54 protein-coding genes and 1 tRNA gene are annotated in these 57671 nt (G+C 67.7%); 23 read left to right on the forward strand and 32 right to left on the reverse strand.

The annotated features are described in order from the left end of the window. The 5 genes from E6C64_RS05185 to E6C64_RS19360 all read right to left on the reverse strand — a co-directional run. Positions 1–346 (reverse strand): NHL repeat-containing protein (locus E6C64_RS05185; RefSeq protein ID WP_136426599.1); only part of this gene is annotated, 346 nt, incomplete at its 3' end. 3 nt (positions 347–349) lie between these two features. Further along, a complete protein-coding gene (locus tag E6C64_RS05190; RefSeq protein ID WP_136426600.1) occupies positions 350–1765 on the reverse strand; it encodes a serine/threonine-protein kinase in 1416 nt (471 codons plus the stop codon). A gap of 207 nt (positions 1766–1972) precedes the next feature. Continuing rightward, positions 1973–2812 carry a PP2C family protein-serine/threonine phosphatase gene (locus E6C64_RS05195; protein ID WP_136426601.1) on the reverse strand — a complete coding sequence of 280 codons (840 nt, stop codon included), beginning with the start codon at positions 2810–2812 and terminating at the stop codon, positions 1973–1975. Further along, the gene (locus tag E6C64_RS18905) at positions 2809–2982 is read right to left on the reverse strand and encodes a hypothetical protein (RefSeq protein ID WP_158437744.1); all 174 of its coding nucleotides are present in this window, start codon (positions 2980–2982) and stop codon (positions 2809–2811) included. Before E6C64_RS18905 ends, E6C64_RS05195 begins: the two co-directional genes overlap by 4 nt. Next, the gene (locus E6C64_RS19360) at positions 2979–4319 is read right to left on the reverse strand and encodes an FHA domain-containing protein (protein WP_233255484.1); all 1341 of its coding nucleotides are present in this window, start codon (positions 4317–4319) and stop codon (positions 2979–2981) included. Before E6C64_RS19360 ends, E6C64_RS18905 begins: the two co-directional genes overlap by 4 nt. 324 nt (positions 4320–4643) lie before the next feature. Here E6C64_RS19360 and E6C64_RS05205 point away from each other — a divergent pair, with 324 nt between their 5' ends. From E6C64_RS05205 to E6C64_RS05225, 5 genes are all read left to right on the forward strand, one after another. Further along, the gene (locus tag E6C64_RS05205) at positions 4644–5126 is read left to right on the forward strand and encodes an Lrp/AsnC family transcriptional regulator (protein ID WP_438941840.1); all 483 of its coding nucleotides are present in this window, start codon (positions 4644–4646) and stop codon (positions 5124–5126) included. After that, a complete protein-coding gene (locus E6C64_RS05210) occupies positions 5123–6604 on the forward strand; it encodes an aspartate aminotransferase family protein (protein WP_136426602.1) in 1482 nt (493 codons plus the stop codon). The genes E6C64_RS05205 and E6C64_RS05210 overlap by 4 nt, the downstream gene beginning before the upstream one ends. A 171-nt stretch (positions 6605–6775) precedes the next feature. Then, positions 6776–8191 (forward strand): NAD(P)/FAD-dependent oxidoreductase, encoded by a 1416-nt coding sequence (locus E6C64_RS05215; protein WP_233255485.1) that lies wholly within the window; start codon positions 6776–6778, stop codon positions 8189–8191. Positions 8192–8444: 253 nt separating this feature from the next. Beyond that, positions 8445–8999 carry a TspO/MBR family protein gene (locus E6C64_RS05220; RefSeq protein WP_136426603.1) on the forward strand — a complete coding sequence of 185 codons (555 nt, stop codon included), beginning with the start codon at positions 8445–8447 and terminating at the stop codon, positions 8997–8999. Positions 9000–9119: 120 nt separating this feature from the next. After that, positions 9120–9746 carry a DNA-3-methyladenine glycosylase I gene (locus E6C64_RS05225; RefSeq protein WP_136426604.1) on the forward strand — a complete coding sequence of 209 codons (627 nt, stop codon included), beginning with the start codon at positions 9120–9122 and terminating at the stop codon, positions 9744–9746. A gap of 24 nt (positions 9747–9770) precedes the next feature. On the opposite strand, the gene E6C64_RS05230 is transcribed toward E6C64_RS05225, so the two are convergent. Beyond that, positions 9771–10514 (reverse strand): YaaA family protein, encoded by a 744-nt coding sequence (locus E6C64_RS05230; protein ID WP_136426605.1) that lies wholly within the window; start codon positions 10512–10514, stop codon positions 9771–9773. Between the two features lie 144 nt (positions 10515–10658). Here E6C64_RS05230 and E6C64_RS05235 point away from each other — a divergent pair, with 144 nt between their 5' ends. Further along, positions 10659–11219, forward strand: a complete 561-nt coding sequence (locus E6C64_RS05235) for a YceI family protein (RefSeq protein WP_136426606.1) — start codon at positions 10659–10661, stop codon at positions 11217–11219. Positions 11220–11347: 128 nt separating this feature from the next. On the opposite strand, the gene E6C64_RS05240 is transcribed toward E6C64_RS05235, so the two are convergent. The 12 genes from E6C64_RS05240 to E6C64_RS05295 all read right to left on the reverse strand — a co-directional run bounded on the left by E6C64_RS05240 (position 11348) and on the right by E6C64_RS05295 (position 22267). Next, the gene (locus E6C64_RS05240; protein ID WP_233255486.1) at positions 11348–12502 is read right to left on the reverse strand and encodes a dipeptidase; all 1155 of its coding nucleotides are present in this window, start codon (positions 12500–12502) and stop codon (positions 11348–11350) included. 143 nt (positions 12503–12645) lie between these two features. Beyond that, complete coding sequence (locus E6C64_RS05245; protein WP_136426607.1) at positions 12646–12906, reverse strand: F0F1 ATP synthase subunit epsilon; 261 nt, start codon at positions 12904–12906, stop codon at positions 12646–12648. Position 12907: 1 nt separating this feature from the next. Further along, positions 12908–14365: a F0F1 ATP synthase subunit beta gene (gene atpD / locus E6C64_RS05250; RefSeq protein ID WP_136426608.1), complete on the reverse strand. Its 1458-nt coding sequence runs from the start codon at positions 14363–14365 to the stop codon at positions 12908–12910. Positions 14366–14385: 20 nt separating this feature from the next. After that, on the reverse strand, positions 14386–15285 hold the full coding sequence (locus E6C64_RS05255; RefSeq protein WP_136426609.1) for a F0F1 ATP synthase subunit gamma: 900 nt from the start codon (positions 15283–15285) through the stop codon (positions 14386–14388). Positions 15286–15338: 53 nt separating this feature from the next. Beyond that, positions 15339–16976: a F0F1 ATP synthase subunit alpha gene (gene atpA, locus E6C64_RS05260; protein WP_136426610.1), complete on the reverse strand. Its 1638-nt coding sequence runs from the start codon at positions 16974–16976 to the stop codon at positions 15339–15341. A 73-nt stretch (positions 16977–17049) separates the two neighbouring features. Then, positions 17050–17838 (reverse strand): F0F1 ATP synthase subunit delta, encoded by a 789-nt coding sequence (locus tag E6C64_RS05265; protein WP_136426611.1) that lies wholly within the window; start codon positions 17836–17838, stop codon positions 17050–17052. Continuing rightward, positions 17838–18416, reverse strand: a complete 579-nt coding sequence (locus E6C64_RS05270) for a F0F1 ATP synthase subunit B (protein WP_136426612.1) — start codon at positions 18414–18416, stop codon at positions 17838–17840. The genes E6C64_RS05265 and E6C64_RS05270 overlap by 1 nt, the downstream gene beginning before the upstream one ends. Before the next feature lie 28 nt (positions 18417–18444). After that, entirely contained in the window at positions 18445–18672 is a 228-nt protein-coding gene (gene atpE / locus E6C64_RS05275; protein ID WP_136426613.1) for an ATP synthase F0 subunit C, read from the reverse strand. A 125-nt stretch (positions 18673–18797) separates the two neighbouring features. Next, positions 18798–19619 carry a F0F1 ATP synthase subunit A gene (gene atpB, locus E6C64_RS05280; RefSeq protein ID WP_136426614.1) on the reverse strand — a complete coding sequence of 274 codons (822 nt, stop codon included), beginning with the start codon at positions 19617–19619 and terminating at the stop codon, positions 18798–18800. Positions 19620–19728: 109 nt separating this feature from the next. Continuing rightward, positions 19729–20178, reverse strand: coding sequence for a Cg1360 family ATP-synthase-associated protein (locus E6C64_RS05285; protein ID WP_136426615.1), 450 nt, complete (start codon positions 20176–20178; stop codon positions 19729–19731). A gap of 62 nt (positions 20179–20240) precedes the next feature. Further along, positions 20241–21563 carry an MraY family glycosyltransferase gene (locus tag E6C64_RS05290; RefSeq protein WP_438941841.1) on the reverse strand — a complete coding sequence of 441 codons (1323 nt, stop codon included), beginning with the start codon at positions 21561–21563 and terminating at the stop codon, positions 20241–20243. Next, a complete protein-coding gene (locus E6C64_RS05295) occupies positions 21560–22267 on the reverse strand; it encodes an L-threonylcarbamoyladenylate synthase (protein WP_136426616.1) in 708 nt (235 codons plus the stop codon). The genes E6C64_RS05290 and E6C64_RS05295 overlap by 4 nt, the downstream gene beginning before the upstream one ends. A 190-nt stretch (positions 22268–22457) precedes the next feature. Between E6C64_RS05295 and E6C64_RS05300 the strand changes: the two genes are divergently transcribed. Together E6C64_RS05300 and E6C64_RS05305 are read left to right on the forward strand one after the other, a co-directional pair. Further along, complete coding sequence (locus tag E6C64_RS05300; protein WP_136426617.1) at positions 22458–23081, forward strand: HAD-IA family hydrolase; 624 nt, start codon at positions 22458–22460, stop codon at positions 23079–23081. 98 nt (positions 23082–23179) lie between these two features. After that, a complete protein-coding gene (locus E6C64_RS05305) occupies positions 23180–23926 on the forward strand; it encodes a TetR/AcrR family transcriptional regulator (protein ID WP_136426618.1) in 747 nt (248 codons plus the stop codon). A gap of 61 nt (positions 23927–23987) precedes the next feature. Here the strand turns inward: E6C64_RS05305 and prmC are convergent, their stop codons facing one another. The 9 genes from prmC to argS form a co-directional block, all read right to left on the reverse strand. Next, complete coding sequence (gene prmC / locus E6C64_RS05310) at positions 23988–24887, reverse strand: peptide chain release factor N(5)-glutamine methyltransferase (protein WP_233255487.1); 900 nt, start codon at positions 24885–24887, stop codon at positions 23988–23990. 24 nt (positions 24888–24911) lie between these two features. Continuing rightward, on the reverse strand, positions 24912–25991 hold the full coding sequence (gene prfA, locus E6C64_RS05315; RefSeq protein ID WP_136426619.1) for a peptide chain release factor 1: 1080 nt from the start codon (positions 25989–25991) through the stop codon (positions 24912–24914). A gap of 3 nt (positions 25992–25994) precedes the next feature. After that, the gene (gene rho / locus E6C64_RS05320) at positions 25995–28358 is read right to left on the reverse strand and encodes a transcription termination factor Rho (protein ID WP_136426620.1); all 2364 of its coding nucleotides are present in this window, start codon (positions 28356–28358) and stop codon (positions 25995–25997) included. Positions 28359–28484: 126 nt separating this feature from the next. Beyond that, complete coding sequence (gene thrB / locus E6C64_RS05325) at positions 28485–29441, reverse strand: homoserine kinase (protein WP_136427156.1); 957 nt, start codon at positions 29439–29441, stop codon at positions 28485–28487. A gap of 38 nt (positions 29442–29479) precedes the next feature. Then, a complete protein-coding gene (gene thrC / locus E6C64_RS05330; RefSeq protein WP_136426621.1) occupies positions 29480–30571 on the reverse strand; it encodes a threonine synthase in 1092 nt (363 codons plus the stop codon). A gap of 2 nt (positions 30572–30573) precedes the next feature. Then, a complete protein-coding gene (locus E6C64_RS05335; protein ID WP_136426622.1) occupies positions 30574–31923 on the reverse strand; it encodes a homoserine dehydrogenase in 1350 nt (449 codons plus the stop codon). After that, entirely contained in the window at positions 31920–33452 is a 1533-nt protein-coding gene (gene lysA, locus E6C64_RS05340) for a diaminopimelate decarboxylase (protein ID WP_136426623.1), read from the reverse strand. Before lysA ends, E6C64_RS05335 begins: the two co-directional genes overlap by 4 nt. 337 nt (positions 33453–33789) lie before the next feature. After that, complete coding sequence (locus tag E6C64_RS05345) at positions 33790–34560, reverse strand: LmeA family phospholipid-binding protein (protein ID WP_136426624.1); 771 nt, start codon at positions 34558–34560, stop codon at positions 33790–33792. Positions 34561–34702: 142 nt separating this feature from the next. Next, positions 34703–36379, reverse strand: a complete 1677-nt coding sequence (gene argS / locus E6C64_RS05350) for an arginine--tRNA ligase (protein ID WP_136426625.1) — start codon at positions 36377–36379, stop codon at positions 34703–34705. A 195-nt stretch (positions 36380–36574) separates the two neighbouring features. Here argS and E6C64_RS05355 point away from each other — a divergent pair, with 195 nt between their 5' ends. Then, positions 36575–37186, forward strand: coding sequence for an iron ABC transporter ATP-binding protein (locus E6C64_RS05355; protein ID WP_136426626.1), 612 nt, complete (start codon positions 36575–36577; stop codon positions 37184–37186). A gap of 53 nt (positions 37187–37239) precedes the next feature. On the opposite strand, the gene E6C64_RS05360 is transcribed toward E6C64_RS05355, so the two are convergent. Further along, entirely contained in the window at positions 37240–38040 is an 801-nt protein-coding gene (locus tag E6C64_RS05360; RefSeq protein WP_136426627.1) for a transglutaminase-like domain-containing protein, read from the reverse strand. A 91-nt stretch (positions 38041–38131) separates the two neighbouring features. Between E6C64_RS05360 and E6C64_RS05365 the strand changes: the two genes are divergently transcribed. Further along, positions 38132–38782 (forward strand): NADPH-dependent F420 reductase, encoded by a 651-nt coding sequence (locus tag E6C64_RS05365; protein WP_233255488.1) that lies wholly within the window; start codon positions 38132–38134, stop codon positions 38780–38782. A 71-nt stretch (positions 38783–38853) separates the two neighbouring features. Here E6C64_RS05365 and E6C64_RS05370 read toward each other — a convergent pair whose 3' ends face one another. Further along, positions 38854–39534, reverse strand: a complete 681-nt coding sequence (locus E6C64_RS05370) for a pyridoxine/pyridoxamine 5'-phosphate oxidase (RefSeq protein ID WP_136426628.1) — start codon at positions 39532–39534, stop codon at positions 38854–38856. 120 nt (positions 39535–39654) lie between these two features. Between E6C64_RS05370 and E6C64_RS05375 the strand changes: the two genes are divergently transcribed. Both E6C64_RS05375 and E6C64_RS05380 read left to right on the forward strand, forming a co-directional pair. Further along, the gene (locus E6C64_RS05375) at positions 39655–40596 is read left to right on the forward strand and encodes an alpha/beta hydrolase (protein WP_136426629.1); all 942 of its coding nucleotides are present in this window, start codon (positions 39655–39657) and stop codon (positions 40594–40596) included. A gap of 61 nt (positions 40597–40657) precedes the next feature. Further along, positions 40658–40732 (forward strand) — tRNA-Arg (locus tag E6C64_RS05380). Positions 40733–40919: 187 nt separating this feature from the next. Here the strand turns inward: E6C64_RS05380 and E6C64_RS05385 are convergent. From E6C64_RS05385 to E6C64_RS05395, 3 genes are read right to left on the reverse strand one after another with little or no spacing between them, the layout of a single operon-like run. Then, positions 40920–42035, reverse strand: coding sequence for an NAD(P)-dependent alcohol dehydrogenase (locus E6C64_RS05385; RefSeq protein ID WP_136426630.1), 1116 nt, complete (start codon positions 42033–42035; stop codon positions 40920–40922). Next, positions 42035–43504, reverse strand: a complete 1470-nt coding sequence (locus tag E6C64_RS05390) for an aldehyde dehydrogenase family protein (RefSeq protein ID WP_158437745.1) — start codon at positions 43502–43504, stop codon at positions 42035–42037. Before E6C64_RS05390 ends, E6C64_RS05385 begins: the two co-directional genes overlap by 1 nt. A gap of 14 nt (positions 43505–43518) precedes the next feature. Then, on the reverse strand, positions 43519–44625 hold the full coding sequence (locus E6C64_RS05395) for an NAD(P)-dependent alcohol dehydrogenase (protein WP_136426632.1): 1107 nt from the start codon (positions 44623–44625) through the stop codon (positions 43519–43521). 150 nt (positions 44626–44775) lie between these two features. On the opposite strand from E6C64_RS05395, the gene E6C64_RS05400 reads away from it, so the two are divergent. The 11 genes from E6C64_RS05400 (at position 44776) to E6C64_RS05450 (ending at position 57645) form a co-directional block, all read left to right on the forward strand. Beyond that, positions 44776–45741, forward strand: coding sequence for an MBL fold metallo-hydrolase (locus E6C64_RS05400; protein WP_136426633.1), 966 nt, complete (start codon positions 44776–44778; stop codon positions 45739–45741). A 42-nt stretch (positions 45742–45783) separates the two neighbouring features. Next, a complete protein-coding gene (locus E6C64_RS05405) occupies positions 45784–46746 on the forward strand; it encodes an amidohydrolase family protein (protein ID WP_136426634.1) in 963 nt (320 codons plus the stop codon). A 41-nt stretch (positions 46747–46787) separates the two neighbouring features. Then, positions 46788–47588, forward strand: coding sequence for an IclR family transcriptional regulator (locus E6C64_RS05410; RefSeq protein ID WP_136426635.1), 801 nt, complete (start codon positions 46788–46790; stop codon positions 47586–47588). A 155-nt stretch (positions 47589–47743) separates the two neighbouring features. Next, positions 47744–49396 (forward strand): bifunctional 3-(3-hydroxy-phenyl)propionate/3-hydroxycinnamic acid hydroxylase, encoded by a 1653-nt coding sequence (locus tag E6C64_RS05415; RefSeq protein ID WP_199240966.1) that lies wholly within the window; start codon positions 47744–47746, stop codon positions 49394–49396. Next, on the forward strand, positions 49396–50331 hold the full coding sequence (locus tag E6C64_RS05420; protein ID WP_136426636.1) for a VOC family protein: 936 nt from the start codon (positions 49396–49398) through the stop codon (positions 50329–50331). The genes E6C64_RS05415 and E6C64_RS05420 overlap by 1 nt, the downstream gene beginning before the upstream one ends. Beyond that, a complete protein-coding gene (locus E6C64_RS05425) occupies positions 50328–51191 on the forward strand; it encodes a fumarylacetoacetate hydrolase family protein (RefSeq protein WP_136426637.1) in 864 nt (287 codons plus the stop codon). The genes E6C64_RS05420 and E6C64_RS05425 overlap by 4 nt, the downstream gene beginning before the upstream one ends. Then, positions 51188–52093 carry an SDR family oxidoreductase gene (locus E6C64_RS05430; RefSeq protein ID WP_136426638.1) on the forward strand — a complete coding sequence of 302 codons (906 nt, stop codon included), beginning with the start codon at positions 51188–51190 and terminating at the stop codon, positions 52091–52093. The genes E6C64_RS05425 and E6C64_RS05430 overlap by 4 nt, the downstream gene beginning before the upstream one ends. Before the next feature lie 90 nt (positions 52094–52183). Then, the gene (locus tag E6C64_RS05435) at positions 52184–53338 is read left to right on the forward strand and encodes a sugar ABC transporter substrate-binding protein (protein ID WP_158437746.1); all 1155 of its coding nucleotides are present in this window, start codon (positions 52184–52186) and stop codon (positions 53336–53338) included. Positions 53339–53390: 52 nt separating this feature from the next. Further along, the gene (locus tag E6C64_RS05440) at positions 53391–54968 is read left to right on the forward strand and encodes a sugar ABC transporter ATP-binding protein (protein ID WP_158437747.1); all 1578 of its coding nucleotides are present in this window, start codon (positions 53391–53393) and stop codon (positions 54966–54968) included. 32 nt (positions 54969–55000) lie between these two features. Then, positions 55001–56047, forward strand: coding sequence for an ABC transporter permease (locus E6C64_RS05445; RefSeq protein WP_136426641.1), 1047 nt, complete (start codon positions 55001–55003; stop codon positions 56045–56047). 839 nt (positions 56048–56886) lie between these two features. Then, a complete protein-coding gene (locus E6C64_RS05450) occupies positions 56887–57645 on the forward strand; it encodes a glycosyltransferase (RefSeq protein WP_158437748.1) in 759 nt (252 codons plus the stop codon). Positions 57646–57671: the final 26 nt, after the last annotated feature.

A 57671-nucleotide genomic window follows, 5' to 3' on the forward strand; every position in this document is an offset into this window, starting at 1 on the left:
ACGTCGCGGTGTCGATGATGTCGACGGTGCTGTTGCTGCTGTCGAACAGCAGCACGTCCTGTCCGTGCTGCACGACCTGAAGACTGCTGCTCGCCGTGGTGACGACGGCGTTGAGCTCGCCGATGGCCGGGTTCGCACGGCCGATCGCCTGCTTCGAGCCGTTCGTGACCCAGACCGATCCGTCCGTGAGGTCGACGCGCTGCGCGGTGTACCCGGCGGACACCACCGCGATCGTGGCCACCAGGCCGACGATGACCAGGCCACCGATGAGGGAGACGAGGAGGGACCCGTGTCGGCGCACCCAGCCCGGGGACGCGGTTCCCCGTCGATTCGAGAGTCGAGCCACGGACTACGCGTCCACGCACTTCTCGTTGCTGTACTCGCCCAGGTCGCCGTCGCGGTTGACCCGCACGCGGATGCAGATGTGCTCCCCGGCGCTCGCCGGCACGCTGAACGTGCTCGACTTCTGGGAGCTCGTGCCGTCGTCGGTCGCGACGTCGTAGCTGTCGCCGGTGCGCAGGCCGGGATCCTTCCAGCTGAAGTCGACCATGCCGTCGCTGACGACCGCGCTGATGTCGCTGACCCTCGGGATCTGCGCGGAGTCGCGCAGCAGGACAGTGGCAGCGGTCGCGCCGAACGCGATCACGAGCACTGCCGTGCCGACGATGCCCCAGCCGAGCATCGACATCCGTCGGGGCGCGCTGGGAACGACGACCGATGCGGCGGCCGGCTCGCTCGACCTGGTCCTCGCGGGTCGCACGCCGACGAGGACGGACCCGGACTGCTCGACCGAGCGGCTGCGACGACGGCGGCGGCCGGTGTCCGCCGGCGCGGTGACGAGGCCGCGGATGCGGGTGCGATCCTCGAGGTCGGCCACGGTGGCGAGCGCCCAGTCGTCCATCGCGACCTCGAGGGGTGTCTGCGGCACGCCCAGCTCGGTCTCGACGGACTGGAGCTCGCGGATCAGCTCGAGCACCGACCGCGGCCGGTTCTCGGGACGCTTGGACATGGCGCGCTGGAGGATCAGCTCCAGCCGCGGCGGCACGTCGGCCCGGCCGATCGGCTCGGGCTTGGCGCGATTGATCCGGGCGATCAGGTCGGCGGACTTGTTGGAGTCGCCGGGCACCTCGAACGGCGATCGGCCTGCGAGCAGGCTGTAGACGGTGGCCGCCATCGACCACACCTCGCTGGAGATGCTGCCGGCCGTCTCGTCCATCAGCACTTCGGGCGCCGACCACGGGATGGACAGGCCGACGGACTCCGTCTGCTCGGACTCGGCCAGGGTGGCGGCGATGCCGAAGTCGGAGAGCACCGGGTGGCCGTAGGCGGTCGTGAGGATGTTGGTCGGCTTGATGTCGCGGTGCAGGACGCCGGCTCGATGGGCGGTCTCGATCGCGCTGGCGATCTTGATGCCGATGTGCAGGACCTCGGCGACGGGCAGCTGATCCTTGCGGTAGCGCTCGCTGAGCACGGCCGAGCAGAGCTCCATCACGAGGTACGGCCGGCCGTCGGCCGAGACGCTGGCCTGGTAGACGGTGAGGATCGACGGGTGCGTGCTGAGCTGCGCCATGAGGTTGGCCTCGGCCTGGAACATCTGGCGCACGTGGTCGTTGACGACCTCGGACAGCATGACCTTGACAGCGACCTGGCGACGCGGCATGTTCTGTTCGTAGAGGAACACGTCGGCGAATCCGCCCGAGCCGAGGGCGCGCACATAGCTGAACCCCGGGAGGTTCGGTGGGGTGGATGGCAGGCGCCTGGCCATGTCACCCCCCTCGACGCACCGGGTGCCGGTGGTCACGGCACGGGCGGCCGTGGACAGGCCGCGCTGATGGTCCGATTCTAAGCGGGACCCCTGTATCTCAGACGTCAAGGCAACCCCCGCGTGTCCCCAGTCCGGGGTACAGCTCAGGTTGAAGGTGAGGCCGACTCACCGGTCGGGACCGCGCAGACCCTTCGGCCGGCGCCGAACCTACGAGTGGCGGCCGGTGCCCCGTCGGGGGACGGTCTGGTCCAGGTCGAACTCGCCGCTGGCCGCGAGCACGTCGATCACCACGACCGTCACGTTGTCGCGGCCGCCGCGCACCAGGGCGGCGTCGACCAGCGCGTGCGCCGTGTCGCGCGCGTTGCGGCCCGCCACCAGATGCGAGCGGATGTCCTCATCCGTCAGCTCCTTGGTGAGCCCGTCGGAGCAGAGCAGCAGGCGCAGACCCTCGGTGGCGGGGATCATCCAGAAGTCCGGCGCGGGCAGCTCGTTGAACCCGATCGCCCGCGTGATGACGTTGCTGTCCGGGTGGTTCTCGGCCTGCTCCTTGGAGATCGCGCCCGCGTCGACCAGCTCCTGGACCACCGAGTGGTCCACCGTGATCTGCTCGAAGAGGCGCCCGCGCAGCTGGTACACCCGGGAGTCGCCGATGTTGAACACCGCCCAGTACGGATCGCTGCCGACCAGGGTGAGCGCGGCTCCGGTGACGGTGGTCCCCGTGCCGAGCGTCGACTTGCCGGAGACCCGGCCGATGTCCTGCGCGGCCGTCACCAGCGCGTGCTCGACGACGTCGGGATCGATGAAGTCCGTCTCGATGACCTCCGCGAGCCGGGTGACGACCGCAGCACTGGCGATGTCGCCTGCGGAGTGCCCGCCCATCCCGTCGGCCACGGCGAAGACCGGATTCTGCGCGACGAAGCTGTCCTCGTTGACCGCCCGCTTGCGTCCGACGTTGGTCACGGCGGACCAGCCCAGCGTCAGCTCCACGTCGGGTCGCCGGGGGACGTGGAACGTGTGGCCCGAGTTGCTTCGACCGATCTGCGTCACTCCGTCCCTCCCCTTCCGCGCATCTTCGCTGTCGCCTTCATGCCGCCGAGCCGATCGGGTGCGAGGCGCAGCCGATACCCGACAGCACGACGCCGATCCGATGCGATCGAGAACGAGGATCGCTCGGATCCGAGCCGTTCGATCGATCCGTTCGGGTCGGAGTCGCTCATCGGATCGGCAGGATCTCGATGACGTTGCCGTCGCCGATGTCGACCAGCGTGCCCGGAACCACGACGACCGACTCGCCCTGGCGCAATTTTAGGTGGGTGGAGCCCGGCTGCGAAACGAACGTGCCGTTCGTCGAGCGCATATCGGTGACCACGACGGTCGCGCCGTCCTGCCGGACCTCGAGATGGGTGCTGCTGACCTCCATCGAGGGCGACGGCACCTTGAGCAGACGCGGCATGGTGCCCGTGACGATGCGCGGGCTGCTCGGCTTGCGGCCGATGTAGACCGGGGTGTCCAGCTGGTAGACCTGCCCGTTGCCGATCCGGAACGAGTAGTGGCCGATCGAGGCGGCACCGCCACCGGGAGCGAAGCGGGGATCGGAGTCGACCCGCGACGGCGACCAGGCCTTCAGCGGCGGAGTGTCGGCGCGGTGCCGGCGTCGCGACGAGACGATCGTGTCGCCGATCTCGGCGCCGGTGCCCTGACCGGCCGAGTCGAGCTCTGCAGCGCGCTCGCCGATCGTCCACTTGCCGCCCAGCCCCTTGACCGTGTCGTCGAGGGAGGCCGTGTCGCTCTGCGCGAATGGATCGGGCGCGCTCGCGAGGCCCGCGGGACGTGCCGAGCGCGGCATCGGCGGCAGGGGCGGCAGCGCCTTCGCGCTGGAGGAGATGGGAGCCGGAATGGCGGGAAGGGGCGTCGTGATGGGCGTGCGGTGCGAGCCCGGCGCCACCGCCAGCTTCTGGACCGGGATGGAACCGGTGATCGGCGCCGACGGCTGATGGACGACGGCAGGCGCCTCGGATCGACCCTCGCCCCGGGGGCGGGCGGGCGCGGGCACTCCCGGCGACTCTCCGACTCCGAGCGGGCTCCAGGCGAGCCAGGGAGCGCGGATGATGCCGCTGACCAGCGGAAGGTCGGTGGAGGACGGACCGGCCTCGATTCCGGCCTGCCGGTCGGACGAGCCGAGCGCCATGCCGGTGACGCGGTCGAACTCGGCGAGGTACCACGGCTGCATGTTGCGCGAGTCGATCCGTCGCGTGCCGCTGCGGGCCTGCACGTCGACGCTTCCCGTTCCGCGGACCACCACCGTCATCCGGCTGCCGAGGACGACGACGGCGAAGGCGCCGACCGCATCGGCCCCACGCGTGGGAATGGCGGCGACCACGGATTCGACCGAGGCGTCGGGCGCGCTCGCGAGCTTCCAGAGCCGCACGACCGTCGGCAGCGGGGTTCCCGGCTCGAAGCCGGCTAGGACATCGCCGGTCGCGAAGAACAGCCAGTCGGCGGAGCCGCCGGCATCGGAGGCGGGTGGGTAGAACGCATGCCCGGGGGTTGCCAAGGTGCTCCTCCCCCGGACCGGTCCCCGTCAGCTGGCTCGAACCGTGCCCTTCACGGCGAGCGGACGCGGTGGGCAGGCGTGCTGCACCTGCGCCCCCGCTTGCTCGGAAGGTCCTCTCGGAGCCTCCCTCTGCAGAGGCGAGTCTATCCCGGCGGGGTGCCGCACGGGGGTGATCCGCACGGCCGGGTCGGCGCATGCGCCGCCTCCGCCCCGGACATCGAGAAGGGCTGGAATCGACACCGCATTCCACCGATTCCGCATCTTTCGCGCGCCTGGAACACGGATCCGCTTGATCGGGCCATGACCGGCTGACAGAATCGACGAGTGATCGAGCCGAGAAGGTCGAACGCGGCCAGGCCGCCCGGACTGGACTCCGTCTCCAAGGCCATCATCGAGCAGCTGCAGGCCGACGGCCGCCGCTCCTACGCCGAGATCGGCAAGGTGGTCGGCCTCTCCGAGGCCGCCGTGCGTCAGCGGGTGCAGAAGCTGACCGACTCCGGCGTGATGCAGATCGTGGCCGTGACCGACCCGATGCAGCTCGGCTTCTACCGCCAGGCGATGATCGGGATCCGGGTCAGCGGCGACACCCGCACGGTCGCCGACAAGCTCGCGAGCCTTCCGTCCGTCGACTACGTCGTGCTCACGGCCGGCAACTTCGACATCCTCGCGGAGGTCATCTGCGAGAACGACGACGAGCTCATCAACCTGCTGAACTCCGAGATCCGCACACTTCCAGGCGTCGCCTCGACCGAGACGTTCGTCTACCTCCGACTGCACAAGCAGCTCTACGACTGGGGAACCCGATGACCACGACAGAACAGCCCGTCACGTCCTTCGACACCGGCGGCACAGGCGCGGACACCGCGGCGCTCGACACCGCGCTGGCGGCGAGGTTCGACGAGGCGGACCTGCAGAAGAAGGCGAAGGACCACCTCTGGATGCACTTCTCCCGTCAGTCGACGGTCGAGTCGTCCGGGGTCCCCATCATCGTCAAGGGCGAGGGCCACACGATCTGGGACTCGAAGGGCAAGAGCTACCTCGACGGCCTCTCCGGCCTCTTCGTGGTCAATGCCGGTCACGGCCGTCGGCGCCTCGCGGAGGTCGCCGCGAAGCAGGCCGAGGAGCTCGCCTTCTTCCCGATCTGGTCCTACGCGCATCCCAGCGCGATCGAGCTCGCGGATCGCCTGGCCGACCTCGCGCCCGGCCAGCTCAACCGCGTCTTCTTCTCGACCGGCGGCGGCGAGGCCGTCGAGACCGCATTCAAGCTCGCCAAGTACTACTGGAAGCTGCAGGGCCGCCCCACCAAGCACAAGGTCATCTCCCGCTCGATCGCCTACCACGGCACCCCGCAGGGCGCCCTCGCCATCACGGGCATCCCCGCCATGAAGGCGATGTTCGAGCCCGTCACACCCGGCGGCTTCCGGGTGCCGAACACCAACTACTACCGGTCCGAGGAGATGGGCTTCGTCTCGAGCACGCCTGAGGGCCCCGCCCGCGAGCGCGAGTTCGGGCTGTGGGCGGCGAACCGGATCGAGGAGATGATCCAGTTCGAGGGTCCCGAGACTGTCGCGGCGGTGTTCCTCGAGCCGGTCCAGAACTCGGGCGGGTGCTTCCCGCCACCCGCGGGCTACTTCGAGCGCGTGCGCGAGATCTGCGACCAGTACGACGTGCTGCTCGTCTCCGACGAGGTCATCTGCGCATTCGGCCGCATCGGACGCTACTTCGCCTGCGACGCCTACGGCTACGAGCCCGACATGATCACCTGCGCGAAGGCGATGACGAGCGGCTATTCACCGATCGGGGCCACGATCGTGAGCGAGAAGATCTACGAGCCGTTCAAGCACGGCGACACCGCGTTCTACCACGGCTACACATTCGCCGGTCACCCGGTCTCGTCGGCAGTGGCCCTCGCGAACCTCGACATCTTCGAGGAGGAGGGCCTCGTCGAGCGGGTGCGCGAGAAGAGCCCGATCTTCCGATCGACCCTGGAGAAGCTGAAGGACCTGCCCATCGTCGGCGACGTGCGCGGAGACGGCTACTTCTTCGGCATCGAGCTGGTCAAGGACAAGGCGACCAAGGAGACCTTCGACGACGCCGAGTCCGAGCGCCTGCTGCGCGGGTTCCTGTCCAAGGCGCTCTTCGACGCGGGCCTGTACTGCCGCGCCGACGACCGCGGCGACCCGGTGATCCAGCTCGCTCCCCCGCTGACCATCGGCGAGACCGAGTTCGATCAGATCGAGAACATCCTCCGCGGCGTCCTCAGCGAGGCCTGGACGCGCCTCTAGCTCTCCGCATCACCTGCGGGGCGGCCGTCCTGAGAGACGGCGCCCGGTCGAGTTCACTGTCGAACTGCCCAGTTCTGTCGCCTGCGATCTCGATCGAGCGGCAGAACTGGGCAGTTCGCTGCACTGCTTCTGCACCTTGAGCGAAATGGATGTGCTGTGGGTTCTTCCACTTTGGGTTCTGACACACGGGGTTCCGACACACGGGGTTCCGACGGCAAGCGGCCCTACCGCGAGACGAGCTTCTGGCTCGACTCCCTCGTGGAGAACGGCATCGACGATCTGACTCCCCGTCCCGCGCTCGACGGCGACGCCGAATTCGATGTCTGCATCATCGGCGGCGGGCTCACCGGACTCTGGACCGCGCACTACCTGCTCGAGACGGATCCGAAGGCGCGGATCGCGATCGTCGAGAAGGAGATCGCGGGCTTCGGGGCCTCCGGCAGGAACGGCGGCTGGGCCTCCGCACTCTTCCCCCGCAGCGCCGCAGCGCTCGAACGCCAGCATGGCCGCGGCGCAGCGCACGCGATGCGTCGCGCCATGATCGACACCGTCGACGAGGTGGGACGCGCCAGCAGGTCCCTCGGGATCGACATCGACTACGCCAAGGGCGGCACGGTCGCCTACGTCCGCTCCGCGGCGCAGGAGAAGGCGGCCCGCCACGACATCGCCGAGACCCGCAAGGCCGGCGTCGACACCCTGGACTGGCTCGGGCCCGAAGCCGTTCGGGCGACCGACGCCCGAGGGGCCACCTTCGATCCGAACTGCGCGCGGATCCACCCCGCAAAGCTGGTGCGCGGGCTCGCCGCCTCGCTCGAGCGGCGCGGCGTGACGATCTTCGAGCAGACCACCGCGATCGACTTCGGAGCGCGGACGGTGACCACCGACCGCGGCGTCATCGCCTGCGAGACGGTCGTCGTGGCACTCGAGGGATACACCTCGACCCTCAAGCGCACCCACCGTTCGCTCATGCCGCTCTACTCGCTGATGATCGCCACCGAGCCGCTCTCCGACGAGGCGTGGGACGAGATCGGCCTCGCCCACGGCCAGACCTTCAACGACTTCCGGCACCTGCTCATCTACGGGCAGCGCACCGCGGACAACCGGTTCGCCTTCGGCGGCCGCGGGGCCCGCTACCACTGGGGCAGCACCATCAAGCCCGAGTACGACCGCGTGCAGTCGGTGTTCGACCACCTGCACAAGACGCTGGTCGAGCTCTTCCCCGTCGCCGCGTCGGCCGCCGTCACCCACACCTGGGGCGGACCGCTCGGCGTCCCGCGCGACTGGCACGCCACCGCGGGCTACAACCCGAAGACCGGCGTCGCCTTCGCGGGCGGCTACGTGGGCGACGGCCTGTCGACCACCAACCTCGCGGGACGCACCCTCTCGGACCTCATCACCGGCCAGCGCACCGAGCTGACCCGGCTGCCGTGGGTGGGCCACGTCTCGCCGCGCTGGGAGCCCGAGCCGCTGCGCTTCCTGGGTTCCAATGCGGGTCTGCTCGGAGCCAACATCGCGGACATCGAGGAGAAGGTCACCAAGCGCTCCTCCATCGCCGCCCGCATCCTGGGCCCGCTCACCGGGCACTGAATGATGGGCGCAAGCAGCCCTATCGGCCCTGGGGGGCCTCAGGTCAGCGCGCCAGAAGCGCGCCTCGCTTCGCTCGCGGGGCGCTGCGCGCTCGAACGCCTGACGCTCCGCTCTGTCGGCCGGAACTGCTCAGGGCGAGACAGGCGTCGACGACCGTAACCGTCGTCACAGAACTTGAGCCGTGTTACTCCATCAGTGCGGAGAACGGGGCCTAAACTGTGGAAAACACCCTCGAAACCGCCCGGAGCGAGAGATGTCCTACAGCACGACGGTGCCGAGCGAGAGCTACTCGCCCCCGGCCCGTCGGCGGCGCCCCGAGGCGAGATCGGTCATCGCGCTCATCCTCTTCCTGGCGATCGCCTCCGCGGTCGCGGCGTTCGGCACGGTGACCACGATCGCGAACGTGGACGGCTGGTACGCCCAGTCGATGAGGGTCGCCTGGTCGCCGCCCAACTGGATCTTCGGGCCGGTCTGGACCACGCTCTACACGATGATGGCCGTCTCCGCCTGGCTGATCTGGCGCCGCCGGCGATTCGAGTACGTGCGCCCGGCTCTGACGCTCTACGTCGCTCAGCTCTTCCTCAACTCGGTCTGGACGCCGCTCTTCTTCGGCGGCTACGAGCTCATCGGCGTCCCGGCGCTCTGGATCGCGCTGGCCGTCATCCTGCTGCTCGATGTCTGCGTGCTCGCCTGCGTGCTGATCTTCTGGCCGATCTCACGAGCCGCCTCCATCCTGCTGATGCCCTACCTCGCCTGGATCGTCTTCGCATCGAGCCTCAACCTGGGCTCCGCGCTGCTCAACTCCTGAGCGGCTCGCGCGGGCTCTCGCCGTTCCCGGCATGCGCTCACAGGCGGCGTGCCACCCTCGTTCTGCACAGATCCTGGCCAGGACGCGTTCGAGGCATGCCCTGCTCCTAGCCTCGGCGCCATGAGAACTCTCCTAGCCCGTACGCTTCCCGATGTGGATGTGACCATCGCCGACGACGGCCTCGCCCGATGCGGCTGGGTCGGTCGCGATCCCGAGTACCTGCGCTACCACGACGAGGAGTGGGGACGCCCGCTGCACGGTGATCGTCCGCTCTTCGAGAAGATCACCCTCGAGGCCTTCCAGTCAGGGCTGTCCTGGATCACGATCCTCCGCCGCCGACCGGGGTTCCGCGCCGCGTTCGCCGAGTTCGATCCGGCTGTGGTCGCGGCCTTCGGGGACGACGACGTCGAGCGTCTGATGGCAGACGCGGGCATCATCCGCAATCGCGCCAAGATCGACGCGACCATCGCGAACGCCGGAGCCCTCCTGGCGTTGATCGACAGCGACGGTCCGGGAGCTCTCGACCGGCTGGTCTGGGACTTCGCGCCGCCTCCGCGGCCCGAGACGGAGCGCCCCCGGTCGCTCGGGGACCTCGCGCCGATAACCCCCGAATCCACCGCGCTGAGCAAGGAGCTCAAGAAGCGCGGCTTCCGCTTCTTCGGCCCGACGACCGCCTACGCGCTGATGCAGTCGGGCGGTCTCGTCGACGATCACGTGGTCGGCTGCTTCCGCGCCGCCGGAGAATGACGCCGGTTTCCTCCCGCGCCGAGCTCAGACGATGAGCTCGAGCTCGTTGCCGGTGCCCCGCCTCAGCTCGATGTCCGCGCCGCCCGCCCAGCCCAGCAGCTCGTCGGTCGATTCCGGCACGACCGGCGCCTCCAGCAGCGCGCGGGTGAATGCACCCTTCGCCTTCTTGTTGAAGTGGTTGAGCGCTCGCACGGCTCCACCCTCCCCTCGACTGAGCACGCGGACGTAGACGGCGTCCGCGCGGACCGGCAGCGGGCCGAGCTCGGCGTAGCCCTCCGACCGCAGATCGATGATGAGGCCTTCTCGGGCAGCCAGCTCGCGGGCGACCGGTCCTCGCCAGTGCTCCCCCAGACGCAGCTCGGGCAGCCGCGAGTCCTGCGAGAGCCGATAGGCGGGGATCGGGTCGAGTGCGCCCACGAGGCCGAACAGTGCCGAATGCACGAGCAGATGCGTGGAGGCGCGGGTGCGGGCCGCCTCGGACAGCGTGGGCGCATCGAGCGCGTCGTAGATGACACCGGTGTAGCGGTCGATCGCCGGCATGGTCGACGACCGGCTGATCATCCGATTGCGCGCGATGTCGGGATCGCCGTTCGGGCCGAGCTTGAGCGCGCGCCGCGCTTCGTCTGCGTTGCGGGACATGGTCCGCACCGCGCGGACCAGCGGGCGGCGACGGGCGTTCAGGCGGGGAAAGGAGAGCGCGGAGTAGTCGAGCGAAGGCCCTTCGCCGCCGTCCCGCTTCGTCTCGGAGGGCGGCAGCAGGATCAGCACCGGACCAGCCTACGCAGGCGCCTCACCCTCTCCGAACGCTGCGATTCGGGCCGTCGAACCTCCGCTCGAGACGATTTAGTGGATCCGTCAACTATTTTTCGCGAATCAGGAATACCGCGTCGACGGATGCGATTGCATGGAACTATGACTACTTCTTCTGCCATCCACCCCGACTACATCGTCGGCACCTGGAAGCTCGACCCGACCCACTCCGAGCTCTCCTTCTCCGTGCGTCACCTCGCCATCAGCAAGGTCCGTGGAAAGTTCGAGAGCTTCGACGTGACGATCGTCACCGCCGACGACCTCGCGGACACCACCGTCACCGCGAGCATCGACATCGCGTCGGTCAACACCAACCAGAAGGACCGCGACGCGCACCTCCGCACCAGCGACTTCTTCCTGGCCGACGAGCACCCCACCGCCGACTTCGTCTCGACGGCTGTGGCCATCGACGGCGACGACTTCACCATCACCGGTGACCTGACCCTCCGCGGCGTGACCAAGTCCGTCGTGCTCAAGGGCGAGGTCGGTGGCGTCATCACCGACGGCTACGGCCAGACCAAGGCGGGTGTCAGCGCCTCGACCAAGATCAACCGTCACGACTTCGGCGTCAGCTGGAACATGGCGCTCGAGGCCGGCGGCCTCACCCTGGGCGACGACGTCACCCTGACCTTCGACATCCAGGTGGTCCTCCAGGCCGCCTGAGCCTGACCTGCAGTCCGGAAGGGCCCGCGCGATCCGTCGCTCGGGCCTTTTCTCCGTTCGAGATGCCACTTTCCGTCCTTATTCGGACGTCTTAGGGACGGAAAGTGGCATCTCGTTGCAGGATTTCCTCAGAGGAGGAGGGAGGGAGGGCCCTCCGGGGAGGTGAATGCCGCGTCGGTGCGCTCGAGGACGCGGAGGATGTTGCCGCTCGTCAACGCGCCGAGCTCCTCTGCTGTCCAGCCTCGACGGGCGAGTTCGCGCAGCAGCGCCGGATAGCCGTCGACGCCCTCGATCCCCTGCGGGAACTCGTCCGTGCCGTCGAAGTCGCCGCCGAGGCCGATGTGCCGGATCCCGGCCACCTCGCGGGCGTGCTCGATGTGATCCGCCACCTCCGCGAGCCCGACGATCGGTGCGGGGTTGGACCGATCGCCGTCATGCCACCGCGCATAGCCGACCGAGAGGAACTGCGGTACGAAGGTGCACATCAGCACCCCGCCGTTGTCCTCGAGCCGCGCGAGCACGTCATCCGGCACGTTGCGCGGGTGATCGGTGACGGCGGCGCACGAGCTGTGACTGAAGATGACAGGCGACGTGCTGACGTCGAGCGCTGCGTGCGCGGTCGCCGGCGAGGTGTGGGACAGGTCGACCAGCATGCCCAGCCGGTTCAGCTCGCGGACGTACTCCCGGCCCCGCTCCGACAGCCCGCCGTGCCTCGGCTCATCCGTGCCGGAGTCGGCCCATGAGGTCGTCTTGGTGTGGGTGAGCGTGAGATAGCGCACTCCGAGCGAGGCGAGCACGCGCAGAGCGGCAGGCGAGTCGGCGAGGCTGTGCCCACCCTCCGCTCCGAGCAGCGAGGCGATCCGCCCGTCCGCCATCGCAGCGCGGATGTCGACCGCCGTGCGCGCGGCCGCAAAGTGCTCGGGATACCGGGCGATCAGACGCTGGACCCAGTCGATCTGCTCGAGGGTGCCGAGCAGTGCTTCGGGACCGGGCCGATCGTCCGGGATCCAGACGGACCAGAATTGGCCGCCCACTCCCCCGGTCCGCAGTCGCGGGATGTCGGTATCCGTGTGCAGGGGTAGCTCGAGCCCCTCGACCGAGTAGTCGCGCTCCTCGCGGCAGACCCAGGCCCAGTCGTTGTGCCCGTCGATGACGGGGTGCTCGCGGAGCGCCTCGTCGACGATCGCGTCGAGCTCGTCATCCGTCAGCTCGGCGGGCGTCAGCTCGGAGGGCGTCAGCTCGGAGGGCGTCGGCAGCTCTGCGTCACGGGAGGCGTCGGTCACGGCACAACGCTACTGACAAAGACGAACTGGGCCCCACAGCGCACACTTGCGCTGAGGGAACCGTCGAAAGCACGAACTGCCCAGTTCTGTCACTTGAAATGCGATTCAGGCGGCAGAACTGGGCAGTTCGATGAAGCGATGTCCTAGGAGGTCAACTGGGCGTCGCGAGCGACGATCGTCACGACGTCATGCTCGACGGACAGGAAGCCCTCCGCGGCGTCGGCCGTGATCTTGCGACCGCCCACCTGGGTGACCCGAACCTCGCCGCTCGCGAGGATCGCGAGCAGCGGGGTGTGACCGGCCAGGATGCCGATCTCGCCCTCGGTGGTGCGGGCGACGACCATCTCGGCCTCGCCCGACCAGACCTGCTGGTCGGCCGAGACCACACTCACCTGGAGCGGCATGTCAGCCGTTGTCCTTCTGGATCTGCGCCCACTTCTCCTCGACGTCGCTGATGGAGCCGACGTTGAAGAACGCCTGCTCCGCCACGTCGTCGAAGTCGCCCTTGACGATGGCGTCGAAGCTCTCGATGGTGTCCTTGAGCGGAACGGTCGAGCCCTCGACACCGGTGAACTTCTTGGCCATGTAGGTGTTCTGCGAGAGAAACTGCTGGATCCGGCGCGCACGCGAGACGGCGATCTTGTCCTCTTCGGACAGCTCGTCGACACCGAGGATCGCGATGATCTCCTGGAGCTCCTTGTTCTTCTGCAGGATCGCCTTGACCTCGGTGGCCACGCGGTAGTGGTCGGCGCCCAGGTAGCGGGGGTCGAGGATGCGCGAGGTCGAGGTCAGCGGGTCGACGGCCGGGTAGAGGCCGCGCGAGGCGATCTCACGGCTGAGCTCCGTGGTCGCGTCGAGGTGCGCGAACGTGGTGGCCGGGGCCGGGTCGGTGTAATCGTCGGCCGGCACGTAGATCGCCTGCAGCGAGGTGATCGAGTGGCCGCGGGTCGAGGTGATGCGCTCCTGGAGCGTGCCCATCTCGTCGGCGAGGTTCGGCTGGTAGCCGACCGCGGACGGCATGCGGCCGAGCAGCGTCGAGACCTCGGAGCCCGCCTGCGTGAAGCGGAAGATGTTGTCGATGAACAGCAGCACGTCCTGGTTCTGCACATCGCGGAAGTACTCCGCCATGGTCAGCGCCGACAGGGCGACGCGGAGGCGCGTTCCCGGCGGCTCGTCCATCTGGCCGAACACGAGGGCGGTCTTGTCGAAGACGCCCGCCTCCTCCATCTCGTGGATGAGGTCGTTGCCCTCACGGGTGCGCTCGCCGACACCGGCGAACACCGACACACCACCATGGTCCTGCGCCACGCGCTGGATCATCTCCTGGATGAGGACGGTCTTGCCGACGCCCGCGCCGCCGAACAGGCCGATCTTGCCGCCCTGCACGTACGGGGTGAGCAGGTCGATGACCTTGATGCCGGTCTCGAACAGCTGGGTCTTGGACTCGAGCTGGTCGAATGCCGGGGGCTTGCGGTGGATGGGCCAGCGCTCGGTGATCTCGACGGTCTCGCCGGGCTCGAGGTTCAGGATGTTGCCCGAGACGTCGAACACCTTGCCCTTGGTCACGTCGCCGACGGGGACGGAGATCGGGGCGCCGGTGTCCTTGACCTCGCCGCCGCGGACGAGTCCGTCGGTGGGCTTGAGGGCGATGGCGCGCACGAGGTCGTCGCCGAGGTGCTGGGCGACCTCGAGGCCGATCTCGGTCGACGTGTCGCCGATCGTGATGACCGTGGTCAAGGCGTTGTAGATCTCAGGGATCGAGTCGTGCGGGAACTCGATGTCGACGACGGGGCCGGTGACGCGGGCGATGCGTCCGACTCCGGGGGTCTTGGCCGCAGTGGGCTCCGGTGCGGTGAGGGTCATGCTCGTTCCTCTTCCTTCTCTTACTTCTTGACGACGAGTGCGTCGGCGCCGCCGACGATCTCGGAGATCTGCTGGGTGATCTCCGCCTGGCGCGCGTTGTTCGCAAGGCGGGTGTAGTCGCGGATGAGGCCGTCGGCGTTGTCGCTCGCCGCCTTCATGGCCTTCTGCGTGGCGGCGTGCTTGCTCGCGGCCGACTGCAGCATGGCGTTGAAGATGCGGCTCTCGATGTAGACCGGGAGCAGCGCGTCGAGGACGTCGCCCACCTCGGGCTCGAACTCGTAGAGCGGCAGGACCTCGCTGGCATCGGGCGCCTCGACGCCTTCGACGACCTCGAGGGGCAGCAGGCGGACGACCTGCGGCTCCTGCGTCAACATGCTGATGAAGCGGTTGTAGATGACGTGGATCTCATCCACCCCGCCCTCGCTCGTCGGCTGGATGAACTTGGCGACGATCGCCTCGCCGATCTCCTTGGCCGTCTCGAACTCGGGGTTGTCGGTGCCGCCGATCCAGGACTGCTCGAACGCGCGACGACGGAAGCCGAAGTAGCCGACCGCGCGGCGGCCGATCACGTAGTAGACGACCTCCTTGCCCTGGCTCTTCAGCAGCGTCGCGAGCTCCTCGGAGGCGCGCAGGACGTTGGAGTTGAACGCTCCCGCCAGACCGCGATCGGAGGCGAACACGACGATGGCGGCGCGTTCGATCTTCTCGGGCTCGGTGGTGAGGATGTGGTCGACGTTCGAGAACGTGGCGACCGCCGAGACGGCGCGGGTCACCGCGCGCGAGTACGGGGTCGACGCGGCGACGCGCTGCTGGGCCTTCTGGATCCGCGACGCGGAGATGAGCTCCATCGCGCGCGTGATCTTCTTGGTCGTCTGCGCCGACCGGATCTTGGACCGGTAGACGCGAAGCTGTGCACCCACCTAGCTCTCGATCCTCTCGGCGCCCGCAGGCGCGACGGACAGGGACGGCGACGTCATCGCTTGCCCTTGACGATCTGCTCCTGGTCGACGTCCTCTTCCTTGGTTGGCTCGAAGGTCTCCTTGCCGACGGAGGCCAGCGACTGGCCCTCCCCGGTCTGGAACTCCTTCTTGAACTCGTCCACGGCCGACTCGAGCGCAGCCGTCGTCTGGTCGTCGAGCTTCGCCGACTCGCGGATGGTCGTCAGGATCTCGGTGTTGCGTCCCAGGTAGTCGAGCAGCTCGCGCTCGAAGCGGAGCACGTCGGAGACGGGCACCTCGTCGAGCTTGCCCTTGGTGCCGGCCCAGATCGAGACGACCTGGTCCTCCACCGGGTAGGGCGAGTACTGCGGCTGCTTGAGCAGCTCGGTGAGGCGGGCGCCTCGGGCGAGCTGGCGACGGCTGGTCGCGTCGAGGTCGGAGGCGAACATCGCGAAGGCCTCGAGCGAGCGGTACTGCGCGAGCTCGAGCTTGAGCGTTCCGGAGACCGACTTGATGCTCTTGACCTGGGCGTCGCCGCCGACGCGGGACACCGAGATGCCGACGTCGACAGCGGGGCGCTGGTTCGAGTTGAACAGGTCGGACTGCAGGAAGATCTGTCCGTCGGTGATCGAGATCACGTTGGTCGGGATGTACGCGGAGACGTCGTTGGCCTTGGTCTCGATGATCGGCAGGCCGGTCATCGATCCAGCGCCCAGCTCGTCGGAGAGCTTGGCGCAGCGCTCGAGCAGACGGGAGTGCAGGTAGAACACGTCGCCCGGGTAGGCCTCGCGTCCCGGCGGGCGGCGCAGAAGCAGCGACACGGCGCGGTAGGCCTCGGCCTGCTTGGACAGGTCGTCGAAGACGATGAGGACGTGCTTGCCGGCGTACATCCAGTGCTGGCCGATGGCCGAGCCGGTGTACGGGGCGAGGTACTTGAAGCCGGCGGCGTCGGAGGCGGGGGCCGCGACGATCGTCGTGTACTCCATCGCTCCGGCATCCTCGAGCGCACCCTTGACGGAGGCGATCGTGGAGCCCTTCTGGCCGATGGCGACGTAGATGCAGCGCACCTGCTTGACGGGGTCGCCCGACTCCCAGTTGGCCTTCTGGTTGATGATCGTGTCGATCGCGATGGCCGTCTTGCCGGTCTGACGGTCGCCGATGATCAGCTGGCGCTGTCCGCGACCGACGGGGATCATGGCGTCGATGGCCTTGATGCCGGTCTGCATCGGCTCGTGCACGCTCTTGCGCGACATGACGCCGGGCGCCTGGAGCTCGAGAGCGCGGCGCTCGGTGGTCTCGATGGGGCCGAGGCCGTCGATGGGGTCGCCCAGTGGGTTCACCACGCGACCGAGGTAGGAGTCGCCGACGGGGACCGAGAGGACCTCGCCCGTGCGGTGCACCTCCATGCCCTCCTCGATGCCGGAGAACTCGCCGAGGATGACGACGCCGATCTCGCTCTCGTCGAGGTTGAGTGCGAGGCCGAGGGTGCCGTCGGCGAAGCGCAGCAGCTCGTTGGCCATGGCGCTCGGGAGGCCCTCGACGTGCGCGATGCCGTCGGCCGTGTCGATCACGTAGCCGACCTCGGTGGCCTTCGCCGACTCGGGCTCATAGGAGCCGACGAAGTCCTTGAGGGCATTCCGGATCTCGTCCGGGCTGATGGTCAGATCTGCCATGTCCTGTTCCTTGCTCTGGGTTCGGCCCTGGGGCCGGAGTGTTGTGCCGTATGCCGGCGAAGACTGTTCCGGCTCAGCCGGCGATCTGGAGGCGGAGGTCGCTCAGGCGAGTGGCCACGGAGCCGTCGATGACGTCGTCGCCGATCGCGATCCGAAGCCCGCCGATGAGGGCGGGATCGACGACCACATTGATACTGAGCGCTCGACCGTAGCGAGCGCTGAGAGCCTTCTCGAGACGGGCCAACTGGGGAGCCGAGAGCGGCACCGCCGAACGGACCGTCGCGACGTCGAATCCGCTGACGTCGGCGACGACGGCTGCGGTCTCGCGCAGGGCCTGGCCGAAGCGTCGGCCCGACAGGAACTGCACCAGGTGGCGCACGATGACCCGGGTAGGATCGGACGCCCGCTTCAGCAGGTCGTCGACGAGCGCCACCTTGGCGGTGTTGTCGCCGAGCTTGCTGCTGATGGCGAGCTCGAGCTCCGCGTTGGATGAGACCGCGCGCCCGAAGGCGAACAGCTCGCGCTCGACTGCGACGCCCTTCGGCGCCGAGCCGGCGATGGCCCGGAGGCCGAGCTCCTCGATACCCGAGACGAGCTGGGAGTCGGACGACCAGCGCTGCTTCGCCGCGTTGACGATGACCGCGCGTGCCGGCACGCTGTAGCCGCCGAACACGCTCTGGACGATCGACTCCTTGTCGCGGACCGCGAGCCCGCTGTCGGCGAGCAGGCCGCGCAGCTGCGACGATCCGCCGATGGCGCGCGCTGCTGCCAGCAGCTGCTCCCCCGACGTCGCATCGAGCTTCTTGCCTGCGGCGAGCGAGCCCACCGTGGAGGCCAGCGCCTGCCTGCTCGAAGAGCCCATCAGCCGCGCGCCTTGCGTGCGCTCGTGGTGGACGCCGAGGTCTCGGAGGCCTCGAGGTCGGCGAGGAAGCGGTCGACCAGCGCGGCCGCCTTCTTGTCGTCGGAGAGGCTCTCGCCGACGACGCCGGAGGCGAGGTCGATGGCGAGCGATCCGACTTCGGCGCGCAGCGACGTGACCGCTGCCTGGCGCTCTGCCTCGATCGTGGCCTGAGCCGACGCGGTGATCCGCGCGGCCTCAGCGAGTGCCTGCTCGCGCAGCTCGGCGAGGATCTTCTTGCCGTCCTCACGAGCCTGCTCGCGGATGCGACCCGCCTCGATGCGCGCCTCAGCCAGCTGCTGGGTGTACTTGTCCAGCGCGTCGGCCGCGGCCTCTTGCGCCTTCTCGGCCTTCTCGATGCCGCCCTGGATCTGCGTGGTGCGGTCGTCGAGGACCTTCTGCACGCGCGGAAGGACGTAGCGGATGAAGAAGAACGCCACGATCGCGAAGACGACCAGCGACCAGATGATGTCGTAGGGCTCCGGGATGAGCGGGTTGACCGCTTCCTCTTCCGTCGCCGCGGTCAGGAATGCGATGGGCATTCCGCCTCCTTCTGAGAGAGCCGGCGGATCAGGACGGGAACGGGATGAACGCGACGGCGATCGCGATGAACGCGAGCGCCTCGGTGAACGCGATGCCGAGGAACATGAGGCCGGTGAGGCGGCCCTGGAGCTCGGGCTGGCGGGCGACCGACTCGACGGTCTTGCCGACGACGATTCCCACTCCGATCGCGGGGCCGATCGTCGCGAGACCGTAGGCGACCGGGGCGATCGAACCGGTCAGTTCTGCGTAGTCCACGGGTGTTTCCTTTCAGGGTGGTTCGTCGTAGCGGGTGCTACGGCCGTTTGGTACTGGTCGAGTCCGTCGCGCTGCTCAGGACTCGGTGTTCATGGTCTGGTGTTGTGGCTCGATCTGCACCGAGCTCAGTGCTCATCGACCAGGGCGAGGTTGATGTACACCGCGGTGAGCAGGGTGAAGACGTAGGCCTGCAGCACGCCGACCAGCAGCTCGAAGAGCGTGAAGGCGAAGCCGAAGGCGAACGTCCCGATGCTGAACAGGCCGAAGAGGCCACCGGCGGTGAAGAGGAAGAACTGGGTGGCCGAGAAGCACAGCACCAGGAGCATGTGGCCGGCGACCATGTTCATCAGGAGTCGCAGTGCGAGCGTGACGGGCCGGAGCACGAAGGTCGAGATGAGCTCGATCGGGGTGACCACGATGTAGAGGGGCCACGGCACTCCGGACGGGAAGAGCGAGTTCTTGAAGAAAGCGCCCGGGTGCTTGCGGATGCCCGCGTAGACGAAGGCGATGTACGAGGTCAGCGCCAGGATCAGCGGCAGTCCGATGACCGACGAGCCGGCGATGTTGAGGAACGGCACGATGCTCGTGAGGTTCATGAAGACGATGAAGAAGAACATCGGCACGAGCAGCGGCAGGAAGCGACGACCCTCGCGCTCGCCGAGGGTGTTGAAGACGATGCTGTCGCGCACGAAGCCGACGGCCATCTCGAGGACGTTCTGCCCGCGGCCGGGGATGACGCTCATCCGACGCGTGCCGAGCCAGAAGAGCAGGATGAGCACAGCGACGACCAGGAAGCGGATCAGGATGATCCGGTTGATCTCGAACGGGGTGCCCTCGAAGAAGATCGCCGGCGGGAAGAAGTCGTCGAGCGATGGCCCGTGGAACTCGCCGTCATTGGCGAACGGAGCAACCAGGGTAAGAGCGTTGACTGGCAGCGACTTCTCCATTTTCGGGGCGCACTGTTGCGCGACGAGTCTGTTGGGCTTCGTCTACGACCCTATCAATCAAACGGTCTGAGGCCGAATCCGAGACCGGATCAGGCGAGCAGTTCCGGGCTCAGACCTCGTCGACCGGAGCGGGCGGGAGCTCGACGTCGCTGACGTACGGAACACGCGATGTGGCGAAGACGTAGACGTCCACCACGAGGCTTCCGATGACCGCCGCGAGCACCGCGACGAAGAAGACGCGGGGGTCGACCCAGTCCGCTCCACGCAGCGCGAGGATCAGCACGATGAACAGGATCAGCTTGAGGATCCAGCCGCCCATCACGATGCCGAAGAAGATCGGATTCATCATGTCTCCGCGCGCGGCGCGGGTGCCGAGCAGCAGCGATCCGGCGGTGAAGCCCATGAAGATCCCCGTCAGGGCGGCCCCGAGCGCGGCGCCGGCGAGACCGGGTGCGCCAGCGACCGCGAAGCCGATCACTCCGCCGACGATCGCGATCGCCAGGGTCAGCGCACCGCCCAGCTTGAGGGCCTTGGTGAGCATCGGGATGACGGTGTTCATGACCAGTTCTTCTTCATGTCGGTATGGGTGTCGATGTGGGTGTGGGTGGGTGTCGGGATCGCTCAGGTGCGCGGCGGCGTCCGGGACGGCGGGAGCGCCGGCTTGACGCGCCGCTCCGCGCGAGGGGTCGCGGCGTGGCTGCCGGGCGGCAGATACGGCAGGCGGATGGATCCGCTCAGCGGGCTGTTGGCGTCGAGCTCGGGAGCGGCGGCGTCGAGAGGGTCGAGGCTGTGCACCGAGGGGTCGACGACGACCCCGGGTGCCTTCTGGGCGGCCGCCTCGATCTGCTTGCGACGGGACAGCGGCGCGAGGGTCAGCACGGTGCAGATCAGGACGCCGACCACCAGGAAGAGGTAGGCCCACTGGTAGGGCTTTGCGATGAAGAACAGCAGGCCGCCGACAGAGACCACCGCCGTCCATGCGTAGAAGATCAGCACGGCGTGCATCTGCGAGTGGCCCATGTCGAGCAGCCGGTGGTGCAGGTGCTGGCGATCGGCCGTGAAGGGAGATTTCCCTGCCCGCAGCCGACGGGTCACGGCGAGGGCGAAGTCGAGGAACGGCACGACGAGGATGGCGACGGGCAGCAGGATCGGCAGGAATGCGGGCACGAGCGACGACCGGCCGATGGCGGCGATCTGCACCGGGTCGATCTGGCCCGTCACGGCGACCGCCGAGGTGGCCATCAGCAGGCCGACGAGGTAGGCGCCGCCGTCGCCCATGAAGAGCTTGGCCGGGAACCAGTTCCAGGGGATGAAGCCGACGCACACCCCGACGACGATCGCCGAGAGCAGCGAGGCGAGGTTGAAGTAGCTCGTCGCGCCCGTCTGCTGCACCAGGAGATAGCTGTAGAGGTAGAAGACGCCGTTGGCGATGATCGCGACGCCGGCGACCAGTCCGTTCAGTCCGTCGATGAAGTTGACGGCGTTCATCACGAGCACCACGGCGAAGATGGTGAGGATCAGCGACATCGTCGACGAGCCGATGGTGATGCCGCCGAGCGGGAGGGAGGCGATCGCCACTCCCTGCCAGGCGAGCAGGCCGGCGGTGAGGATCTGGCCGGCGAGCTTGATCATCCAGTCGAGGTCGAACAGGTCGTCGGTGACCCCGATGATCACGATGATGAGGGCGGCGCCCAGCAGGGCCCAGATCTTGGCGGAGTCGGCGAAGATCACCGAGAAGAAGGGGATCTGCGACGCGACGGCGAGGGTCACGACCAGACCGCCGAACATCGCGACGCCGCCGAGCCGCGGAGTGGGGTTGGTGTGCACATCGCGCGCGCGGATCTCCGGGTGCAGGCGGTACTTCTTGCCGAGGCGGGCGACGATCCCCGCCAGAACGAAGGTGACGGCGGCGGCGAGCAGTCCCATCAGGATGTTGAGGGTCACGGCGCGGGCGCCTGACTCTCGGGCTCTGCACTGATGTGGTCTTCACCTAAGGGGGCTTCTGGAAGGGCGTCGCCCACGACCCCGCGGATGGCGGCCTCGTCGATGAGGCCGAGGCGGACGATGCGCAGCGGCTCGCCCTCGCGGGAGGCGTCGATGATGGTCGAGGGCACCGCGCCGGGAGTCGGGCCGCCGTCGAGGTAGATCTCGACCGAGTCGCCGAGCTGGGCGAGCGCGTTCTGCGCCGTGGTGGCCGCCGGATCGCCCGTCTTGTTCGCGGAGGAGACGGCGAGCGGCCCCGTCTCGGCGAGGAGCTCCAGCGCGAGCGCCTGGTTCGGCATCCGCAGAGCGACGGTTCCGTTGGTGTCGCCCAGGTCCCAGGCCAGGGAGCTGCGGGCGCGCACGATCACGGTGAGCGCTCCTGGCCAGAACACGGCGACCAGGTCGCGCACGCTGTCGGGGATCGACTCGGCGAGGGCTTCGAGGGTCGGCATGCCGGGAACCAGCACCGGCGGGGGCGACTGTCGTCCACGACCCTTGGCGGCGAGCAGCCTCTGCACTGCCGCGCCGTCGAAGGCGTCGGCGGCGATCCCGTAGACGGTGTCGGTGGGCAGGACCACCAGCCCGCCACGTCCGATGGCACCCCGAGCGTGCCGCATCCCGGCGAGGAGCTCTGGGGCGTCAGAACAGTCGAAGATGCGCGCCATATCGCTGGCGATTCTAGGCTCTGCGCCCGGCGGAGCCCTGGAGACTCCCCCGGCGGTCTCAGGTCGGCTCCCTTCGGAGGCTCTGCGCGGCTCGGGCGGTGCGCCTCGAGACACCGCGCAAGCGTGCGCGGCCCTCGGCATCCCCGCTGTCGCCGCTGCGCGGCTCGGGCGGTGACACACTTGGCCTACCGTGCCGCAGACCGCCGAGCCCCTCTATCTCTTCGACTTCGACCACACCCTCTATGCCTACGACTTCCGCAAGCGCCTGCCCGCCCTCGCGGAGCTGGGCGGCAGCACCGAGTACCACCTGGCCAAGACCTGGTGGGTCGCCGGCTACGAGCTGCGCGCCGAGAACGGCGAGTGGCCGACCGCGGAGGAGTACCTCGACCAGTTCGCCGAGGTGACCGGCGCGCGCCTCACGCTCTCGGAGTGGACGAAGGCGCGTCGCGCATCGAGCACCGCGATCCCCGGCAGCATCGCGGCACTCGCGGCCGCGGCCGAGTGCGGAAGGGTGGCCGTGCTGTCCAACAACCCGTCCGTCTTCGCGGCCGCTCTGCCCGAACTCGCACCCGACGTCGTCGGGATCGTAGGCGAGAACGTCCTTGTGAGCGCTTGCCTAGGAGTTCGCAAACCGCAAGCCCTCGCCTTCGAATCGGCGTTGGAGCATTATCGGACGCGTCCTGCCGACGCATTCTTCGTCGACGACAACCGCGCGAACGTCGAGGGCTCCGAACGGGTCGGGATCTCCGGCTGCTGGTTTCAGGGGGACACAGACGACCTGCGTCGGCGGGTCGAGGCCTTCGCGGAGAGGTGACGGGTGGAGCATGCTCAATAAACTCACTTTGGCCGCGTCAAGAACATTCGCGCGAATTGAATAAGGTAGGGGTCGTCATCCGACCGGAAGAAGCCCAAATGACCGAAGAAGACGTCGAGATCCCCCGCGGAATCGCGCTCGCGTGGGGAATTCCCGCCGCTTCGGATCGCAAGCAGAAGACCGAGCTGAGCGTCGATCGGATCATCTCCGTCGCTCTGGAGCTCGCGGACGAGTCCGGTCTCGCCGCCGTCTCGATGGCCGCGGTCGCAGGGCGATTGGGGTACACGCCCATGTCGCTCTACCGCTACGTCGCGGCCAAGGACGACCTCGTCATGCTGATGGGAGACGCGGCCGTCGGATCGCCTCCCGAGGATGTCGCCGCGGCGACCGACTGGCGATCCGCCGTCGATGCGTGGATCGAAGCCATCCTCGATCTGTACGAGCGTCATCCGTGGCTGCTGGACCTTCCCGCCAATCCCCTGCCCGTCACCCCCAACGCGGTGGACTGGATGGAATCGCTGCTCGGGTCCTTCGCGACCACGAACCTGACGATCGAGGACACGGTGCGTGCCGCGATCCTCGTCACCGGTCAGGCGCGCTGGGAGGCCACCATGCTGCGGCTGCGGTCGAACGTGCTCCCCGAGGGCGCCGCGCTCGTTCCCGTCTCGACGCCCAACGCCCGCGTGCTCTCGAGCTTGCTGGACGACCAGAGCCACCCGTCGATGAGTCGGATGCTGCGCTCCCGTTTCTCCGGCGATGGGCAGCGGGCGTCCTTCGGCGTCGAGCGCGCCCTGGACGGACTCGCGCTCTACATCGACGCCCAGCCTCCGCTGCCGGCCGACTGACTCCACCGCTCGTCCCCGCACTCGCGCGGCAGCCGCGGCCGAGCGCGGTCGCTCCAAGCACTCAGCGGACCGCGGTCGTCGCTCTCGGACGGCCGGTGAGGTCGGGATGGGTGGACACCGCGCGCCAGCCGTCGGTGCGGAGCAGCGCGCGGATCGCCTCGCCCTGCAGCTCGCCGTGCTCGATCACGAGCGCGCCGCCCGGATGCAGCAGACGCAGGGCTGTGGCCGAGACGCCGCGGACGAGGTCGAGCCCGTCCTCTCCCCCGTAGAGCGCCATCTCGGGATCGAAGAGGCGCACCTCGGGGTCGCGCGGTACGGCGTCCGACGGGATGTACGGCGGATTCGAGACGACGACCGAGACGGAGCCGTCGAGCTCGGGCAGGGCGCGCCGCAGGTCGTCGAACACGATGGACGCGTTGCCGAAGCCGGTGTCACGCAGATTCTGGGTGGCCCAGATGAACGCCTCGGGCGAGAACTCCACTCCCCAGACCCGTGCGCGCGGCACTTCGGCGGCCATGGCCAGGGCGAGCGCACCGCTGCCGGTGCCGAGGTCGACGGCGATCGGCTCGGCGGCCGCCACCGCCGCGAGGGCGTCGATGGCGAACTGGGCGACGAGCTCCGTCTCGGGGCGGGGCACGAAGACCCCGGGCCCGACGCTCAGCTCGAGCGTGCGGAAGGCCGCCCGCCCGGTGATGTGCTGCAGGGGCTCGCGATGCGCACGTCGGGAGACGAGCTGCTCGATGACGTCGACCGCGTCGGCGGGGAGCTCCCTCCCCATGATGGCGAGCGCCTGCACGCGACCCCGGGTCTCGCCGATCGCATGGCCGACGAGCAGTTCGGCGTCGACCTCGGGAGATCGGATCCCTGCGACGCCGAGCAGCTCGATCGCGCGGCCGACGACTGCGCGCACGGACAGGTCGCGCTCGAGGGCGCGCTCATCCATGGCGATCGGTCCGGGCATGGCTCGCTGCGTTCTTCAGGCGGCTCAGGCGTCCGGGGTGAGCGCGGCGAGCCGCGCCTCCTCGTCGGCGCTGATGGCGGACTGCACGATCGGCTCGAGCGCTCCGTCCATCACCTGGTCGAGGTTGTACGCCTTGTAGCCGGTGCGGTGATCGGCGATCCGGTTCTCCGGAAAGTTGTAGGTGCGGATCCGCTCGGAGCGGTCCACGGTGCGGATCTGGCTCCTCCGCGCCGCCGATGCCTCGGCGTCCGCCTCCTCCTGCTGCCGCGCGAGGATGCGGGCACGGAGCACGCGCATCCCGGCGTCGCGGTTCTGCAGCTGGCTCTTCTCGTTCTGCATCGAGACGACGATGCCGGTCGGGAGGTGCGTGATGCGGACTGCGGAGTCGGTGGTGTTGACCGATTGGCCGCCGGGGCCGGAGGAGCGGAAGACGTCGATCTTGAGGTCGTTCTGGTTGATCTCGACCTCTTCTGGGGCGTCGACCTCGGGGAAGACGAGTACGCCGGCCGCGGAGGTGTGGATGCGTCCCTGCGACTCGGTGGCGGGCACGCGCTGCACGCGGTGCACGCCGCCCTCGTACTTGAGGTGCGCCCAGACGCCTTCGGCGGGGTCCTGCGCGTTGCTCTTGATGGCGACCTGGACGTCCTTGTAGCCGCCGAGATCGCTTTCGGTGCGCTCGAGGAGCTCGGTCTTCCAGCCCTTCGACTCGGCGTAGTGCAGGTACATCCGCAGCAGGTCGGCGGCGAACAGCGCCGATTCGGCGCCGCCCTCCCCCGCCTTGACCTCCATGATCACGTCGCGCCCGTCATCGGGGTCGCGCGGGATCAGCAGCCGGCGCAGACGCTCCTCGGCCACGGCGAGGCGCTCCTCGAGCACGGGGACCTCGGCCGCGAAGGCCTCGTCCTCGGCCGCGAACTCGCGTGCCGCATCCAGGTCCCCGGTCAGTCCCGACCAGGTGTTGTGCGCGGCCACGATCTGACCGAGCTCCGCGTAGCGGCGCCCGACCTTGCGAGCGCGCGCCGCATCGGAGTGCAGGGCCGGATCCGAAAGCTGCTGCTGCAGCTGCTCATGCTCGGCCAGCAGCGGGGCTACCGACTCGAACATGCGTCAGCCTTCGCGGGAGCTTCCGCCGGTGGCGGCGGGGAGCGACTTCTGGATCTGCATGAGGAACTCGACGTTGCTCTGGGTCTCCTTGAGCTTGCCGAGCACGGTCTCGAGAGCCTGCTGGGTGTCGACGCCGGCGAGGGCGCGACGGAGCTTCCAGGTCACCTTGACCTCGTCGGCGCCCATCAGCATCTCCTCGCGGCGGGTGCCCGACGCGCTGACGTCGACCGCGGGGAAGATCCGCTTGTCGGCGAGCGAGCGCGAGAGGCGCAGCTCCATGTTGCCGGTGCCCTTGAACTCCTCGAAGATGACCTCGTCCATCTTGGATCCGGTCTCGACGAGCGCGGTCGCGAGGATCGTGAGGGATCCGCCGTTCTCCACGTTGCGGGCGGCTCCGAAGAAGCGCTTGGGCGGGTAGAGCGCCGCGGCGTCGACGCCGCCGGAGAGCACGCGGCCCGAGGCGGGAGCAGCCAGGTTGTAGGCGCGGCCCAGGCGGGTGATCGAGTCGAGCAGCACGACGACGTCGTAGCCCAGCTCGACCAGGCGCTTGGCGCGCTCGATGGCGAGTTCGGCAACCGTGGTGTGGTCCTCGGCGGGGCGGTCGAAGGTCGAGGCGATGACCTCGCCCTTGACGGTGCGCTCCATGTCGGTGACCTCTTCGGGACGCTCGTCCACGAGGACGACCATGAGGTGGACCTCGGGGTTGTTCTTCGCGATCGCGCCGGCGATGGCCTGCAGGATCAGCGTCTTGCCGGCCTTGGGCGGCGAGACGATGAGTCCGCGCTGGCCCTTGCCGATCGGGGCGACCAGGTCGATGATCCGGGTGGACAGCTGGGTCGGATCGGACTCGAGGCGCAGACGCTCCTGCGGGTAGAGCGGGGTCAGCTTGCTGAACTCGACGCGGTCCGCTGCGGCCTCGACGGTCTGGCCGTTGATGGACTCGATTTTGACGAGCGCGTTGTACTTCTGGCGCCCGGCCTCGCCGTCCTTGGGCTGGCGGATCGATCCGACGACGGCGTCGCCCTTCCGGAGGTTGTACTTCTTGACCTGGCCGAGCGAGACGTAGACGTCGCTCGCACCGGGCAGGTAGCCGCTGGTGCGCACGAAGGCGTAGTTGTCGAGGACGTCGAGGATGCCGGCGACGGGGATGAGGACGTCGTCCTCGCTCACCTCGGGCTCGAACTCGTCACCGGCGGGGCCACGGCCGCGCTTGCGGTCGCGGTAGCGGCTGCGGCTGGAGCGCTCGTTGGGGTTGCGGTCCCCATCGGGACCGTTGTCCTGCTGCTCGGCCATCTCCGGCGCGGCCTTCTCGGCCTGCTGGTTCTGCTGGCCGTTCTGACGAGCGCTCTGCTGGCCCTGCTGGCCGTTCTGCTTCTCGCCGGCCTGCTGGCCGTTCTGGCCGCGTCCCTGACGGTCACGACCGCGGTTGCGTCCGCGTCCGGTCGAGCGCTGGCCGCCCTCGGCGGACTCGTCGCCGTTCTGCTCGCCATCCTGCGCGGCGGCTGCGTCGGCGGCCTCGGCATCCTGGGTGGCCTCGGCGCTCTCGGGGTGCGTTCCGTCGTGCTGCCCGGAGACGGGAGCCTCCTCGCGCACCTCGGCGCGGACCTCTGCGGACAGCGCCTCGAGGTCGGCCTCAATGCCGGTGCGTCCGTGGTTGACGTGCTGGACCGCACCCTTGGGCGCGGGAGTCGCGTCGTCCTCGATCGGGACGATCGGCTCGGCGGGAGTCTCGACCGCAGCCGCAGGCTCGGCGGGAGCCTCGGGCTCGCTCTGGGAGGGCGCTTCGGCGACTGTCGGCTGCGCGGCGGCGGCAGCGTCGACATCGACGCTGGTCGCGCGACGCGAGCGGCGCGGCTTGGTCACGGGCGCGGCCTCGACGGGTGCGCTCTCGACCGGCGCGCTCTCGACGGGTGCGTCCTCGACCGATGCACTCTCGACGGGTGCGTCCTCGACGGGCGCATCCTCGACGGGTGCGCTCTCGACGGGGGCGACATCCGGCGCCGCTGCGTCGGCAGCGGGTGCCTCCTCAGCGGGGGCCTCCCCAGCAGGGACATCTGCAGCAGGGACATCCCCCGCGCCGCTGTCGTCGGTCGCGATCTCAGGGGCATCGACACTGTTGTCGACGCTCCCGGTCTCGGTGTTCTCGGTGTTCGTGCTGTCGGTCGTGCTGTCGACGTCTGCCTCGACGGTGTCGGTGCCTGCGTCGTTCTGGTTCTCGGAGATTGCCTCCACGAGGTCTGCCTTTCGAAGTCTGCCTCCGATCGTGATGCCGAGACGGGCAGCTATCTGCTGCAGGTCTGCGACGCGGAGCGTGGTCAGCGAATCGCTGTCCTTTCCACGCGCGTCGCTGATGTCGACATCAGTCACGAAGGGAATTTCCTTATCCCCAAGAGCTGGGGTTAGAGATGGAACGGAGCCCGGTGCAATGAGAATCGGTGGGATTCTGGGTCCTTACGATGCCTTCAAGGGCCAAGACCCCTGTCAGCGTGCGCGCTACGAAGAGAGCGGCGACTGCACCGAATGCGGTACCACTGTAGCACCCTTGAAGTCCACGGCCAGCATGAGCGGGCTCCATGGGGTCTCGGCATGCTCGGCCACGAGATCGGCGGCGGCGAGCCGTGCGGACGGGTCGTCGCTGAGCACCAGGATCGAGGGCCCCGCCCCCGAGACGACGGCGGCGTGGCCGTGCTCGCGGAGCATGGTGACGAGCCTGTTGGTCTCGGGCATGGCGGACGCGCGGTAGTTCTGGTGCAGCTTGTCCTCCGTCGCGGCGAGAAGCAGCTCGGGGCTCTGGATGAGCGCCGCCACGAGCAGGGCGGAGCGGGAGACGTTGAAGATGGCGTCGGCGTGCGGCACCGATTCGGGCTGCAGGCTGCGGGCGAGCGAAGTCGACATGGTGTGCTCCGGCACGAAGACCAGTGGCGAGACCCCGCGATGCACCATGAGCTTCTTGTGCTGCGGCCCCTCGGGGGTGACCCAGGCGATGGTCAGACCGCCGAAGAGCGCGGGCGCCACGTTGTCGGGGTGTCCTTCCATCGCCGTCGCCAGCGCGAGCAGCGCCTCGGCGTCGATGTCGACGATGCCCGCCAGGAGGCCCTTGGCCGCCATGATGCCCGAGACGATGGCCGCCCCCGACGAGCCGAGGCCGCGGCCGTGCGGGATGACGTTGTTCGCGACGAGGCGCAGTCCGGGCAGCGGCTGGCCGTAGAAGGCGAAGGCCGAGGCGATGGCGCGCACCACGAGGTTGCTCTCGTCGGTGGGCACCTCGCCCTCGCCGATCCCGTGCACCTCGACGATGACGTCCGCGTCGTCCGTCGCGGTGACGTGCAGCTCGTCGTAGAGCGAGAGCGCGAGGCCCAGGGTGTCGAAGCCCGGGCCGAGATTGGCGCTCGTCGCCGGGACGCGCACGATCACGCTGCGACCGATTGTGGCTGAGGGGCCCGCAGCCACGGGCGCGGGAGTCGCCGCCGACTCCGGGGAGCCGGCGCTCACGCGTGCGCCGCCGGGGCGGCGACGAGTCCGAGCACGTCGGCGATCGCCGCGGTGTCGACGGGCACGACGGTCGGGGTGATGTCGGCGCCGTCGGCGGTGCGCAGGGCCCACTGGGGGTCCTTGAGGCCGTGTCCGGTGACGGTGAGCACGACGCGGGATCCCTTGGGGATCGCACCCGCCTCGGCGCGCTCGAGCAGGCCGGCCACGCTGATGGCCGAGGCGGGCTCGACGAAGATGCCGACCTCGGCGGAGAGGATGCGGTGGGCGAGCAGGATGTGCTCGTCGCTGATGGCGCCGAAGTAGCCGTCACTGTCGTCGCGCGCGGCGAGAGCGAGATCCCACGAGGCGGGGTTGCCGATCCGGATGGCTGAGGCGATGGTCTCGGGGTTGCGCACCGGGGCGCCGAGCACGAGCGGCGCACTGCCGGCCGCCTGGAAGCCGAACATCCGCGGCAGGGTCTTCGCGATCCCGCGGTCGAGCTCCTCGCGGTAGCCGCGGTGGTACGCGGTGTAGTTCCCGGCATTGCCGACGGGGATGAAGTGGAAGTCGGGGGCGTCCTCGAGGACCTCGACGACCTCGTAGGCGGCCGTCTTCTGGCCCTCGATCCGGTCGGGATTGACGGAGTTGACGAGGTGGACCGGGTAGTTCTTCGCGAGGTCGCGCGCGATGTCGAGGCAGTCGTCGAAGTTGCCCTGGACCTGCAGGAGCTCGGCGTTGTGGGCGATGGCCTGGCTGAGCTTGCCCATCGCGATCTTGCCCTCGGGCACGAGCACGGCGGCGGTGATGCCGGCGTGGGTCGCGTAGGCCGCCGCGGACGCAGAGGTGTTGCCGGTCGAGGCGCAGATCACGGCCTTGGCTCCGTGCTCGACGGCCTTCGAGATCGCCATGGTCATCCCCCGGTCCTTGAAGGAGCCGGTGGGGTTCATGCCCTCGTACTTGACCCAGACCTGGGCGCCGGTGCGCTTCGAGAGCGCGTCGGCGGGGATGAGCGGGGTGCCGCCCTCTCCGAGCGTGATGACCGGGGTGGCCTCGCTCACATCGAGACGGTCAGCGTATTCGCGGATGACGCCGCGCCATTGATGGGCCACGGTCACTCCCCTTCGACTCGGAGCACGGATTGCACGGCGACCACGGATTCGCTCCCTGCCAGGGCTGCGACCGTCGCGGACAGGGCCGCCTCGGTGGCCGTATGCGTGCCGATCACCAGGGTAGCGGTGCCCTCGACGCCCGACCTGCGCTCGGCCGCGTCGATGCCGGCGGACGGCGCGTTGGGGACCGACTGCTCGACCGCCTCGACGCTGACGCCGTGGTCGCTGAAGATGCGGGCGATCTGGGCGAGCACGCCGGGGCGATCGGCGACGCTGAGACTGACCCGGTAGCGGGTGCTCACCTTGCCGATGTCGAACACGGGCAGGTCGGCCTGGGTCGACTCGGCGACGCCGGGGCCGCCGATGACGTGCCGGCGGGCTGCCGAGACGAGGTCGCCGAGCACGGCGGACGCGGTCTCTCGGCCTCCGGCTCCCGCACCGTAGAACATCAGGCTGCCGGCGGCCTCCGCCTCGACGAAGACCGCGTTGTTGGCTCCGCGGACGGCGGCGAGCGGGTGGTCGCGCGGGATGAGGGCCGGGTACACGCGGGCGCTCACTCCCTCGGACCCCGTCTCGGGATCGGTGATCCGCTCGCAGATGGCGAGCAGTTTGACCACGTATCCCGCCTTGCGAGCGGCCTCGACGTCCTCGGCTCGGACGCCGGTGATCCCCTCGCGGTAGACCGACGCGATGGGCACCGTCGTGTGGAACGCCAGGCCCGCGAGGATGGCGGCCTTCTGGGCGGCGTCGTAGCCCTCGATGTCGCCGGTCGGATCAGCCTCCGCGTAGCCGAGCTCCGTGGCGGCGGCGAGCGCGGACTCGAGGTCGTCGCCACCGCGATCCATCCTGTCGAGGATGTAGTTCGTGGTGCCGTTGACGATGCCGAGGATGCGCTGCACCCGGTCGCCGGCGAGGCTGTCGCGCAGGGGTCGGATGATGGGGATCGCTCCGCCGACGGCCGCCTCGTAGTAGAGCTGCGCGCCGACCTGCTGGGCCAGGTCGAACAGCTCGGGACCGTGGGTGGCGAGCAGGGCCTTGTTGCCGGTGATCACATCGGCGCCGGAGCGCAGCGCGAGCAGGATGTACTCGCGGGCGGGGGTGATGCCCCCCATCAGCTCGATGACGATGTCCGAGCCGACGATCAGCTCCTCGGCGTCGGTGGTGAGCAGCTCCCTGGGCACCCCGGGGCCGCGATCGGTCTCGAGGTCGCGGACGGCGATGCCCGAGAGCACCAGGCGCGCACCGACCCGCTGCGCGAGCTCGTCGGAGTGCTCGAGCAGGAGGGTGGCGACCTGGCTGCCGACGGATCCGGCGCCGAGCAGCGCGATCCGGAGGGTGCGGTAGTCGATCATGCGCGGTGTTCCGTTCCGGGACGGTGGGAGGTGGTGGTCTGCGGCGCGACGACCGCGACGGTGATGTCCGCGTCGTGGCGCAGCAGGTCGGCTTCGGTCTCGCCGTGGATGAGGATCCGCGAGGTGCCGCCGCGGACCGCGACGACGGGCGGGCGGCCGAGGTAGTTGTAGTTGCTCGACAGCGACCAGCAGTAGGCGCCGGTCGCGGCGACGGCCAGCAGGTCGCCCGGCTGGACATCTCCCGGCAGGTAGTCGGCGTTCACGACGATGTCGCCGCTCTCGCAGTGCTTGCCCGCGACGCGGACCAGGGCCGGCTCGACATCGGAGACCCGGGACGCGATGCGCACGGAGTAGTCAGCTCCGTACAGAGCCGGCCGGGCGTTGTCGCTCATCCCGCCGTCGACGCTGACGTAGCGGCGCACGCCGAGGTCGCCGACCTGCACGTCCTTGGTCGTGCCGACCTCGTAGAGGGTGATGCCGGGGGTGCCGATGATCGAGCGACCGGGTTCGACGGCGACGATCGGTACCGGGATCTCGAGGCGAGCGCACTCGGCTGCCACGATCTCGGCGAACTGCCGGGCGATCTCGCCCACCGGGGTGGGGTCGTCGGCCGTCGTGTAGGCGATGCCGAAGCCGCCGCCGAGGTTGAGCTCGGGCAGCGGACCGCCGGCGAGGAGCTCCTTGTGCACGGCGAGCAGCCGCGATGCGGACTCGACGAATCCGCGCGCATCGAAGATCTGCGAGCCGATGTGCGAGTGCAGGCCGAGCAGCTCGAGGCTGTCCTCGGCGCGGATGGCGACGGCGATGTCGGGGACGTCGTCGAGCGGGATGCCGAACTTCTGGTCCTCGTGGGCGGTAGCGAGGTAGTCGTGGGTGGAGGCGTGCACTCCGCTGTTGACTCGGATGCGCAGCTTCTGACGCACGCCGTGACGGGCGGCGATCTCGGCGATGCGCTGCACCTCGATCGCGCTGTCGACGACGATCACCCCGACGCCCACGGTGACCGCGCGCTGGATCTCGGCGACCGACTTGTTGTTGCCGTGGTAGCCGATCCGTGCGGTGTCGAAGCCGGCGGCGAGGGCCACCGCCAGCTCTCCCCCGCTGCAGACGTCGAGGTGCAGCCCGGCCTCCTCCATCCACCGGGCGACGCCCGCGGAGAGGAACGCCTTGCCGGCGTAGTAGACCTTGGCGCTCGATCCGACGGCTTGGAAGGCGCCGCGGAAGGCGGTCAGCGCGGCGGTGGCCCGGGCGCGGACGTTGTCCTCGTCAAGGACGTAGAGCGGAGTGCCGTACTGAGCCTTCAACGCCGACGCCGAGACGCCGCCGACAACGAGCTCGCCGCCGCTGCTCTGTCCGTCGCCGTGACGGGAGATGACGGCGCTGCGCTCGGCCGACGCCGGCCAGATGCCCGCGGCGAGCGCATTCGCATCGGAGGGCACGGTGAGCCAGACGGGCGCGAGCGAGCGGGCGTCAGCACTGTCGGATCCGCCGTGGGAGGCGCTGTCGGAATGGGGGGAGGCTGCGGACACGTGAACCCTCGGGCTGATGTGTGGCGAGCGAACCCGGATTGGTCCCTGAAGCCGAAGATGCGGACAGAAGTACGGTGCGACGCCAAGCGACGCGTTGCCGGGAGTTGCGACGAGAAGCGGTGCGTCGGAATTATCGACGGAAAGTCGCTGAGAGCCTACCCGGACCCCGCCGACCCGGTCGAATCCGCCCGGCTCGCTCCCCTCTCTCCGCGCTCCCCTCCCCACCTTCACGGATCAGGCGATTTTCACGGATCAGGCGATTCTGCGATTTCGGGCACGGATCAGGCGAATTTCGCCTGATCCGCGTTCGAAAGCCTGAACGGTGAAAGGGATCGCCCTAGGAACAGGATCCGGTGGATGCCATGGTCTGCTCCGAGAACGTGATGTCGTGCGCGGAGAAGCCGACGACCGCCTGATGCTCCGAGATGGTGACCCGGTTGAGCTGCAGCGCGGATGGCAGGTACTGCGCAACGCAGATGGAGAGCCCTTCGGGCGCGACGACGTCGATGAGCCGGCTGGCGTCGATATCGATGCCGCCGATCTCGACGGACGCCGCCGTCGGGGTGAAGCTGACCACGCCGTTCTCGAGAGCCGGCTGGAGCACCACGGTGAACGGCAGGTCCTGGCCGAGCACTGTCGCGCTGTCGGAGTAGTTGACGATCCCGTTCCCGAAGCTGATGACGCCTCTGACGCCCTGCTGGGCGAGCAGCTGCGCGGCGGCCGAGTCGGTGAACCTGAGGTTGCCCGCCGCGCTCTCGGTGGGCTTGTTCTGGTAGTCCGTCGGGACGTTCCGCAGATCGACATGCACGGTGGCCGGAGCGCCGGACACCGTCAGCTGATCGGAGTCGAGCGAGATCTCGTCGATCGTTCCGGCGATGAACTGGCGGATCATCGATCCGCCGCCGACCTCGGTGACGACGGTTCCCTCGACCTCGGGCGGGAGCTGCTGCTCGATGCCGTCGCTGATCCCCTTCTCGGTGGCGGTCCGGGCGATCGGATCGCCGACCAGGAACGCGCCGAATCCGAGCAGAGCCAGGATCACGATCGGGATGGTGATGCCGAGGACGATCCGCCGCCCGCGGTGGAGACGGCGCTCGGTCGACGGCATGCCCCGATCCTCCCGCGCGCCCCTGGGGATCCCCAGCAAGGCGGTCCGGCGGATCTGCTCGATGCAGACCCTCATCGTCCCGAACTGCCCAGTTCTGCCGCCTGGAACGCCTTCCCAGCGGCAGAACTGGGCAGCTCGCGGACTACATGCGGTCGGGCGCGCTCACTCCGAGCAGGCCGAGGCCGTTGCGCAGCACCTGGCTCACCGCGTCGTTGAGCCAGAGGCGGGTGCGGTGCACGGCCTCGACCGTCGCGTCGCCCTGCGGGATCACCCGGCAGCTGTCGTACCAGCGGTGGTAGCCGCCGGCCAGCTCCTCCAGGTAGCGGGCGACCCGGTGCGGCTCGCGCAGCTCCGACGCCTGGGCGAGGATCCGCGGGAACTCCTGCAGCACACCGAGCAGGATCGACTCCGTCTCGTGCTCGAGGGTCTCGGGCGCGAAGGCCTCGACCCCATCGACGACGCGGGCGACACCGGACGCGGCCGCATTGCGGGCGACCGCCTGCGTGCGGGCGTGCGCGTACTGCACGTAGTAGACGGGATTGTCATTCGTGCGCTTGGTGAGCAGGTCGAGATCGACGTCGAGCTGGGAGTCGGCGGACGAGCGGACGAGTGCGTACCGCGCGGCGTCGATGCCGACCGCCTCGATGAGGTCCTCCATCGTCACGACGTTGCCGGCACGCTTGCTCATCCGCACGGGCTCGCCGTCCTTGACGAGGTTGACGAGCTGACCGATCAGGATCTCGAGGTTGTAGTACGGCGTGTCCCCGAACGCCGCGACCGTGGCCATCAACCGACCGATGTATCCGTGGTGATCGGCGCCGAGCATGATCAGGTTGCGCTCGAAGCCGCGCTCCCTCTTATTGAGGTAGTACGCGAGGTCGCCGGCGATGTAGGCGGGCTCGCCGTTGCTGCGGATGACGACCCGGTCGCGGTCGTCACCGAACGTGGTCGTCCTCAGCCAGATGGCCCCGTCTGCCTCGAAGATGTGGCCGAGCTCACGGAGCCGCGCGACAGCGTGGTCGACGGCGCCCGTCTCGTAGAGGGAGTTCTCGTGGAAGTAGACGTCGAAGTCGACTCTGAAGTCGATCATCGACTGGCGGATGTCGCCGAACATGAGCTCGACTCCCGCAGCGCGGAAGACCTCCTGCGCCTCGTCACGCGGGAGCACGGCGAGGTCGCCCGGATAGTCGGCGACGACTCGGGCCGCGATCTCCGCGATGTAGCCGCCGGCGTATCCGTCCTCGGGAGTCGGCTCGCCGAGGTAGCTGGCCAGCAGGCTGCGGCTGAAGCGGTCGATCTGCGCGCCGTGGTCGTTGAAGTAGTACTCGCGGGTGACCTCGGCGCCCTGCGCCTGGAGGATGCGGGCGAGGCTGTCGCCCACGGCGCCCCAGCGCGCGCCGCCGAGGTGCATCGGGCCAGTGGGGTTCGCCGACACGAACTCGAGGTTCATCTTGACGCCGGCGAGCTCCGTGCCCTGGCCGAAGGTGTCGCCCGCGTCGAGGATGACCTTCGCGAGAGCACCGGCGGCCGCGGCGTCGAGGGTGACGTTGATGAAGCCCGGGCCGGCGACGTCGACCCTCTTCACGCCGTCCAGCGCGGCGATGCCGTCGGCGAGCTCGGCCGCGAGCTCGCGCGGGTTCGATCCGAGCTGCTTGCCGAAGCGCAGGGCGACGTTGCTGGCCCAGTCGCCGTGCTCGCGATTGCGCGGCCGCTCGAGGGCGACATCCGACGCACTCGGGGCGATCCCCTCGACACCGCGTCGCTCGGCCGCCGAAGCGACGAGAGCGGCCATGGCGTCAGCGAGATCAGCAGGAGTCACGGCCGTCAAGCCTAGCCGCGCCGCTCCCGGCGCACGCACGGGCATCAGAGCGGCTGCCCGTCCGACTCATCCTTCCGATGTGGCGCGTCATCCGCCCGTCGGACGCTCCGTGTCCCCCGTCGGCTGTAGCCTCCTGCTGTTCGAGGGGAACGGGTGCGCGCCATCGCCATCCGTCCAACGCGTCAGAAGTGGGGAATGTCCGTGAGGACCAGTCGGTGGACCGTCGTCGTGCTGGGCCTGGCCGTTGCATCGGTGGCGCTGGCAGGCTGCACTTCCAACCCGGTTCAGCCGGCGCCTCAGCAGACGACCACCGCTCCGCCGGTCGTGGTCACCGAGCCCTCGCAGTCGACCACTCCCGAGCCGGAGCCGACCGCGACGCAGGAACCGGGGATCCCGGTCGTCCAGACCTGCGACCAGCTGATCACGCCCGACGAGCTGTACGCCTTCAACCCGAACGTCGGTGTCAATCCGGCCTATCAGGCCGAGACGGGCACGACTGCGTCGAGGATCGTCTCGCTGCAGGGCGTCGCCTGCGGCTGGTCGAACCAGACGAGCAACGAAACGATCGAGATCGCGGTGGCCCATCTCTCGTCCACGGCGATCGAGGGCCTCAAGAACGAGCTCGCCCTCTCGAGCACACCCGTGCCGACCTACGGCGACGAGGCGTACTTCGAGGTCAACAGCGGACTGGGCGAGGCCAACGTCTTCTCGGGCGACTACTGGATCTACGCGCGCTCGACCACGTTCCTCGAGCCGGGCGACGCGGCCATGCTGATGGACGACGTGATGGCGGCGCTCACCGCCTGAGCGGTCCACCGATGCGGTACGCCCGAGCGGCCCGCGACCCGCGGCCCGCTCACTCAGCCCAGGGTGACGAACTGGTCCATGTTGTCGAGCGGCAGCTCATCGACGACCGCCGTCACCCACATCGAGTTGAGCGTGACGTTGCCGCCGTGGCTCGACAGGAATGCGGTGTCCGCGGCATCCCGGCCGGTGGCGATGCGCAGCAGGGTCTGGCGCGGGGCGAGCGCGGTGGCGTCGACGACGTGCCACTGCCCGTCGACATAGGCCTCGGCGACGGCGTGGAAGTCCATCGGCTGCAGTCCCGGCGCGTAGACGGAGACGAGTCGGGCGGGAACATCCATTGCGCGGAGCAGCGCGACGCAGAGGTGCGCGTAGTCGCGGCAGACCCCCTGCCGGTCGAGCAGGGTCTGGGTCGCGCCGTCGGTCGGCAGGCTGGATCCCGGCACGTAGCTGAGCTGGGCGCCGACCCACGAGCTGACACCGAGGAGCAGGTCACGGCCCTTGAGTCCGGTGAACTCGGCCTGCGCGGTGGCGAGCAGGGAGTCGGATTCGGCGTAGCGGCTGGGGCGCAGGTAGGTGACGAGGTCGAGCGGCTCGACCGGGACCGGCTCGGAGTGGCCGATGACCTCGGCGGCATAGTCGATGGTGAGCGGCCCCGCCTCGGCGAAGAAGCGATGCAGCACTGTGCCGTGCAGATCCTCCATCACGATGGGGGTGAACTCGGTGCCGCGGCGCTCGAACGAGATCGAGTCGGTGACCGTCGAGCCGGGCATCGGCTTGGCTGCGGAGATCGCGAACACCAGCTCGGCGCGGTCGGCGATGTAGAGCTCGATGTGGCTGGTCACGTTGCGGCGCATCCCGCAATCGTTCCATAGCGCGGACGGTCGGCTTTGCGGCTCCGAACCGGGCTCAGGTTCGACCCATCGACGGACTGCGATAGTCGATGCCATGACCCTTCCTGGAATCACGAACATCGGACTCATCGGCGCAGGGCACATCGGATCGGCGATCGCCCGCCTCGCGGTCCGCAACGACTACACCGTCGTGGTGAGCAATTCCCGCGGCCCGGAGTCATTGGAGGAGCTCGTCGACGAGCTCGGACCCCATGCATCTGCGGCACTCGCCGAGCATGCGGCGCAGGTCGGCGACCTCGTGGTCGTCACCATCCCCCTCGGGCGATTCCGTGAGGTGCCGGTCGAGCCGCTCGAAGGCAAGATCGTCATCGACACCAACAACTACTACCCGGGGCGCGACGGTCAGATCCCTGAGCTCGACAGCGACTCGACGACCTCGTCGGCACTGCTGCAGGAGCACCTGCCGACCTCGCGGGTGGTCAAGGTCTTCAACAACATCGGCTTCGCCGACATCCCCAACGACGCCAAGCCGGTCGGGACCCCCGGTCGCCGCGCTCTGCCGGTCGCCAGCGATGACGACGAGGCCAAGGCCACCGTCATCGCGCTGCTCGACGAGTTCGGCTACGACGCCGTCGACGTCGGGTCGCTCGCCGACAGCTGGCGCTACCAGCCGGACACTCCGGCCTACGGCGTGCCGGCGGATGCGGATGGGATGCGCAAGCTGATCGACGCCGCCGAGCGCTGACGCAGCGAGCCCGGTGGCTGAGCCGGGCACGAAGCGCCCGCGTCGAAGCCCTCGTCGAAGCCCGCCCGCTCCTACGGAACCAGCGCGATGCCGGCCCAGGCGCCTGCTACCCGTATGAATCGGATGCGGCGTTGAGCCTGGCCCGGCTGACCCTGCCAGAACTCGATCACCGTCGGAATCAATCGGTAGACGGTCCAGTCTTCGGGCACCTCCTCGGCGTCCGAGTCGAGTTCCTCTCGTGCTCGCTCGAGCTGCTCCGTCATGTCGTCGGGCAGCGGATCGCTCTGCTGCCCGACGCGTGCGGCCGCCTTGAATCCGTTGCCGCGATCCTTGTAGTCCGCGGCGCTGGTGTCGGGCTCGGCTCGTTCGACGATCCCCTGCATGCGCACCTGACGGTGCTGCTCCCGCCAATAGCTGACTGCAGCGGCGTGCGGATTGATCGAGAGCTGACGCCCCTTCGGGCTGTCAGCCGAGGTGGCGAATCCGACGGCGCCGCGCTCTCCAGAGGCTTCGGGCATCCACACCTCACGCAGCAGGACGGTCCGCGCATCGGGCGCACCATCCGCGCCCACGGTCGCGAGCGTGATCGTGTGGGGTGCCGCCGCTCCCCCATCGACGGCATGAGCCAGCCAGCGGGCGTAGACCTCGAACGGCTGATCGTCGATCTCGACATCGAATTCGGGAGCCTCATCCGAGGGCATCCGCGCCGCACGGAGGAGGTCGTGCAGGTCGGAGGTCGTCGGCGATTCCACGCTCCGACCCTAGTTGCGCCACCTCCGATCGGGTCCGACGTTTCTCGACGAACAGGTCGACAGGGCGGGGCCACAGGCCACCGCCAGCTGCCTCGCCGCGGCGCTCCGTAGAATCCGCAGATGGAACCACTGGCACCTGGCATGCAGAGAATCGGCGCCGTGATGCGGCGCCTGCCGGGGTCGTCGGTGGCGACCGCGACCGACGCGCAGATCGCGCGGAGCAGCGGCGCCGCTGCACCGGAACTGCTGGCCTCGATCCTCATGGGCAGTCGGCCCAAGGGGATATCGACCGAGGATCGCCGCACGAACGGCATCCCGATCCGCATCTACCGACCCGATCACTCACGGGCCTCTCGGCCGCTCATCGTCTACTTCCACGGCGGCGGCTTCGTGTTCGGTGATCTCCGCGGCGGCGACTGGATCGCCGGCACGGTCGCGAAGCAGCTCGACGCTGTCGTCGTCTCCGTCGACTATCGCCTGGCTCCGAAGCATCCGTTTCCCGCCGCGGTGGACGACTGCTTCGCCGGTCTCGTCTGGGCGGCCGACCACGCCGCCGAGCTGGGCGCGGATGCGCAGAAGATCGGCGTGATGGGAGAGAGCGCAGGTGGCAATCTCGCAGCCGTGGTGGCTCTCCTGGCTCGGGACGCTTCGACGCCGCTTGTCAGCCATCAGGCGCTGCTCTATCCGGCGACCGGAGTCGAGGAGTCGGCGTCGCGTCTGCAGAACGCGGAGGCGGTCATCCTCACCGCGGCGGACATGAAACGATTCGGCGAGCTGTACGGGGGCGACGCGTCCGACTGGCGCGTCTCGCCGATCAGGGCAACATCGCTGGCGGGGCTGCCTCCAGCGGTGATCGTCGTCGCCAGCCACGACCCGCTTCGGGATGACGGCGTGCAGTACGCCGCCGCACTCAAGCAGGCCGGCGTCCAAGTGAGCTTGACGGAGTACCCGGCGATGCCCCACGGATTCCTCAACTTCCCGCGCTTCGCCAGGGATGCGGTCCCTGCCCTCAAGCGGGTCGTGTTCCATCAGCGCCGCACGTTCGGCTGGCAGCCCTCCTAAGGGGACGCGGTCCCTGGCAGAGTCTGGCTCGGCCCCAGTGCTAGCCTTGATCGTCCCTTCAGCCCCCATAGCTCAGGGGATAGAGCACTGCCCTCCGGAGGCAGGGGCGCAAGTTCGAATCTTGCTGGGGGCACCAAACGAGTCCCTGATCAATGCGGCTTTTAGGGGGCTATCCCGAGATCAATGACATCGCATCGATCGGCAACAGAATGGCAATACATTCCGGCCATCGAAGAACACCTGATCAGCGCCGCCTTGAATTGCCCCAGAAGAGCAGGGGCGGATGCGCTGCTGGATTCGTCGTGCATCCAACCCAGGTAGTACTACGCAGGTCGGTTGGCGACTCGAAGCACGGCCTTAACCGCTGAACCGCTGCATGCCGCCGCGACAGCTTCATTTATCCGTTCGAACGGGAACGTCGACACGATGCGATCGACGGGTAAGCGCCCGCTAGCGAGCAATCGGGCCAGTTCGGGGATGAAGACCTGCGGTTGGGCATCCCCTTCGAGGACGGTGGAGATGCGCACGCCTCGTCCTAACAGCGGGTTGAGGTCGATGTGCGCGAGATCTCCGGGCGGGGGCGCTCCGACCAGTGCGGCATGTCCTCGAACGGCGAGGCTCTGGAGGAGGACCGGAAACACGGCCGCTATCCCCGTCGCGTCGAGTCCCGCATCGACTCCGCGCTCTCCGGTGATGTCTCGAATCGCGCTGGCCACGTCATCAGTTGCCAGCAGGACGTCGGTCGCGCCGCACTCGCGAGCAATCTCGAGGCGTCGCGGATTCACGTCGACAGCGATGATCGTCGTGCATCCGGCGATCACTGCCGCCATGATGGCGGCGCACCCCACGGCACCCGCGCCGAAGACTGCGATCGACGACCCAGGGCGAGGATCGAGCACGTGGAAGACAGTTCCTGCGCCCGTCATCACGCCGCAGCCAAGCGGTGCGAGGAGTTCGAAGGGGATGTCGCGCGGAACTCGAACTGCGAGATGCTCCGCGACGATCGCGTATTCCGCGAAGGACGACTGTCCGAAGAACGACGACGATATGGTGCCGGCCGAATCGGACAATGGCTGCTCGGCTGCAGGCCGTTCACTGCCGAAGTTCAGAGCTGCAGTGTGTTCGCAGGTGCCGGGAAAGCCTTGCAGGCAGGATGCGCAGCGTCCGCAGTACGCGAATCCGAGCACGACGTGGTCACCGGGAGCGAGGGCCTGAACTCCGGAGCCGCACTCCTCGACGATTCCGGCGCCTTCATGCCCCAGCACCGCCGGCAGCGGGACGGGATACATCTGGTCCCTCGCAATCAGGTCCGCGTGACAGATCCCAGCCGCCATGATGCGGACTCGGACTTCGCCTGGCTCGGGACCGCGCATCGAAAGCGACTCGATGGCGAAAGGGCCACCGGGCTCCCGGACTACCGCCGCCCTTACATACGCCATCAATCGGAGAGAAGCGGAAGTCCGAGCGTCGTGCCATGCAGGTACACGGTGCGCTGCTCGGTGAAGGTGCGAAGCGACTCGACGCCGCCAAGACGGCCGAAGCCAGAAAGGCCTATTCCACCGAACGGCACGTGTGGCTCGTCACCGACACTCGGACCGTTGACATGGACGGCGCCCGATCGCACGCGTGAAGCGACGTGAAGCGCATGCGCGGGGTCAGCAGATACGACGCTTGCAATCAGGCCGAACTCCGTGTCATTGGCCATGCGGATCGCGTCTTCGTCATCAACCGCGCGCTGCAGTGAAACGATGGGCGCGAAGGCCTCCTCATGAAACAGCCGGGCCTCACGACCGAGCCCTTCGAGCACGACAGGTCGCGCATACGCGCCGTCGATGTCAGCGTCCCCGAGCAGCAGCGAAGCTCCCGTCCTGTGCGCGTCCTTGACGAGCTCGCTGAAGTGTCGTGCGGCCGCGATGTTGATCAGGGGTCCCAGATCTGTGGTCGGCTCGCGCGGGTCGCCGACGATCATCGCGCCGACATGCCGGACGACCGCTGCGGCCAGCGCATCGTAGATGCGCGGTGTGGCGATGATTCGATCCGTCGCCATGCACACCTGCCCGGTATTGGCGAAGGCGCCGACAACAAGTCCTCTCGCGGTCGATTCGACGTCGGCGTCGTCAAGGACGACGGTGGGATTCTTGCCTCCCAGCTCCATGACGGCCGGGGTGAGGTTGAAGCCGGCCACCTGGGCTATCTGGCGTCCCACCGGAGTCGAGCCGATGAACACCACCCGACGCACATGAGGGTGAGCGATGAGCTGGCCGATCACTTCCCGCCCCTCCCCGGGCGCGGACGTGATCACGTTCACGACTCCCGCGGGCGCTCCTGCGCTGGTCAGCGCGGCTGCCAGGACGTGACCGGCGAGCGTCGGCGAGAGCTCACTGGGTCGGATGACGACCGTATTGCCGGCCGCAAGAGCGATGGCGACGGATCGTGCAGCGAGCACGAGCGGTGCGTTCCAGGGGACGATGGCGAGCACGACCCCGGCAGGGACACGGAGGCTGAGGTTCGTGGATCCCGGCTCATGCGAGGGCAGCACCTCGCCGATCGCGCTGCTCGTCAGCCCAGCAGCCTCGCGAAGAGTCGCGGCGGCTTCTTCGACGTTCATCGCAGCCCAGCCGCGGGTCCCGCCCGTCTCGAGCGCCATCTTGGACGCGATCCGATCAATGTCAGATTCGAGTCCGTCCGCCGCCCCGAGGAGCACCATTCGGCGCTCCTGGAACGATCGCCGGCTCCAGTCGGTGAAGGCGCGCCGCGCCGCCGCGACGGCGCGATCGACGTCTTGAGGGCCGGCTGCGGCGACACGTGCGATCTGCTCTCCTGAGACGGGAGAGATGCTCGGCGTCGTTCGAGCGTCTGTCGCATTTTGGAACTCGCCGTCGATGAAGAGCTGGGTGGTTGTGCTCACGTCTGTTCCTCGATTCAGAAGGTCAGTACCGGTTTGATGGTCGCGCCGGATGCTGCGTCCGCCGCGGCGAGATTGATGTCCTCGAACGGGTATCTGCGTTCGAGCCGATCGATGGGGAATCGGCCGTGCCGCCACGCATCGATGAGGAATGGAACGAAGCTCTGAGGCTCGGAATCGCCCAGGGTGATGCCGATGATCGAACGCCCGGGCAGGAGCCGCGGCACATCGAACGATGCTCGGGATCCCGCTCGCGGCGCTCCGATCACGGCGCACACTCCGCCGACGGCGAGTGCGGTGATGGCGTCCTCGAGAACACCCACGTTGCCGGTGCTCTCGACTGCGTAGTCCACCCCAACGTCTCCGATCAGTGCAGCTAGGGCGTCGGTGAGCGCTGTGTTGGTCGCATCGATGACGTCCGTGGCGCCCAGCTCGAGTGCAAGCTGGAGTCGTGCTGCGACCCGGTCGACGACGATGATGCGGCTCGCGGCCGTCATCGCTCCCGCCATCACCGCGGCCATCCCGACAGCGCCCGCACCGAGTACGAGGAGCGTTGACCCGGCACGCGGACGCAGCACGTTCAGCACTGCGCCAGCACCGGTCTGCAGGCCGCAGCCAAGAGGAGCGAGGACGATCATGTCCTCGTCGGTCGTCTCCGGGTCGAGCCGCACGACGCTGCGCTCGTCGACGATGGCTGTATGCGCGAACGAAGACTGCCCGAAGAAGTGAGCATTCACCGGCCGACCCGATGCGCTCATCGTCGCGGATCCGTCAGCTCGAGTTCCGCCCAGCAGATTGAGGCTCAGGTGCTGCACGCAGAGCCCCGGATGACCTCCCTCACAGTTCCGGCACGTTCCACATGAGGTGAAGCTCAACAGGACTCGATCCCCGACCGACGCCCGTCGCACATTCGGACCGATCGCTTCCACGATGCCGGCACCCTCATGGCCGAGCACTCCTGGCAACGGGAATGGCGTGACGCCGTGGGCGACGCTGAGATCTGTGTGACAGACACCCACCGCGATCATTCGCACACGGAGCTCATCGGCACGGGGTTCGTCGAGCTGCACCTCTTCGAGGACGAAGTCCTCGTCCTCGCTCCACGTGATCGCGGCGATTGTCATTGGGTGATCCTTTCGAGCGCGTCTTCGCGCTGGATTCACCCTAGGGCATCAATGTCCTGCATGACAGGGTTGGATTCCTGACATTCGCTACATAGACTAGATGGCAGTTGCTCGCAGACTACTCGCGCGGGCCAAGTCGATGGAGACGTCATGAATGAGGCCAGTACTTCCCGTCCGGCGGCGCCAGCCGCACCCACTCCGGTCGCTCGCTTCAAGCACGGCACTTTCGCGTGCACCGTGATCAGCGATGGCATCCTCGAAATGGGTCCTGCGTACGTCAACTTCCCCACAGCTGATCGCGCGGAGGTCGACGCCCTCCTCGTCCGCAACTACCTCGACCCCGAGAAGGTGCGGCTCAACGAGAATCTGCTCGTAGTGGATACCGGGCAGGCTCTCGTCCTCTTCGACTCAGGCGTCGGCGTCGACCCCTCCCTCGGCAGGGGCTTCTTCGGCCCAGGCACAGGGCACGCAATCCCCCATCTGCGCGCCGCCGGGATCGACCCTTCTGACATCGACTTCGTCGCTATCACTCACACGCACCCGGATCATGTCTGGGGGCTCGTCGATGCCGACGGAACCCCCTTCTACCCGAATGCGACGATCATCGTCAGCCGCGAGGACTTCGACTACTGGACCGACCTCGGCCATGTCGGCACAGCCCCCAGCCAGCATATGAAGGATCACTTCATCGGCGCGCACAAGAACCTGACGCCGTACTACGAGCAAGGCAGGCTGCGGTTCGTGGAGGACGGCGAGACCGTCACCCCTGGCGTACGGGCGATGGCAACGCCAGGGCACAGCCCCGGCCACCTGGTCTATCTCATCGAGGATCAGGGCGAGACGATGGTCTGCTGGGGCGACCTCTGCCACCACTACGTACTGCTCCTGCAGCGCCCGGAGTGGAGCTTCCAGTTCGATTACGAGAAGGAGGCCGCCACAGCCCAGCGTTGGCGCCTCTATGACTTCGTCGACTCCAACCGGTACGCCGTGTTCGCGTACCACTTCCCGTTCCCCGGCCTTGGTCACCTGCGGAAGGACGGAAGCGGATACGCGTGGTTGCCGACCGAGACCCACATCGCGCCAGCTGCAGCCATAGCGGCCGCGATCGCGAGCTGACACGGCAATCCACCCGCCATCCCACGACTCGAAGGATTCGCAATGAACGATCGCATCGACATACACGCCCACTTCGTGCCCGACTTCTACCGCGAAGCACTGCTCGCCGGCGGACACGAGCACCCCGATGGCATCGCCGCGGTGCCCGAATGGAGCGAAGAGCTCCACCTCGACACGATGGACCGGCTGGGCGTGCGCACCTCGATGCTGTCGATCTCATCACCGGGAGTCCATTTCGGTGATGATCTCAAGGCGGCCACGCTGGCTCGAGCCGTCAACGAGGAGGCCCACCGCATCGTCGCTCGTCAGCCCGAGCGCTTTGGGTTCTTCGCGAGCCTGCCGCTTCCCGATGTGGACGCCGCCCTCGACGAGTTGCGCTACTCCCTCGACGTGCTCGGGGCGGACGGCATAACGATCGAGACAAACCACCACGGGATGTATCTCGGCGACGAACGTCTCGAACCCGTGTATGCGGAGATCGCACGACGCGGCTCTGCAGTGTTCATCCATCCGACAACAGCACACGGTGGTGAGCATCTCGCATTGGGCTATCCGCGCCCGATGCTCGAGTTCATGTTCGAGACCACCCGCTCGGTGACGAACCTCATCCTGTCGGGCGCGCTCGATCGAGCCGATGGCGCGTCGTTCATCGTCCCGCACGCCGGAGCCGCACTCTCCGTGCTCGCCAACAGGATCGAGTTGCTGCTTCCCCTGCTCACGCCGCCGGGCGGCGAGACGCCACCGAGCGTGCGCGCGGCGCTTGCGAGACTGCATTTCGATCTGGCAGGCGCTCCGGTCGACGAGCTGCTTTCGGCGCTTCTCTCGGTGGCTGATCACGAACGGATCCACTACGGCAGTGACTTCCCGTTCACTCCAGCTGATGCGTGCGTGGCTCTGCGCTCGCGTCTCGACTCCGCAGCGTCACTCAGTGCCGGACTGCGCCTCGCGATCGACACAACGAACAGCCGCGCGCTGTTCCCACGTCTCGCCTCGCAGCTCGCATGACTCGCCGCTCGCGGCCCGTGCGGCGAGCGTAGGCTGGGCCGGTGTCCGATGACTCCGAGGTCACCAGTCCGAGCTCCTACCGCGAGCGCAACAGCACGGCGGATCGCGCGCTCGACGTCCTGGGACTCTTTCAGCCGAATCGGCTCCGGCTTTCGGCGATCGACGTCGCGTCCGAGCTGTCAGTCGCGCGCTCGACTGCTTATCGCTACCTCGTCACGCTCAGCGGCGCGGGATACGTCGAAGAGGATCCCCAAGGCGGGTTCCGACTTGGGCTCAAGGTCTTCGAACTGGCCCGGCTAGCCCGCGCCTCGTACGGACTCTCCTCCATCGCCCTTCCCGAACTCGAGGAGCTCAGCCTCTCCACCGGAGAGACAGCCCTGCTCACGCGACGCTCGGGGACACGAACCGTATGCCTGGAGAAGTCCGATCCGCCCGACGCCCGTCTTCGCGTGTCATATGAACGTGGAAGCGTGCTTTCGCTGAACGCGGGAGCATCGGCGTGGGTTCTGCTGGCTTGGGATGACCCTCGCGCTGTCGAAGCGCTGCTGACAGCCGAGCCGCTCCCCTCCTTCACGCAGGCGACCGTCACCGACCCGGCAAAGATCGCCGAGCTCCTCACCAAGGTCCGCCGCGATGGGTATTCGGTTACCCGGGGCGAGCTCGACGCCGATGCGATCGGCATCGCCGCTCCGATTCGCGATGACCGTGGACGAGTGGTCGCTGGAATCAGCCTGGTCGCTACGAACCGCAGGGCACCCGAGGAGCTGGAAGGCACGCTCGTTGCACAGGTTGTCGCGGCCGCCGAGCGCATTTCGACCAACCTCAGCCTGACCACGCAGTAAGTCAGCGCAGCGCGCTCAGACCCGGTTCGGCGCACGCCGAGCCGGGTTTTTCGATGCCCGGCAGCGTGTCCTATTTTGCAGGATGCAATTCCTGGCAAATGAGATATGCTGATTCCAGAGCGAGCGGCACCGATGCCGAGAACGGAAGAGTCAACGTGGACGACGACATGGCAGCGGACAGCGACGTCACCGTCGTCGGCGCGGGGCCTGTCGGTATGACCGCCGCGTTGCTGCTCGAATCCCTCGGTTTGGACGTCGTGCTCATCGAGAGGTCGGCTACACCGAGCTCGGAGCCGAAGGCGATCAGCCTTGACGACGAATCTCTGCGCGCATTCCAGTTCGCCGGCATCGCCGACCGCGTGCTCTCGATCATCGTTCCGGGCACCGGTACCCAGTACTACGGAGCGGATGGCGCCCCTCTATTCCACGCCCGCGGACCTGAGCCGTATCGGCTGGGACATCCGTTCAAGAACCCGTTCGCGCAGCCCGACCTCGAACGACTCCTTCGAGATGTCATCGCAACGAAGCCGCGCATCGCTTTCCACACCGGATCGCCCGTAGTCGCCATCGCCCAGGATGACCTGAGCGCAACGGCGACCGTGTCGTCGGCAACAGGCCCTCGCGAATTCCGGACACGGCACATCGTCGGTGCCGACGGCGGACGCTCCACGGTGCGCGAGCTATCGGGAATCACGATGTCTGGCCGCAGCCACGCCGAGACGTGGCTCGTCGTCGACACGCTGGGCGACCACCACGACGAGCGCTTCGGCATGCATCACGGCGACCCTGCCCGACCCCACGTCATCGTGCCGGGGCTCGACGGCCGTTGTCGCTACGAGTTCCTCCTCCATGACGGCGAAGGCATCCCCGGCTCCGAGCCCGACTTCGAACTTATCCGCCGACTGGTGCGGCCATATCGAAAGCTGGAACCCGAGCAGATCGAGCGAGCAGTCAACTACCGATTCCACTCGCTGGTGGCCGACTCATGGAGAAGTGGCCGCATCTTCCTCGCGGGCGACGCCGCCCATATGATGCCGCCCTTCGCCGGGCAAGGCCTCAACTCCGGTATTCGCGACGTCATGAATCTCAGCTGGAAGCTGGCCGGGAGCATTCGCGGCGAGCTGTCCCCCGAAGTTCTCGACAGCTACGAGTCCGAACGGGGACCGCATGTGCGCGCGACCGTAAAGCTGAGCCAGCGCCTGGGACGGGTTGTCATGACGACCTCGACTCGAATGGCACAGTGGCGGGACGAGACGATCCGAGCAGCACTCGACACCGCCACCGGCCGCAAGTACCTCGAGGAGATGCGCTACAGGCCCACACTCGCCTTTCAGGCCGGCCTCGTTGCACCTCACCCGCAGCACGGGGCCGTGGGCACAGTGATCTCCCAACCGCGTGCCTTCGACACCGAGGCCCGTCTTCCGAGAATGCTCGACGACGTCATCGGGCGCGGATGGGCACTGATCGGTGTTGATGTCACGCCCGACGAATGGGCGGACGGAAACGCGCTGGCGTTGCTCGCGTCTGCACGTCGCGTCCATGTTCCGACCAGTGATCATCTTCCCCGCGTGGAGCCAGGGATCCGGGTCGCCATCGATCTCGACGGTCGACTGGAGCGCGAGTTCCGACGCTTCAGCGGCCGATTCGTCCTGCTGCGTCCAGATCGCGTGATCGCAGCGGTTTGTACTCCTCCGACTATTGCCGCGCTCGTCGCCGATGTTGCGCCCTGGTTCACGCCGGCGTTCGCGTTCCCGTCCACCCCCGATGCCCGTGACGATGTCGATGTCGTCACCTCTACAAGGAGCTGATGTCAGTGAAGCCCGAGCGTGTAATCCTCGAACAGACAGCTGCAGCCGGAACGCTGCGCGACACTGCCGTGTCCCATATCGGCTTGAGAGTGCCTGAGGTGCAGGCGACCGCCGATTTCTACGGACGCGTCCTCGGACTCGTCGTGCAGCGCGAGCTTGCAGACGGCGGCCTCCAGATGGGCTGGGGCACCGGTCATCACGTCCTCGACCTGCTGCCGGGTGAGCGGTCGCTGGCCTATTACGCCTTCGAGGTTCGTGACGCCGGCGGCATGGCTGGCATCCGGAGCCGCCTCGAGCAGGCAGGCGCGCCCGTCACGGAGGTCGATCCGGCGCTGCTCGATGCCTCCATCGGGGATGTCGAGAGCATCGAGACAACGGACCCCGACGGCAACACCGTGCAGTTCCACTCCGCAGTCTGGCGACAGGGCGAGGGCGCCGGAGACCCGGGCCGCCGCCCAGTCAAGTACCAGCACATCACTCTCGGCACCGTCGATGTCGCTCCCATGACCGATTGGTTCACCGGCGTCATCGGATTCCGGATCTCGGACCAGCTGGAGGACGGCCGTTTCGCATGGATGCGCAGCAATAAGGATCACCACACGCTCGCCATCGTCAACGTCGGCGCCCGCGGCAACGTCGATCACTACTCCTTCGACCTGGCCGAATGGGAGGACTTCAAGTCGTGGTGCGACAAGCTCACCGAACAGGATGTCGACGTCGCCTGGGGCCCGGGGCGGCACGGGCCGGGAAACAATCTCTTCGTCTTCTTCGACGATCCCGCAGGCAATCACATCGAGCTCAGCGCTGAGATGGAGAAGTTCTACGACGATCGCGTCACCTACGTCGCTCGCCGATGGAACCCCATTCCGCAGAGCGTCAACCTCTGGGGCGGCCAGCTCCCCAACTGGCGTCGCGTGAGCGGTGTGCAATCATGAGGCTCGTCAGCTACTTCCTCGACGGAGCACCCGGCGTCGGCGAACTGCGCGACGCAGTGGTGATCCCGCTCCAGGGACTCTCGGAGATCGGCGCAGCCACTCCGGCGGAACTGCTCCGTTCAGCGGTGCGCAAGGTTCAGGCGGCCGTACCAATCAGCCGGGTGATCCTCCGGCCGGCAGTACCGAACCCGACGAAGATCTTCTGTGTAGGTCTGAACTACCTATCGCATGTCGATGAGACGAAGCGCGACCTCCCCAGCTATCCGGTCCTTTTCCCGAAATACGCGTCCAGTCTGATCGCCGCAGACGCCCCCATCTCGCTGCCGGCTGAGTCCGACCAGGTCGATTACGAGGGCGAGCTCGCAGTCGTGATCGGGCGGGCTGGACGTCGCATTCCCGAGAGCTCCGCCATGGACCATGTCCTCGGCTACACGGTGGCGAACGATGTCACCGTGCGGGACTACCAGTACAAAACGCACCAGTGGCTGCAGGGCAAAGCATGGGATGGAACCACCCCGCTCGGTCCCGACATCGTCACCCCCGACAGCGTGGACCTCTCGACCGCACGCATTCGCACGGTGCTCAACGGCTCGACCATGCAGGATTCCGATCTCTCGAAGCTCATCTTCTCGATCCCTCGGTTGATCGCCACCATCTCCGAGTTCACCGAACTCCAACCGGGCGACGTCATATTGACCGGAACCCCAGGCGGGGTCGGATTCCACCGCGACCCGCAGGTCTTCCTCCGCGACGGTGACCTGGTGAGCGTCGAAATCGAGGGCGTCGGACGAATCAACTCGACCGTGACCGCCGAGATCGGTGCCCACCAACCACCCGTCATCGCAGAGGTGAACGCGTGAGCGTCATCGTGATCAGCGGCGCCGGTTCAGGCATCGGAGCGCTCTCCGCCCGATCCCTGGCACGAGCGGGCCACACCGTCTACGCCGGCCTTCGGGACATCGGCGGACGCAATGCCGGACGGGTCCAACGCCTCAGAGCGGACGCCGAAGAATCGGCCCTCGACCTGCGACCGCTCGAGCTCGATGTGCTCTCGCAAGAGTCCACCGATCGAGCGATCGCCCTCGTCCTTACGGAGCAGGACCGCATCGACGTCGTCATGCACAACGCGGGCCACATGACACTCGGGCCGGCCGAGGCCTTCACGGCCGAAGAGGTCATGTCGGTCTTCGATACGAACGTGCTGGGGTCCCAGCGCCTCAACCGCTCAGCCCTCCCCGTCCTGAGAGGCCAGCATTCCGGCTTGGTGCTCTGGGTCTCCAGCTCCAGCGTGAAGGGCGGAACTCCCCCGTTCCTCGGACCGTACTTCGCCGCCAAAGCCGCGATGGACTCCATCGCGGTCAGCTATGCGGCCGAACTCCTGCGATGGGGCGTTGAGACTTCCATCCTGGTCCCCGGAGCGTTCCCGAGCGGAACCGACCATTTCGCCAGCGCCACCGGGCCAGCTGATTCCCAGCGCATCGCGGCCTACGACACGCTCTACAGCGGGATGTCCGAGCAGGTCGGAGCGACCCTCGCTGCAGAGACCCCGGAATGGGCCGACGTCCAGCTCGTGGCAGATGCGGTCGTCGCCATCGTGAATGCGCCGAGCGGCAGCCGCCCATTCCGGGTGCACGTCGACCCGCTCGATGACGGGTCAGAGGCCGTATCGGCGGTCGCTGATGACAACCACAGGCAGTTCCTCGAACGGATCCACCTCTCGGACCTCAACGTCCCCACAGCGGAGCCCGCGGCGTCTCTCTGATCTCCGCAACCGCGGACCGCACCACCCTCACATCCACCCTTACAGCCCGCGATGAAGCGGAGATCGGAGTTCGATCTCATGGATCGATCGATGCCCCACCCCATGACGAGGCGCGCACGCCGCGCGATCACCACGATGGCCGCGGTTGCGGCCATCGCCACCACACTGGCCGGATGTTCGGCCGCAGGAGAGGCTGCACCCGGCTCAACTGCCGATGGAACGGCCGCAGCCGAAATCGCACAACCCGCCGGCTACGAGACCGTCCCAGCCCCCGGTCCGGCAATCGATGTCAGCACTCTGGCGGGAGCCACCGTCTACTGGATCCCCATCACCTCACAGGCGCCTGTGTTCAGCATCGAGCAGGCGGCCGCAACCGAGGCATTCGCCGCAGCAGGGGTGAAGCTCCAGCTGTGCGACGGTGAGGCAAACCCGGCGTCGGTTGCCAAGTGCACAACTCAGGCCGTCTCCGCGGGCGCGGCGGGAATCATCGCCACCTCCATCCCCCCCGAGTTCGCGCAGCAGTCCTTCGGCGCAGCCGTGACCGCCGGCGTCCCCGTGCTCTTCGTCAACACGAAGGATGCGACTACTCCGACCGAGTGGGGAGACCTCGCCGCGGCTCTGCCCGCGAACTTCACCGTGCAGGCGAAGGTCAACACCGACCTGATCATCGCGGACTCGAAGAAGGCGGCGCACGTTCTCGTCATCGGCGTCACCGATTCGAGCGTCACGACGAGCGTCTACGAGTCGATCACCGCGCAGTACGCATCGGACTGCCCAGACTGCGTGGTCTCCTCGGTCGAGGTCGGCAGCACCACGCTGTCCAACCTGTCCTCCCAGGTGAGCGCGGCCCTCGTCAAGGATCCGGCTATCTCCTACGTCCAGGTCGAGTTCGATTCGTTCGCGGCCCCGGTCGTGCAGGCGATCCGCCAGCTCAACAAGTCGTCTTCGATCAAGGTCGTGAGCATGCTCGGGCAGCTCGATGGCATGAAGCGGATCGCCGACGGTTCGGGCTTCGCCGACACCACCTACAGCCTGGCCGCACTCGGCTGGAACGAGGCCGACGTCATGCTGCGCATGATGCTCGGAGTCGACCCGGCGATCGACGGCCACAAGACCCCGATCAAGACCTACACGAGTGCCAACATCTCCAGCGCCGACCTCACCGAGGCGGCATGGAAGAGCGGCGAGTGGTCTTCCGACGATGACTTCCGATCCATGTACACGATGCTCTGGGGCGCGAGCTGACACCCGTCAATCGCCGAACCTGAGATCCTTCGCCGCTGAACGGGAGACATCGATGTCCTCAGATATCCAGCACGTCATCACGGCCGACAACGTCAGCTCCGGCACAGCTCCTCGTCTGCGCATGGCGCACGTCTCCAAGACGTTCGGGCGCAACAAAGTGCTCGATGACGTAACCCTGGAGATCCTGCCCGGTGAGGTCCACGGACTCCTAGGGCAGAACGGAAGCGGAAAATCCACCCTCATCAAGGTGCTGTCCGGGCTTTACAGCCCGGACAGCGGGGCCGAGATCGAGATCGATGGTGTGGAGCTGCCACAGCCGATCAACCCAGCCGGTATCTCGCAGCGGGGCCTGACGATCATTCACCAGAGCCTCGGCCTCATACCGGGGCACTCGGTCACCGAGAACATTCGGATGGGCTCTCTTGAAAGGCGTCGATTCGGACGATTCATCGATTGGAAGTACGAGCGCGCCCGGGCAGTGGAGACGCTGGCCGACATGCAGGCAGACATCGATCCCGACCAGCTCATCGACACCCTCCACATCGGACAGCGCGCAACGGTGGCAATCGCTCGCGCACTGCAGGTCATCGTTCCTGGGAGCGGATGCCTCGTACTCGACGAATCCACCCAGTCCCTCCCCAGGGAGGTCCTCCCTGAGTTCTACGACACCCTCCGCGGGCTCGCGAAGCGTGGGACGTCGATCGCGATCGTGAGTCACCGTCTTGAGGAAGTCCTCGCTCTCGCCGACCGCGTCACCGTGCTTCGCGACGGAGCAGTCACGGCGGCCGGAGTGAGCACGAAAGAGATGTCCGAGGCTCAGCTCTCACGCCAGATCCTCGGTCGCGAGCTCATCAGCTTCACACGCGACAGGAGTGAGTCATCGGCTGAAGCGAGCGCGACCGAGACGCTCCCGGAGACCATCAATCTCACCGACATCACAGGAGCAACCGTCCGAGGGGTCAGCCTGACCATCGCGCACGGCGAGATCGTCGGAATCACCGGAGCCACCGAAGCAGGCCAAGACGAGCTGCCCTACCTCATCGCCGGCGCCTCCACCGAACGCCGATCTGGCACCATCACCCGCGGCAAATCGGCGCGGTCAGTCGCCGATCTCACCGTCGCTGACGCACTCGACTCAGGTATCGCACTAGTGCCATCGGACCGTGCAGGTCAGGGGCTCGCGGTCGAGCTGGATGCTGTCAGCAACCTCACGCTGCCGCGGATCACCAAGCGCTCCGGCCGCGGTCCGCTCCGCAGCTCCTGGCAGCGCGCCGAATTCGAGCGCGCCGTCGAGATGCTTCGCATCACTCCCCCGGACCCCGAGCAGCTCGTCACGTCGTACAGCGGCGGCAACCAGCAGAAGATCCTCCTGGCCAAATGGCTGCTCCACGAGCCGCAACTGCTGGTGCTCCACGAGCCGACCCAAGCCGTCGACGTCGGGGCGCGCGCCGACATCCTGCACGCCATCGCCGCAGCCGCCCGCGGTGGGGCGGCCGTATTGCTCGCCTCCATCGAGGCGCAGGATCTCTCGCTGATCTGCGATCGCATCCTCGTCTTCGAGGCCGGTCGAATCGTCCGCGAGCTGCACGCGCCCTTCGCTCCCGATGGAATCCTCTCTGCCGTCGAATGACGGCCTTCACCACTCCGACAGAAGAGAAGTCAATGACCACCAACGTGTCCTCAACGAAGATCGACCCGTCGACGACAGCGACCTCGCCGTCTCAATCCCCGAATTCTCCAGCCCGCGACTCAGCCCTCGTCGCTCTTCGCAAACGACTGCTGTCGCGCTACGGCATCGTCCTGGTCTGGTTCCTCATGGCTGTGTTCTTCTCGTTCGCAGCACCAAAGACCTTCCTCACCTTCGGTACGGTTCAGACGATCTTCGGATCCCAGTCCACGCTGGTGTTCCTCGCAATGGCCGCGGTCGCGACTTTCGCCGTCGGCGAGTTCGATCTCTCTATCGCATCGATCATGGGGCTCTCAGCGACCGTCCTCCCCGTCATGGCAATCAACGTCGGTGTGCCTGAGTGGGCGGCACTGCTCATCGCACTCGTCGTCGGCGTGCTCGCGGGTGCGGCCAACGGGTTCATCATCGTGATTCTCGGAATCGATCCGATCGTCACCACTCTCGGCATGAGCGTCCTACTACTTGGCATAGCGCAGGCGATCTCCAACCTGGTAGCCGTGACCGGCCTCAGCCTGCAGCTCTCCAACCTCGCCGTCTACAACGTCGCAGGACTCCCGCTCGCCTTCTACTACGGCATCGTGATCGCCGTCATCTTCGCGATAGTCCTCGCCTTCACCCCACTGGGCCGACACATGCGCTTCGTCGGCGCCAATCGTGAGGTGGCCCGGCTGAGCGGCATCCGTGTACAGCGGATCCGATTCGGCTCTTATGTCTTCTCGGGCCTCAGCTGCGGAGTTGCCGGCGTGCTCCTCTCCGTGAGCGTCGGAGGCTTCGATTCGAGCACCTCCAGCGCCTATCTGCTGCCGGCTCTGGCGGCCACCTTCCTCGGAACCGCCGTCGTGCGACCAGGCACGTTCAACCCGATCGGCACACTCGTCACTATCTACTTCCTCGTGACCGGCATCGTCGGGCTCCAGCTACTTGGATTCTCCAGCTGGGTGAGCAACGTGTTCTATGGAGCCGCGCTGGTCGTTGCCGTGACCGTCTCGACGATCGCTAGGAAGCGCATCATCCGCCGCTAACGCGCTTGGAGCATGTCATCCGAGTGCGTATCGCATGGAGTATGGGCCTCCAAATACCTTGATCTCGAAGCACGAGTAGACAAGCGATGTGGTGGTCTGTCCAGTCGGAGCCCTACCTCTCTTTGCGAGGCTGGTGAGCAAGACCCTTCGATCAGGCGTTTCACTCAGCGCCCGTGGCAACGAAATGGCAACAACTGCAGCAAGTCTTCGTGATCGAGCGTCTCCAAAAGATAATGAAGAAGCCCGGAATTCCGGGGAAGTTGGGATGGAACATGCGCCCCTAATGACCCCTGCAACGCCCTCGGGAGGCAGGGGCGCAAGTTCGAATCTTGCTGGGGGCACCAAACGAATCCCTGATGAGCGCCTTGTGATTCGGGAACAATTCTTCGAGAGGACGCGCTCAGTCCAGTCGCAGTGCGCATACCGTGCACAATCGACTCCCCGACAGGCTGATCGGATCGCACCGCCGGAGGCATCGCGGCTAGCGTTTCAATGTGCATGTAGTTTGCTCGTTCGTCGGCGGCGCCGGTCACCTCGTGCCCCAACTGCCGCTGCACCGCTCGCTCTTCCAGGCCGGCCATCGACTCACCCTGGTGGGACGAGAGTCCACTGCCCGCCACGCACCATCCGAGCTCTACCGCCAGGTGAAGACGGTTCCGGACCGGCGCAGCCACATGACCGGAACGATCACTCCTCTCCAGCCCATCGATGAGGAGGCTGAGGTTCGGGTGGTCGGCGATCACTTCGCTGGCGGCGCTGCCCGTCAATCGAACGCAGCAATCGATGAGCTGCTCGGAGACGCCGATCTGGTGGTGTGCGACGAGCTCGACTTCGGAGCGATGGCGGCTGCGCAGAAGCGGGCGATACCGACGATCGTCGTTTCGGTCATCGCCAGCGGGGCGCTGGTGCGCCCGGAGCGTGTGGCCAGCGCGCTCGCGAAGCTGGCAGAAAGCGTGGGACTCGCGCAGGCGATCCGCCCGCATGGCGAGATCTTCGTGGTCCCCTTCCACCCCCTGATGCGGGATCCGACGTTTCCGACGCCTCCGAACGTCTTGTGGATGCAGCCGGACTCCCCACCGTTGGCGGAGTCGGACGGCACAGTCCTCGCGACCCTCGGCACGGAATTCAACACCGAGTCGGGCACCCTTTTTCCTCGCATCCTCGACGCGCTGAGCGAGCTCGACTCTCCTGCGCGAGTGGCTGTCGGTCGCGACTTGGACCCGCGCCGATTCGGGCCGCAGCCTGACCACGTGCGCGTCGAGCAGTACATCCACTTCGACGATGCCCTCCCCCGGGCAAGCGTGGTCCTCCACCACGGCGGCAGCGGCATGCTCGTGCAATCGCTCCTCGCGGGTGTCCCACAGATCATCTTCCCCATGGGCGCAGACCAGCCATTCAATGCCTCCATGACGAAGCGCCTCGGCATCGGCCTCGTCCTGGATGCCGCCACCGCCACGCCGACAGCGATACTCGAGGCAGTGAGGCGGCTTCGAACAGACGCTGCCACGCGCGATCGCGTGTCGCACCTGCGCCGATCGATGCTCGACCTCCCCAACTCGGAAGAAGTCGTCGCGCAGATTCAACGAACCATCGTCTGAGCTGGACAAGCGAAGCGATCCCGACC

This window comes from Naasia lichenicola, assembly GCF_004801885.1.
GTDB lineage: Bacteria > Actinomycetota > Actinomycetes > Actinomycetales > Microbacteriaceae > Naasia > Naasia lichenicola.

Excerpts from the sequence above, each read along its gene's own strand:
- E6C64_RS05190 (WP_136426600.1), bottom strand. The coding sequence starts at position 1,765 with ATGGCCAGGCGCCTGCCATCCACCCCACCGAACCTCCCGGGGTTCAGC.
- E6C64_RS18905 (WP_158437744.1), bottom strand. The coding sequence starts at position 2,982 with ATGAGCGACTCCGACCCGAACGGATCGATCGAACGGCTCGGATCCGAG.
- E6C64_RS05210 (WP_136426602.1), top strand. The coding sequence starts at position 5,123 with ATGACCACGACAGAACAGCCCGTCACGTCCTTCGACACCGGCGGCACA.
- E6C64_RS05220 (WP_136426603.1), top strand. The coding sequence starts at position 8,445 with ATGTCCTACAGCACGACGGTGCCGAGCGAGAGCTACTCGCCCCCGGCC.
- E6C64_RS05225 (WP_136426604.1), top strand. The coding sequence starts at position 9,120 with ATGAGAACTCTCCTAGCCCGTACGCTTCCCGATGTGGATGTGACCATC.
- E6C64_RS05235 (WP_136426606.1), top strand. The coding sequence starts at position 10,659 with ATGACTACTTCTTCTGCCATCCACCCCGACTACATCGTCGGCACCTGG.
- E6C64_RS05245 (WP_136426607.1), bottom strand. The coding sequence starts at position 12,906 with ATGCCGCTCCAGGTGAGTGTGGTCTCGGCCGACCAGCAGGTCTGGTCG.
- atpD (WP_136426608.1), bottom strand. The coding sequence starts at position 14,365 with ATGACCCTCACCGCACCGGAGCCCACTGCGGCCAAGACCCCCGGAGTC.
- atpA (WP_136426610.1), bottom strand. The coding sequence starts at position 16,976 with ATGGCAGATCTGACCATCAGCCCGGACGAGATCCGGAATGCCCTCAAG.
- E6C64_RS05265 (WP_136426611.1), bottom strand. The coding sequence starts at position 17,838 with ATGGGCTCTTCGAGCAGGCAGGCGCTGGCCTCCACGGTGGGCTCGCTC.
- E6C64_RS05270 (WP_136426612.1), bottom strand. The coding sequence starts at position 18,416 with ATGCCCATCGCATTCCTGACCGCGGCGACGGAAGAGGAAGCGGTCAAC.
- atpB (WP_136426614.1), bottom strand. The coding sequence starts at position 19,619 with ATGGAGAAGTCGCTGCCAGTCAACGCTCTTACCCTGGTTGCTCCGTTC.
- E6C64_RS05285 (WP_136426615.1), bottom strand. The coding sequence starts at position 20,178 with ATGAACACCGTCATCCCGATGCTCACCAAGGCCCTCAAGCTGGGCGGT.
- E6C64_RS05295 (WP_136426616.1), bottom strand. The coding sequence starts at position 22,267 with ATGGCGCGCATCTTCGACTGTTCTGACGCCCCAGAGCTCCTCGCCGGG.
- E6C64_RS05305 (WP_136426618.1), top strand. The coding sequence starts at position 23,180 with ATGACCGAAGAAGACGTCGAGATCCCCCGCGGAATCGCGCTCGCGTGG.
- prmC (WP_233255487.1), bottom strand. The coding sequence starts at position 24,887 with ATGCCCGGACCGATCGCCATGGATGAGCGCGCCCTCGAGCGCGACCTG.
- prfA (WP_136426619.1), bottom strand. The coding sequence starts at position 25,991 with ATGTTCGAGTCGGTAGCCCCGCTGCTGGCCGAGCATGAGCAGCTGCAG.
- E6C64_RS05335 (WP_136426622.1), bottom strand. The coding sequence starts at position 31,923 with ATGATCGACTACCGCACCCTCCGGATCGCGCTGCTCGGCGCCGGATCC.
- E6C64_RS05345 (WP_136426624.1), bottom strand. The coding sequence starts at position 34,560 with ATGCCGTCGACCGAGCGCCGTCTCCACCGCGGGCGGCGGATCGTCCTC.
- E6C64_RS05355 (WP_136426626.1), top strand. The coding sequence starts at position 36,575 with ATGTCCGTGAGGACCAGTCGGTGGACCGTCGTCGTGCTGGGCCTGGCC.
- E6C64_RS05360 (WP_136426627.1), bottom strand. The coding sequence starts at position 38,040 with ATGCGCCGCAACGTGACCAGCCACATCGAGCTCTACATCGCCGACCGC.
- E6C64_RS05365 (WP_233255488.1), top strand. The coding sequence starts at position 38,132 with ATGACCCTTCCTGGAATCACGAACATCGGACTCATCGGCGCAGGGCAC.
- E6C64_RS05375 (WP_136426629.1), top strand. The coding sequence starts at position 39,655 with ATGGAACCACTGGCACCTGGCATGCAGAGAATCGGCGCCGTGATGCGG.
- E6C64_RS05385 (WP_136426630.1), bottom strand. The coding sequence starts at position 42,035 with ATGGCGTATGTAAGGGCGGCGGTAGTCCGGGAGCCCGGTGGCCCTTTC.
- E6C64_RS05395 (WP_136426632.1), bottom strand. The coding sequence starts at position 44,625 with ATGACAATCGCCGCGATCACGTGGAGCGAGGACGAGGACTTCGTCCTC.
- E6C64_RS05400 (WP_136426633.1), top strand. The coding sequence starts at position 44,776 with ATGAATGAGGCCAGTACTTCCCGTCCGGCGGCGCCAGCCGCACCCACT.
- E6C64_RS05405 (WP_136426634.1), top strand. The coding sequence starts at position 45,784 with ATGAACGATCGCATCGACATACACGCCCACTTCGTGCCCGACTTCTAC.
- E6C64_RS05420 (WP_136426636.1), top strand. The coding sequence starts at position 49,396 with ATGTCAGTGAAGCCCGAGCGTGTAATCCTCGAACAGACAGCTGCAGCC.
- E6C64_RS05425 (WP_136426637.1), top strand. The coding sequence starts at position 50,328 with ATGAGGCTCGTCAGCTACTTCCTCGACGGAGCACCCGGCGTCGGCGAA.
- E6C64_RS05435 (WP_158437746.1), top strand. The coding sequence starts at position 52,184 with ATGCCCCACCCCATGACGAGGCGCGCACGCCGCGCGATCACCACGATG.
- E6C64_RS05440 (WP_158437747.1), top strand. The coding sequence starts at position 53,391 with ATGTCCTCAGATATCCAGCACGTCATCACGGCCGACAACGTCAGCTCC.
- E6C64_RS05445 (WP_136426641.1), top strand. The coding sequence starts at position 55,001 with ATGACCACCAACGTGTCCTCAACGAAGATCGACCCGTCGACGACAGCG.
- E6C64_RS05450 (WP_158437748.1), top strand. The coding sequence starts at position 56,887 with ATGGCGGCTGCGCAGAAGCGGGCGATACCGACGATCGTCGTTTCGGTC.